Source organism: Peribacillus sp. QJM3NY_7 (assembly GCF_056173225.1).
Genome location: NZ_CM149663.1, coordinates 4950001 through 5007487, shown reverse-complemented (window position 1 = coordinate 5007487; position 57487 = coordinate 4950001). Strand labels below are relative to the sequence as shown.

Sequence of the window (57487 nt, the reverse complement as noted above, 5' to 3'; positions counted from 1 at the left end):
CATGGTTTCGGTAGCCACACATTTAAATGGGTGAATGCAGAAGGAAAAGGCGTTTGGGTGAAATACCACTTCAAAACAGAACAGGGCATCAAAAACCTAGATGTGGATCTTGCTGCAAAACTAGCAGGGGAAAACCCTGATTACCATACGGAAGATCTTTTCAATGCCATTGAAAAAGGGGACTTCCCTGCCTGGAAATTATATGTTCAAATCATGCCTCTGGAAGATGCGGATACATACCGTTTCGATCCATTCGATGTGACGAAGGTATGGTCTCAAAAGGATTATCCGCTGATTGAGCTTGGCCGTATGGAATTGAACAGAAATCCTGAAAACTACTTTGCTGAAGTAGAGCAAGCCACATTCTCACCGGGAACATTCGTACCGGGAATTGAGGCTTCCCCGGACAAGATGCTTCAAGGGCGTCTATTCGCATACGGAGATGCACACCGTTACCGTGTGGGCTCGAACCATAACCAGCTTCCGGTTAACCGTCCGAAAGTGGAAGCGAACAACTATCAGCGTGATGGCTTCATGCGTGCAGATGACAATGGCAAGGGATCTGTTTATTATGAGCCGAATAGTTTTGGCGGCCCTGCCGAATCAACGGAAAATAAAGTCACTCCTTTCGAGGTGACCGGGAAAGCTGCACAAGTTGGTCATAATAGTGATGATCACTACACTCAAGCAGGTGACTTATACCGTCTATTGAGTGCCGAAGAGAAAACGCGCCTTGTTGACACGATCGTGGGTGCAATGAAACCTGTGGAATTAGAGGAAATCAAGCTTCGTCAAATCGGTCATTTTTATAAAGCCGATCCGGAATACGGAACGCGCATAGCCGAAGGTTTAGGTTTATCAGTAACGCAGGAAGTGTAATATATGGTTCTCCCAATCTAGTAAAATGCAAAAAGGCATCCATTCATGAATGGATGCCTTTTTTGTTTACGCAGGACGCCGTTTTTTAAAAGACATCCGACAAGTTCGTTAAGAATATATAGTTATAAATGTCTTTAGGGAAAGTTTTACAGTCAGATTAATTGGGGGCCAGTTAAGATCAACAGTAAAGGGTGGTATTAATGACCAGTAAAAAGGTTCGGGTGTTAGTGGGCAGTCCAATTTACCAAAAACCACATATTTTACAAAAGTTCCTGCTTTCACTCAAACGGTTGGATGCGGTGGGGAAGGAACTTGCCTATTTCTTCATTGACGACAATGAAGATGAGCGATCAAGCCAGATGCTCGAAGATTTCAGTCAGGAGCAGAACAATGTCAAATTACTGGCATCCAATCAAAGCGATGTTTATGTGTGTAATGGCACTACCCATTACTGGAATGAAAATTTGGTATGGAAGGTCGCGGATTTCAAAAATATGATAATCGAACATGCGATTAAAGAACAATATGATTATTTATTTCTAATCGATTCAGACCTCCTGCTATATCCTCAGACCATCAACCAGCTTATTTCTGCAAATAAGGACATCACCTCTAATATCTTCTGGACAAAATGGCAGCCTGATGCCGAAGAGCGGCCTCAAGTATGGTTATATGATGAATATACCCAATGGGAGATATCACGCGGCCAGGCGTTGACGGACTCGGAGATCAACACACGTTATCAATCGTTCATCCGACAGATGCGGACACCTGGTGTTCATAAAGTTGGGGGACTGGGTGCCTGTACACTCATCAGCCAAAAAGCTTTGAAAGCTGGGGTGAATTTTAATAGAATCGAGAATCTGTCATTTTGGGGTGAAGACCGGCATTTTTGCATCCGTGCAGCAGCTTTAGGGATTTCGATGTATGTTGATACCCACTTACCCGCTTATCATATATACAGGGATTCGGATTTGGAAGGTGCGATGGAATTCCTTGATCGAACGGATATGGGGGAAGGTTCAAAGGTAGCATCACATCCTAAATTAACGCTGAGCATGGTCATGAAAAATGAAAGCGAGCGTTATCTAAGGAAGGTTTTAGAGGAAATTCGTGATTATATTGATGAAGCCGTGATTATTGATGACGGCAGCACGGACAATTCCGCAGAGGTTTGTTTAGAGGTATTGAAAGGGTTGCCGGTGCGTATCATCAGGAATGACATCTCCAAGTTCTCCAATGAAATTGAACTTCGTAAAATGCAATGGACAGAGACAGTGAAGTCAAATCCCGACTGGATTTTAAATCTTGACGCCGATGAAGTGTTTGAAAATAGGTTCAAAGAGGAAGTCAGACAGCTGATAAGCGATCAAGAAGTGGATGTATATTGCTTCCGGTTATATGACTTTTGGAATGAAACCCATTACAGGGAGGATGAACACTGGTGCGCTCACCAGTATTACCGGCCGTTCCTGGTCAGATATCGGGAGGGGTTTGAATGCAAATGGAACGATAGGCCGCAGCATTGCGGTAGATTTGCCGAAAATGTCTTTGAATTGCCTCACAAGTTATCCGACATACGATTGAAGCATCTGGGCTGGGTCAAAAAAGAAGATCGGATGGCGAAATTCAAAAGATATCGGGAATTAGACCCTGATGGTACGTATGGAAGTACTGAGCAATATCAAAGCATTCTGGATGAAAACCCCAATTTGATTCGTTTTGAGGAGTGACTTTTGCTTTGGCAATAATTGAATCGAATCTGCATACATTTTGGTAAGAGGAGGTGCAGTATGGACGTTTTTGTGCGGCAAAATGATTCCTTGTGGTATTATAGCCAATTATTCAAGGTGAATTACCAACTTATCATTGATTCCAATAGTGGGATTGATCCACTTGCACTTATGATTGGCCAACAAATCAAAATACCTGGCTTTACGACGACCGGCTATACCATAAAGCAAGGTGATTCGTTATGGGCAATTGCCAGGTCACGCAATCTTTCATTGGATGCCCTATTTTTAGTTAATCCCAATCTCAACCCGAATGCCTTGCAGGTCGGTCAGACAATTTCCGTGCCATTAAGGATTACGTGGAGGCTCATTCAAGGTAATCGGGAATATGCTTATGAGACGATGATGACCGATGTTAGACGTTTGAAAACAATCTATCCATTTATAAAAACCTCCCCCATCGGGGACTCCGTGCTTGAAAGGGATATCCCCGAAGTTCTGATAGGAAATGGCAACAAACGAGTTCACTATAATGGTTCCTTTCATGCGAATGAGTGGATAACGACGCCTGTGATCATGACCTTTTTAAATGATTATTTACTTGCAATCACGAATCAGGCTGACATCCGCGGTCTAGATATGTTTCCCTTTTATCAACAGACGATGCTGTCGATCGTCCCAATGGTGAATCCGGACGGAGTGGAGTTGGTTTTGAAAGGACCGCCTGCAGATGAGTCTTTGAGAGGACGGCTCATCCAATGGAATAATGGCAGCGAAGACTTCTCTGGCTGGAAAGCCAATATTAACGGGGTGGATCTGAATGATCAATTTCCCGCCAAATGGGAACTGGAGCAAGCTCGCAATAATGTAACGGAGCCAGGTCCGGCAAATTATCCAGGGGAAGGGCCGCTTACACAGCCAGAGGCCATTGCAATGTCAGAGTTGACAAAAAAACGTGATTTTGGCAAAGTCCTTGCTTTCCACACCCAAGGAGAGGTCATTTATTGGGGGTTTGAAGGTTTGGAACCACCCGAGTCGGAAACGATAGTCAATGAGTTTTCGAGGGTCAGTGGATATGAGCCTGTCAAATCCGCCGGTAGTTACGCAGGGTATAAGGATTGGTACATTCAGGATTGGCGCAGGCCCGGGTTTACCGTGGAGCTGGGCAAAGGAACGAATCCCCTTCCCATATCACAGTTCGATGAGATTTATCAGAAGTCGCTTGGGATTTTCTTGGCAGGATTATATATGTGAAATTTGACCAAATGAAAAAGCTCAACTCCGTTTCCATGGGGTAGAGCTTTTTAGTCTTATAAACTATTAGACTTGAAACGATGAGGGCTGCTGCAAAAAATAAGTAAAGTTATGCTTTACTTATCGATTGCATGATTAAATTGCTTTTTAGCTTGAAATGAACGGACATTTTCCATGCCTCGGTTATATTGCAGCCCCTACCAAAAGGAAATCTAATAGTTTTACGGTAAAGAAGTTAACCTTCCTTAGCGCTAGTATTGGCCCCACCTACGCCATATACTGTGACGGCCACGCATGCCATCCAACCTAATTCCATTATAATAGAAAGCGCTTACATTTTCAAAAATAATCGTACTGCAAATTTCGACATTTGTATAAGTGTCCCTTACCAGTAGGTGGAGAATGGGCATATTACTGATAAGGGCCCTATAAGATTCAGGTTAATCTGCAATGAATTCCTGTAGCTTTTGCCTTAGGCCACCATTGCCGAATTTAATGAACTTTGTCTTTCCGGCTTCCTGTTCCGAGGTAGAAGCGAAATCCAAAAAGGCTAAAAGGTTGATCCGGCGGTGAAGAATATGGACAATGCCGTATTCATAGAACCAATGATCGATCGTGTTGTAAACCCCTTTATTCAGTCGATATTTCTGCTGGCACCAGTGGAAAAATAGTCTGTCAGGAAGATTAAGGTACTCCATATCTTCTAAGCCCCCATTTTTCTTCTCATTCATGACAGGGGAAATGGTCCTTAGCAATTCCTTTTGCATAGTAAACTCCTCCCTCATTGATAAAAACGAAAAAACCCCCTATTCCTGTTGAATAGAGAGCCTCCAGTAGACTAGTCAGCTTATATATATTCCTTATAAAAGGCAGTATAAAGTATATTAATCCTATTCGTCAAGTTGGTATTTGATAACGGGAAATAAATCTATTCATTTCCTGTTTTCAGTGTGATTTTAAATGAAAATACGAATAAATATTTATGTTTATTCGTTTATAGTTCGTATATAATGTTTTTGAGGAATTAAGGAGGAGAGACTGAATGTATAAATCGAAAAAGATTTTATTATTGGGCTCAGGTGAATTGGGGAAAGAGGTCATACTTGAAGCTCAGCGACTTGGTGTGGAGACCGTTGCTGTAGACCGCTATGAACATGCTCCTGCCATGCAAGTCGCTCATCGCAGTTATGTGATCGATATGCTGGATGCGGAACAACTAAGGGGAGTTGTAGAGAAAGAACAACCCGATTTGATTGTACCGGAAATAGAAGCCATCGCCACATCCGAATTAGTCAAGTTGGAAGAGGAAGGCTTTCAAGTTATTCCGACAGCAAGAGCCGCTAAATTGACGATGGATCGTGAAGGGATCAGAAGGCTGGCTTCTGAAACTCTGGAGATTCCGACAGCAGCCTACAAATTCGCAAACACTTATGAAGAATTTGTCCAAGCTGCCAAGGAAGTTGGGTTTCCCAATGTCGTCAAACCGCTGATGAGTTCTTCAGGTAAAGGGCAAAGTGTGTGCCGCACGGAAGGTGACCTGGAGGATTGCTGGAAAATCGCGATGGAAGGCGGCCGGGTTCAAAATGGACGGGTGATCATTGAAGAATTTATCCGTTTTGATTCGGAAATCACGCTGCTTACTGTCCGGGCCGTAAATGGTACCATGTTTTGTGCTCCAATCGGTCACATTCAGCAGGGCGGGGATTATATTGAATCCTGGCAGCCGCATAATATGACAGAAGCACAAATAATGGAAGCGAAAAGAATTGCCCATGCCATTACGGATGAACTTGGCGGGTACGGATTATTCGGGGTAGAGCTGTTCCTCTCAGGGGATAAAGTTTATTTCAGTGAAGTTTCCCCACGTCCGCACGATACGGGGCTAGTGACATTGGTGACTCAGAATTTGTCCGAGTTTGCCCTTCATATTCGGGCGATTCTAGGATTCCCCATCCCGGAAATCAAGCTGATCAGTCCAGGTGCCAGCCGTCCATTAAAAGCGCAAGATGAGTTATCGGAATATTCAATAGTCGGTGTTGAACAGGCTTTGGCTTTACCTAATACACAAGTGCGTCTTTTCGGAAAACCTGTTACAAAGGCAGGTAGAAGGGTTGCGGTCGCCCTGTCGTCTGCCGATTCCATCGAGGTGGCGAGAGTGAATGCGGCCCGTGCTTTGGAATGTTTAGTTGTAGAGAAAGAATAGTGAAAAAAGCGCTCTTTGAATGGAGCGCTTCAGCTTGTGGACAAGAGGGAGCAGATTTCTTAAATCAAATGGAACATGATCTTCACTCCAGGTACTCGCTTTCCGCGGGCGGTCCGGAAGCCTCTTCGGCGCCATTTGCGCCTGTGGGTGGGGCCTCCCTTGGACACGTTTTTCCCGCAGGAGTCTCGAACACCCACTCCAATCAACTGGAATGGTTTTTAAAGTAAAACGTAGGCTGGTCTCATCCCGAACGGTTTAAGAATAGTTTGTACTTCATGATTTTCCTGCCGAAAAACTGGCTAGCCGAGACTCAGCTAGATGCTTGCGACAGGAGGTTTGACAGTCAGTCGGCGAAAAAAAGCAGATTTTCAAAAAATGTAACGTTTCTCAAAGATGACTTTGTCTGCTGTCTTACTCTAAAGCATCCTTATTCGGATGCTTTATTTCTTTTCTCCATTAATATCACTTTAAACTCCTGACAATCACCCGGTTTGAAGACGTTGAATGAAAAAAACTTTGTTCAAGTTCACTTACCCACACTGGTGTTAACCAAATCTTTTTCATTGTAATATGCCCCCTTTGCTGATGACTTCCCTGAATAACCAATTCCACATGCTGTCTTTACTTTGTCTTAACAATTATCCTGTCACTTTTTTACATAGCCTTGACATTGAGTTCATTTTCTTCACCTATAGTTAAATTAAATAGAAAACATTAACGGGAGGTCATTCATTTGAATCGCACTTGGAGTAAAAAGGTTTTACCTATCACGCTCGTTTCTGCATTGGCATTTGGAAGTTTATCATGGTCCGGTGCGGATCGTGTTTCGGCAAAGGGGAACCCAAATAAAGAACCGGAAATCAAGAACGTTATTTTCCTTATCGGTGACGGCATGGGTGTTTCCTATACCTCCGCTTACCGGTATTTAAAAGATAATCCTGGTACGAAGGTGGCAGAACGGACAGAGTTTGATAAATACTTGGTTGGCCAGCAGATGACTTACCCAGAAGACTCTGCACAAAATATAACGGATTCAGCTTCAGCCGCTACGGCAATGTCTGCAGGAGTGAAGACTTATAACGCTGCCATTGCAGTGGATAATGATAAATCCGAAGTCAAAACCGTATTGGAAGCAGCAAAGGAAAAAGGAAAAGCGACGGGATTGGTTGCCACTTCGGAAATCACTCATGCTACGCCTGCATCTTTTGGCGCCCATGATGAAAATCGGAAAAACATGAATTCAATCGCAGACGATTATTATAACGAATTAATCAAAGGCAAACATAAAATTGACGTCCTATTGGGCGGAGGGAAGTCCAATTTTGTCCGGCCTGATGTCAATTTGGCGAAAGCCTTCGAAAAAGACGGTTACAGTTATGTGACGGATAAAAATCAAATGCTAAAGGACAAAAATGAGCAGGTTCTTGGTTTATTCGCTTCTGAAGGACTTCCGAAAATGATTGACCGCCCAAGTGAAACGCCTTCTTTGGCAGACATGACAAGTTCGGCGATCCAGCGCTTGAATAAAGATAAAGATGGATTCTTCCTTATGGTCGAGGGAAGCCAGGTCGATTGGGCAGGACATGATAATGATATCGTAGGTGCAATGAGTGAAATGGAAGACTTTGAAAAAGCATACAAAGCGGCCATGGAATTTGCGAAGAAAGACAAACATACCTTAGTGGTGGCTACGGCGGATCACTCTACAGGAGGATTCTCGATCGGAGCAAAAGGAATATATAACTGGTACGGTGAGCCAATCAAGGCAGCCAAACGCACTCCTGACTTCATGGCGGATGCCATCGTCAAAGGCGCTGATGTCGAAAAGACGCTAAAGCAATTTATTAACCAAAATGTAGTGAAGTTAACTGACGGTGAAATCAAAACGGTAACTGAAGCTGCCAAATCAAAAAATGTGACGAATGTCGATAATGCCATCGAAGCCATATTCGATAACCGGACCAATACTGCCTGGACTACTGGGGGACATACGGGTGAAGATGTTCCAGTCTACGCATACGGGCCATATAAAGATCGTTTTGCCGGGCAGGTCGATAACACGGATCAAGCCAAAATCATTTTTGAGCTATTAAAGAAATAATGACTTCAGGGAGGGATTCAATGAACAGACTGATGATCGGTGCCCTGTTATTAACGGCATTTGGTGCTCTTAATACCCAACCAGCTTACGAAGAAGAAACGACAGCTAAAGAAAAAACAGAGGAAATTGCACGACCACTGGAAAAAAAGGATGTCTATGTTCCGAATCCGCAGCTTCCTGATGATATAAACTTGAACCAGATTGGACAGAACGTTTCCGATGCCAAAGGCGAATTAACCTTGAAGGCCTATAAAAAAGTGAATGAAACGTTGAATGTTGGCCCGATCGAGGTTAACATCAAAGAAATGAAAGTGATGCATGCCACTCCGGATTACAGCATGATCGATTTCTTCCACGGCTATACGCATGATGAAGATTTCGATATCGTAAAAGTGAACGTGGAAATCAAAAACAATTCGGATAAAAAAATTAAGTTTTCGCCAGTTGCTTTCCTTGAAACGGACAGAGGAGAACATCTGACATGGGAAGATGAGATCTATTTGGAAGAACTTACTGGTGAAATAGAAGGAAACGGTTCAAAAAGCGGAAACATTGGTTTCATTCTAAACGATGGAAACATAAATGGCATATCCGTCATGTCAAGTGATGCGGTGGATGACGAAGGGAAAGTCCTTGCAAAAGGCAAGTCAGCTGAATTCGCTTTTTAAAGAATATGTATAAATGGCTTGGAAAAATAAAATACTAGAACAAGTGATGGGGATTACTATCACTGAACGGAATATCCAAATCCTAATGATGAGGTGACACAGAATGAGCTATAAAGATCAATTAGATCCACATTCTCAAAAGTTTCACCATAATTGGACAAGACCTAAGCGTTCAAAATCTCAAGTTAATGGCCACACGCAAGAATCACAAACAAACATTATACTAAGAAGCAATGCAAAGGCTCACAGGTGGTAACGGATATTTCCGACAAAGAAGGAGGCTCCCAGCGAGTCTTCTTCTTTATATTTAGAATCATCTTAATCCAAGCAAGGCATTCATGGCTTTTCACTCATAATTATGATACCATTTACCTTTGAGATTGAAGTGATGAGCTTGGCGTGAAACTGGAGTCGATTGAAAGTTTCACCTTATACAAATAGAGGACGTGAATTGTAATGATTAAAATTGAAATCCCTGCAGCGGATATAAGCATCAAACAAAGAAAGCAAGTTATAGAAGGAGACGAAGCTGTCATTCCTGAAATTTACGGGTTTATCGATTTTCATTTGATTCCCCGTGATAAAGGCGGAATCATCTTGTTTTACAATGAGAATGATGAACTGATTTTTGTCGGTAAAGCCCGTAAATTAAGACCAAGGGTCAAGAAGCATTTCGAGGATAATGTTTCTCCGATTAAAGAGCACCGTAATGAAGTCAAGAAAATTGACATTCTTTTAGTCGAAGACGCTATGGAACGTGAAATCTATGAAACGTACATGATCAATAAGCTTCATGCTAAATACAACGTCGATAAAGTGTTTTATAAATAAGAAACACCTATGAAAAGCTGACTGCATATGCACTCAGCTTTTTTTGTGTTTAGGGATATGTACAGAAATAATTTCGTACATTTACAGCAGATACATGTTAGGTTAACAATGTTAGTTTATATTTAGAGTATTCCAATACATTCTCAGGAGGAAGCTATTGAAGAAAATACTTTGTAAAAAGGTGTTGGTTATCTCGATCGGGACAGTGATTGCCTTTGGGAATTTAACGTGGTCCATGTCACAAGCTTCTAAGCTGGCGAAACAGAGAGAGATTGAAACTTTTGAACAAAAGACAGTAACATCTTCAGGGTGGGAAATGGCGGAATAAGCACAATGGCCAATAATTTTTTTCTCGATTTGCAACAAAGAAAAAGAAAAATGTATTGGATGATGAAACGTTGTTAATGATCAGCTGTTTGTAAATATTGAAGTACATTAAAATGATTAAACTGCAATGGAGGTTCCTTACACATGATGTAATGTGTGATTGGGCTTCCATTTAATTTTATTGTTTTAATGTCAGCCCCTTTCATTTATCCGTGTGTCGGAGCAAGCGTGATTACATGGGTTCATGAGAAGTATTCGGAGGCAATTTTAAAAAAACTTGCAAATAGTAATGATTACGTTTTATTATTAGAGAGTGTTTTTATATGGAGATTGCTTCGGTATTTAAATCGTAATGATTTTGATTTACTTGAAGCAAAGAAATTAGGTAAAGGAGTGGTAAGGGTTGGAGATGAAGAAAATTCCGGTTACGGTATTGAGTGGATACCTTGGAGCAGGAAAGACGACGCTTTTGAATCATATTCTTGAGAATAGGGATGATCTGAAGGTTGCCGTCATCGTTAATGATATGAGTGAAATCAATATTGATGCTTCACTGGTCAAACAGGGAGGGTTTACCCGGACGGATGAAAAACTGGTGGAAATGCAGAATGGCTGCATTTGCTGTACGCTTCGTGAGGATTTGATGATTGAAGTGGAGAGATTGGCGAAACAAGGGGACATTGATTACATCGTGATTGAATCGACTGGGATAAGCGAACCGGTCCCTGTAGCCCAAACCTTCTGTTATGTTGATGAAAGCATGGGAATTGATTTATCGAAATCTTGCCGGCTTGATACGATGGTTACCGTTGTTGATGGGAATAATTTTTGGCAAGACTTCACTTCCGGAGCAACGCTTATTGACAGGATGCAGGCAACTGATGCTGCGGATGGCAGGGAAGTGGTCGATCTATTAATAGATCAGATAGAGTTCGCCAATGTCATCCTGTTAAATAAGATCGATCTGATGGATGCTGATGCCGTTGCGGAATTGAAGGCGGTTCTTCATAAAATGAATGCCGATGCGAGAATTATCGAAACAAACCATTCCAAGGTGCCGCTAAAGGATGTATTGAATACACATTTATTTGATTTTGAAGAGGCAAGCCAAGGAGCAGGCTGGATAAAGGAATTGAATGAAGAGCATATCCCGGAGACCTTGGAGTATGGGATTTCTTCCTTCGTTTACAGGAGGGGAATACCCTTTCATCCCGAACGGCTGATGGAGTGGTTGGAAAACTGGCCCATACAAGTGGTGAGGTCGAAGGGATTCCTTTGGCTGGCATCGAGAAATGATACCGCAGGCTTGCTTTCGCAGGCAGGACCGTCATTGACTTTACAAGCAGCCGGTAAATGGATTGCAGCTTACCCTGAGGAAGAACAGCGCCAAATTTTAAAGGAAGCACCTGAATTATTGGAACGGTGGAATGCAGTATACGGTGACAGGATGACGGAGCTTGTGATGATTGGCATTCAAATGAATCAACAGGAAATCGAAAATGAATTAGATCAATGCTTATTGACGGAAATGGAGATGCAGCAGGATTGGTCTCTTTATGAAGATCGATTGCCTGCATTTACGGAAATCGTTCATTAAAAAACTTTAGGAGGAAATAGAAATGAGAGTAAACATTACGTTAGCATGCACAGAATCAGGGGACCGAAATTATATTACGACGAAAAACAAGCGGAATAATCCGGACAGGATCGAATTGAAAAAGTACTGCCCGCGATTGAAGAAACACACGCTTCACCGTGAAACGAAGTAATTTTAAGGTTTAAATCGTAATGATTATGTTTTATCGAAGAGAATGGATGTAAAAGGAGGGAGGATTGGCTGACGCCAGTCATCGGGTCGCATGATTTACGCTGCGTGGAATGTGGTTATCCAATTGTATCGCAGTCGTTGCAGTGGGGACCTGGTTTATATGTCACGATGCATTGGCTGAACTTGAAATGCTCCCGATATCCAGGAATATATCGGGAGCAAGACAGGCAGCGGAATGAATTGTGAATAGTTTATAGATTTTTCATACATTCAAGATCTTAAAAAAGGAGAATATAAATGGCGAAAAAATCCAAGGTGATAAAAGCGCAAAAACAGGTGGCGATGGTCGAAAAGTATGCAGAATTAAGAAAGGAATTGAAGGAGAAAGGGGATTATGCAGCATTGGCCAAACTCCCTCGTGATTCCTCGCCGACAAGGGTCCACAATCGTTGTGGAGTAACGGGGAGGCCCCGTGGATATATGCGGAAATTCAACATGTCGCGTATCGTTTTTAGGGAACTTGCTCATAAAGGGCAACTGCCGGGTGTCAAAAAGTCAAGCTGGTGAAGCGGGGAGTTCTAAATCATTCATAAGAAAAGGGCACTTGTTAAAAAAGGGCCCCTCAGTTTGGCGACAAAAGGGGGATGGAGTCCGGATAAAGGGCAGTATAGACGGACGGAACCTCATTAGATTGAAGAGAATTTGCGGCACTCCTGCCGAAAAACCGGTTAGCCGAGACCCCACAGGCGCTCGCGGTGAGGAGGCTTGGCAGACAGTCGGCGGAAAGGGAGCGGAATCTGAAATCAACTAGAATGTTTTCTAGAAAAAACTGAAGGCTGGTCTCATCCCAACTTATATTTAAGACTAGTTCATCCTTTAAGTTTTTCACCTGTAATCCTCATTAGATTGAAGAGAATTTGCGGCACTCCTGCCGAAAAACTTGCTAGCCGAGACCCCACAGGCGCTCGCGGTGAGGAGGCTTGGCAGACAGTCGGCGGAAAGGGAGCGGAATCTGAAATCAACTAGAATGTTTTCTAGAAAAAACTGAAGGCTGGTCTCATCCCAACTTATATTTAAGACTAGTTCATCCTTTAAGTTTTTCACCTGTAATCCTCATTAGATTGAAGAGAATTTGCGGCACTCCTGCCGAAAAACTTGCTAGCCGAGACCCCACAGGCGCTCGCGCCGAGGAGGCATGGAAGGCAGTCGGCGGAAAGGGAGCGGATTTCTGAAATCTACTGGGACTTTAATTGATTTGTTTACAGTCTGAGGAGCCCTTGTTAAAAACAAGGGCTCCTTCCCATTCAAAAGTGTTTGCTTACTTGACTGCCTTTAATGCTTGTTCGGATATATAGAAGTCTTTTCCGTTGTAAACGGTGATCGCATTAATTTCTTTTTGTTTAGTGGATTTAGGAGTCTTGCTGATAACGATATTCTTATTTGCAGGCAACTCCACTTTTTGCTGCCCCTTTTTCGCTACGAAAACCGGGTTATTCGGGTCTGTAACATCAATGCGGGTTGAATATCCTTTTTTCTCAAAGGAATCTTTAGCATTCATGTATAGTGTGTTCGATAGTTTTTGTAAATCAAAGCCCATGAAATCAGCCATTTTTTTAGCGAGGTCTGTATTCTCCACTAATCCAGTCGGTTTTGAAGGGCCATAAGAATACAGGAATACGTCTTCCCCTGTATGCCCGCCAGTTGTAAAGCCAATGTTGGCACGGTTAGCAAGCAGCTTTGTCATTTCTGCACCTACATTTTTAGAAGAGGTAAGTTTTGCTGTTTCTTCAGAAGTCAGATTATCCAGTCCATACAGTGCTGCAACTTCTTTCAGATTGGAATGATCTGGTTTTAGCTTACTTAAGGCCCCTTCAACAGTCATTTTCGCTTTCTTTAATGGATCGATATAAGCTGATACGGGTGTTTCCGGGTAGGAGGAGTTCGTGTTTACGTTACCCATTGTAATTCCGCTGTTCCCATGATCCGTTACAGCAATGACCATCGTGTTTCCGTCATTTTTTGCAAACGTAAGGGCTTCGTTCACGGCATCATCAAAAGCTAAAGTATCACTAATCATTCCGATCGTGTCGTTTCCGTGAGCAGCCCAGTCAATCTTGCTTCCTTCAACAAATAAGAAGAAGCCATCTTTATCTTTTTTCAAGGTTTTAAGGGCTTTATTGGTCATTTCAGCTAAAGTGGGTTCACTTGGCTTTGTTGTTTTACGATCTAAATCATATGCCAGGGCGCTTGGTGCAAAGCTTCCCCAAATTTTATTCGATTTGGATTTTAACAGCTCGTCACGGGTTTCAACAAAATCATATTTGTCTTCATCGAGCACTTCCAAAAGGTTTTCTCCATCCATTCTTGCATTTTTTGTTTTACCTGGTAAAAGGGATTCTTTGCCGCCTCCCAAAACGACGTCAATCCCCTGATAAACCTGCTGTTCCGCAATATCACCATAATTGCTTCGATGTGTCACGTGAGCGGAGAAGCCTGCGGGTGTAGCATGCTGGATTTCAGATGTAGAAATGATGCCCGTAGCCTTTCCGGCTTGTTTCGCACCCTCCAAAACGTTAGCGACTGGCTTATGGGCATTTTTCGGATTAACTGGATCGAGCCCTGGAGAATTAACGATGGTTGGCAGGACACCGACAAATTTATCATTTGATTTATTTCCTGTCGCAAGCGCTGTTGCTGCAGGAGCTGAGTCGGTAATCGCCGATTCAGCCGAGTATGTACGCATGCCGCCAGACAGCATTTCGTCCATGGCTAGATTATCGCCTTTATACCACCTTGAAAGGGTTGTTGCTCCTGTGCTTGTTCCATCCATCACCATCATGATGACGTTGGTTGGTTCTTTTTTCTTGTCTTTAGCCTGAACTTCTTCCCTCATTGTTGAAATACCAAGTGATGATATGGCCACCGCGCCCGCTAAAGTAATTCCTGCTACCTTTTTGCTCATTTTCCCCAAAATGCATACCTCCAAAAATATGATTACATTTAGGATAAATGCAGTATATTAAGAAATTACTTCATGTAAGTAAAGAAAGGATTTTTATCCTGTAAATTTTGTTTGGAGAATAGAGTGAATGTAAAAAAAAGCAGAAGTCTATAAGACTCTGCCTTTTTAGGATGGTTTTTACCTTTGGAAAAATTCAATCCACTCTTTTTCCGGTCCATATACGTAGAAATAGCGATAACCATTCGGAAGGGTGACAATCTCTTCATCAATCAGTTCGGTGTTATCCAAGCTTTTGATCCGGGCATATTCTTCTTCGATATCATCCACGGTAATGGCAAAATGGTGGATCGTTGCTTCGGAGGGAAGTGTGTCGCTATATCCCTGAATCAATTCTATTTCTGTTTCGTCCGACTCTTCGTAACCGAGGAATGCCAGTTCGATCACTCCATTAGTATGAGTCATGCGTTCCTTTAATTTCAAATCCAGCACATCTTGATAAAAGGCGATGGATTTTTCAAGATCTTTTACAACAACGCCAATGTGATCGACCCTTTTTACAGCCAAGAAATCTTCCTCCTTCATTAAATCCGTATGCAACTTGCTAATAGTAGTATATATAAGATTATTCGGAATTAAATTACTTTTTTATAGCCGTTTTTAGATAATTTTTAAAATGATGTTAATAAAGGGGAATTATTGGTAAATAATGAAAAAATGACAAATGGCTTATGGGATAATACTTTTCTTCCATAGTATCTCTTGATAGATTCTTTTATTGGAAAGAAATGTATTCATCATTTTCCAGGGCAAAAATTTGTTTCTAAATGGAATAGTCGATATACTATGGAAACAACTCCATTATTAATGGATAGGAGAGGAGAGGTAGTATGGGAAAAATTCGTGAAGGTGAAGTTTTCACTCTTACTGATGACAGTGATGAAGGCCATGAAGTTGAGGTTTTAGGTTCATTGGATGTAGAAGGAACGGAATATGTTGCAGTAGGCTTGCTTGAAGATATTGAAGAGGATACGGATGAAGATATCGATATTTTCTTTTTCAGGGTCGAAGGCGAAGGTGAACTGCTCGATATCGAATCGGATGAAGAATTCGAAAAGGTATCATTGGCGTTTGAAGCGGCATTTGAAGCGAAAGAATGACAAGATAAAAGACGGCACAATGTGTGCCGCCTTTTTTATATGTATAAGGAAAGTATCGGCCCCGCCTTCGCCAAATACCATGATAGCCACGCGTGCTATCCAGCCTTACTTAAGTATAGGGTTGTATTATTGATAGGACGTGTACTCTATATGAAGATTTTGTTAATAAACGGAGTATTTTTCCATATCGAAGGCATGGGATAAAAAAGTGGAGGTGATGGGATGGCCGTTGTAAAGCACACTGATGCCGATATTGCCTTATTGGCAAGATTGCTTAGGGCGGAAGGCGAGGGTGAAGGTGATCAAGGCATGTAAAATGATCGGTAATGTAGGGGTCAATCGGATTAGGTCGAATTGTTCCGATTTCAAGGGGTTGAGGACGATTCCAGACATGATTTATCAGGAGCATGCCTTTGAGGCTGTACAGAAGGGGTATTTTTATCAGCGGGCAAGAGACAGGGAAAAGAGGCTTGCACGCCGTAGCGTAAGCGGCGAAAGGCTATGGCCTTCGAAATTTAGCCTATGGTACTTCAGGCCACCGGGAGATTGCCCGGCAACCTGGTATAATCAGCCCCTGGTTGGGCGTTTCAAGCTCCATTGCTTTTATGAACCAACAGGTACAGAATGTCCCAATATTTATAATACATTTTAAGGAAATGGCTGAACCTTATGGGGATTTGGCCTCTTTGTGCATCAATCCTTAACTTGGAAAAAACATATGATAAAACTGGCAAATGATTTACTGATACTGTAAAATTGACACTGTAAATTTCCGGATAAGAAAGGAATAAAAAGTTGATGAGTAAAAGGCTTATTGATTATGGACAAGGGCAAATGGGAGAACAGCCGGAGGATAGTACCGAGAAATTCAAGTCTTTCATGGAGAACAACCCGGACGCCATTTCCATTGTTGATCTGGAAGGAAAGACCCTTCAGGTGAATGCAGCTTTTGAAGAGTTTTTCGGATGGACGAATGAGGAGCTCATTGGCATGCCGTTTCCAATTATTCCTGATTTCTTGAAGGAGTCAGTCAATGAATTGCATGACCAAATTAAGGCTGGGGTACAAAAGAAAGGCTTTGAAACGGTCAGGTTAAGGAAGGATGGCCAGTTAATCGATGTAAGCATCTCCCTGTTTAATATCCGCGATAATGAAAATGAGCCGTGCGCATTGGTTTTCGTTTATCGGGATATTACGAATCAAAAACTTGCTGAAGCTGCCTTGAAGGAAAGTGAACAAAGGTATCGCAGTTTAGTGGAGGTGTCACCTGAAGCGATTTTTGTACATCGCAATGGGATCATCGAGTATATGAATCCCATGGGGGCAAAAATGCTTGGGATGGATAGTGTGGAAGATATTATCGGTAAATCGGTTTTTCAGTTCGTCCACCTGGAGTCCCGGGAAAGTGTACAAAAAAGAATCGAAATCATGAGGGACGATCATCAGGCGGTTGGTTTACTGGAACAAAAGTTCATTCGGCTTGACGGACAAGAATTTTATGGAGAAACACTCGGTCTTCCGATTATTTATAAAGGGCAACCAGCCATTCAGGTATTCTGTAGGGATATTACGGAGCGTAAAAAGACCGAAGAGCTGATCTGTAAATCCAATATGTTATCGGCGGTGGGACAGATGGCTGCAGGCATCGCACATGAAATAAGAAATCCATTAACTACGGTCAAAGGGTTTTTGCAATTATTAAGGGAAGACCCTGAGCAAAAGGACTATCTTGAAATGACGGTCAGTGAAGTTGAAAAAATTGAAATCCTGGCCAATGAGTTTTTAAGTTTAGCAGAGCCTGAAGCAAAGGTTTGTGAACTCATTCAGCTTAACGAGATATTGGACAGTGTGATTACGTTAGCCGAATTTCAAGCGATATTGAATGATGTCGAAATCATCAAGGAATATACTAGGGATACGGCATCAGTCTTTGGCGAACCGAATCAGTTAAAACAAGTATTCACGAATGTCGCCAATAATGCGATAGAAGCCATGCCGAATGGGGGCAAACTTCATATACAGTTAAACCATGAAGGTGACTCTGCGATGATCCGGTTCATTGATCAAGGCTGCGGAATCTCAAATGAACGCATGAAGCATCTAGGGCAGCCTTTTTATAGTACATCTGAAAAAGGAACAGGGTTTGGGCTCATGGTCAGCACCAAAATCATCCATGAACATAATGGGGAAATTCATTTCACTAGCGAAGTGGGAGAAGGGACGATTGTGGATATCAGTCTCCCTATCTATGAAAGTTCACAATGAAAAGTGACGAGAAGCCATGCTCTCGTCACTTTTTGGTTCATAGTTTAACGATCGTCCTGCCTCTTGCTTCCCCTTTTAATAGGGTAGGAAGGACGTCAGGCAATTCTTTAAGTGTAATTTCCTGTTGAACGAGCTGTTCCAAATCCTCCAGTTTAAAGTCGGTGGCAAGTCGGTGCCAAACTTTCAATCTTGTATCCATCGGGCAATTGACCGAATCGATCCCAAGTAGATTAACACCTCTTAGGATGAATGGAAAGACGGTGGCAGGAAGGCTTGTCCCAGCTGTCAATCCGCTGACCGCCACAGCTCCGCCATACTTGATTTGGCTAAGGACCGAAGCTAACGGTTCACCGCCGACGGGATCTACCGCCCCGCTCCACTTCTGTTTGCCCAGAGCCCGAAGCTTGCCATCATATACATCTTCACGCGATACAATGGTCGACGCACCGATTGCCTTCAAATATCCATGTTCCGATTCCTTTCCTGTACTAGCCTCAACGGAATAGCCAAGTTTGGAAAGGATCGAGACGGCAAAACTGCCGACCCCGCCAGTTGCACCAGTGACAAGAACGCTCCCTTGCTCAGGTGTGAGGTTGTTTTCTTCCAGCCGCAGAACCGATAGTGCTGCAGTGAAACCGGCCGTTCCGATGATCATCGCCTCTTTCATTGTTAGGCCATCAGGAAGCGGGACGATCCACTCTGCAGGAACACGGGCAAATTGACTATAGCCCCCTGATTGGGAAACGCCAATACCATAGGAGGTCGCAATGACTTCGTCTCCTTCTTTAAAGCGGGAATCCTCAGATGAAACGACAACACCAGCCATATCAATTCCCGGAACGATCGGATAGCTGCTGACAATGTTTCCATTTGGAATGGCTGCAAGGCTATCTTTATAGTTCACACCGGAATAATGAACACGGATGAGCACTTCGCCTTGAGGTAGATCATCAAGTGATAGCTCCTGAATGTTAACGGTGAATTGATCATCTTGCTTATTCACGACTAATGCATCAAATTGCTGTATCATGGTTCGTTCCCCCTTATAATAATGAATCTATCCCATTATAAAAGAAAAAATAGAGGAATGTATAATGATACAATTCGAAATAAGTAGCGCTTCCTTTTCTTTCTGCTACTAAAAATGGTACTATTAGATTTGATTCAGTTCATATTAAAGGAGATGTTTAACATGGCTAAAAAAGGATACATACTTATGGGAAATGGAGAAAAAATCGAATTCGATCTTTTCCCGAACGAAGCACCTAACACAGTGGCTAACTTCGAAAACTTGGCAAACACAGGATTTTATAATGGCGTAGTCTTTCACCGTGTAATCCCTGGTTTCGTAAGCCAAGGCGGAGATCCAACAGGTACAGGCGCAGGCGGAAGCGGTACACAAATCAAATGTGAAACAGAAGGAAACCCTCATAAACATGAGGCAGGAAGCCTATCTATGGCACATGCTGGAAAAGACACAGGCTCAAGCCAATTCTTTATCGTGCATGAACCACAACCGCATCTTAACGGTGTTCACACGGTATTCGGTAAAGTGACTTCTGGACTTGAAACAGCCAAAGCTATGAAAAATGGCGACAAAATGGAAAAAGTCGAAGTTTTTGACGCTGAATGATGGAAGCGAAAAGAGGGGGCATTATGCTCCCTCTTTCTTTTTGCTCTGTTCATGAGCGAAGACAGGGAAATATAAAGTCATTTTGGCGTCATGCTTTCAGTGAAACGATATTTGACCTCTGTCAAGGTTTCGGAAATATCCCATAATCTTTTCGAAGTTTCTTCATTATATAAGGTATCGATGACCTCGTCTTTTCTGGGAAAGCCTTTTCTGCCCTTCTTTCCATCGGGTCCGATATACTCCCCGCCTGTCAATGAAGGTTCCGTTGCGGCATAAAGGGTAGGCAATGCTCCCATACTTGCCGGCTGGGTGATGGTTTTGGAAAGAAAGTGCACGAATCTATTTATGGGTTTGCCGGAACCGCGGGACATGAGATTAGTATGGGAAAGGCCCGGATGACAGGCAACACTGATCGGGGTTGCGCCATGCTGGTTGAATTTATTTTGTAATTCGCGGGCGAAGAGTAGATTGGCCAGCTTGCTTTGCCCATAGTATTTCATTGGTTTATAACCGTTTTCACCATTTAGATTTTCGAAGTCTATATATCCATTGATGGCGGCCAAGCTGCTCAATGTGACCACGCGCGATTTTGGCGTAGAAAGGATACACGGCAGAAGGAGGCCTGTCAAAGCAAAATGACCGAGGTGATTGCAGCCGAATTGCAGCTCGAAGCCATCCTTCGTCCTACTGTAGGGCGGAATCATCACACCTGCGTTATTGATGAGGACGGAGAGAGATTCATAGTTTTCCTGAAAGGAAGCGGCAAAATGCCGAATGCTGCTCAAATCACTTAAATCCAGCTCCATCACACGTACATTTGCCTTTGGATGGACCGATAAGATTCTATCGACCGCCTTTTCACCCTTTGAAGCATTCCGGACCGCAAGGATGATCTCTGCCCCCTTACCGGCCAATGCAAAAGCCGTTTCGAAGCCAAGCCCGCTATTTGCACCAGTAATCACAATGGTTTGCCCCGATACATCTGCCATTTCTTCGCCATTCCACTTTTCAATCATCCAATCACACCTTTCCACACAGTCTTTACTTATCATATACCCAAATAATTCCTATATGTCACATTCTGTGCGGGGAACAGTGTGCTGTCGTCTATTTTTTAAAAAGGTTAGCCGCCCATTAAGTAATCCATTATATTTTTCACGATCAAAATGACGGTCACGATGATAAATAATACTCTTACATATGCCACCCCTTTCTTAATGGCAAATTTAGAACCGGCCAACGCTCCTGCTATCATGGAGATTCCCATTGGAATTCCGTAGGAAAAGTTGACGGTATCAAGGAATATGAACATGATCAGTGCCGCCAAATTACTTCCGAAGTTCAAAAATTTGGCATTTCCTGCAGAGTGCAAAAAATCAAAGCCAATCATTAAAAAGGCAAACAAAATGAAGGATCCCGTTCCAGCGCCCAAAAAGCCATCATAAAAACCAATGGCAAATATAGCGAACGCAAATAGTGCAGCTTTTTGCCATGTGAGTGTATGGTAAGTCGATTTCTGGCCCCAGTCCTTTTTAAAAAAGGTATAAATGGCAATAGCTATTAATAGAACCAAGATCATTGGCTTTAATAATTCAGGCGAGACGAAGTTGACAACCCAGGCTCCTAGCAGGGAACCTATGAAAATCAATGGGAAAAGTTTTGAAACCAATTTGAAATCAACCTTACCTGAGCGAATGAAAGCAATGGTGCTTGTTAAAGACCCCATGGAACTTGCTAACTTATTCGTAGCGATCGCTGCTGACGGGGAAAGTCCTGAAAATAATAAAGCGGGTATCGAAATCAGGCCGCCGCCGCCGACCACGGAATCAATGAATGCTGCCAAAAATCCGAAAAACATCAGCAGCAAAAGTGTCGAAATTTGTATATCTTCCATCCAAGAAGCCTCCGTATCGATGGCATTATGGCTGAAATGCTTGTTTTGCTGGAGCCATAATCCATGCGTTCATATTAGTCACTATTTAGATAGTAACTAATAATAACCATTCTGTAAATAAGAATTATTTGAGCCATACTGTTTGAAATCGAATAGATTTCGATAAGAGATTTGGTATGATAGGCATATAACTTACCAAAGCACTAGGAGGTACTATGCAAGATATCATTCAAAAACTACAGTCTCTCGGGTTTAGTCAATATGAAGCAAAGGCTTATGTTTCTTTGGTTCGCCAAGGCCCAACCAGTGCCTATCAAGTAAGCAAGGAGTCAGGAATTCCAAGGGCCCGCATCTATGAAATATTAAATGGACTGCAAGAAGAAGGAATCGTCTTAAAAGAGGAAATCAATGACTCGATAAAATATTCACCGCTGCCAGTCGATGTTTTTTTGGAATCGGTTCAGTCAAAATGGAACAATACCTATCAATCCATCAGCCATACATTAAAGCAATTCGAGAAAAACGAACCGATGTCCGACAATCGTGTAATGACGCTTAAAGGTGAAGGGCACATCCTATCCTTCTGCCGTACCTTGATTCAAAAAGCCGAGAAAAGGGTGGTGGTTTCCCTATGGGACAAGATGTATGGAAAACTTGAACAAGAGCTAATAGGGGCCGCTGCGCATTGCACGCTCAAGGGGATTGCATTTCAGGTTGAAAACCCATTATCAGGTATAGATATACATCGCCAAACAAGCTATGTGGAGAATATTGGAGAAAACAAATGGTTCATCTTATCCATTGACGGCAAGGAGACGATTTACGGCCCTTCGCCCGAAACGAGAGAAACGGCGTTCTACACAGATGATCCCATTCATATCAATTTTCTCGAAAATTACATTTGGCATGATATCCTCGTTAACCGCTTGGCTAAAAAGGATGAAGAAGATGCCGAGAAATGGATTTCGAGTGAAAGAGACCGTTTTTTCTCCCTATAAGATTTGAAAAAAAGCTGATAACCCCATATGCAGGGGATATCAGCTTTTTTATTTTGGCTCTTTTCGGAAAGATTGTTGTTTTTAAAACGAAACTATTTAAGGTTGATTGGAGTGGAAGTGCGAGACTCCTGCGGGATTAGCGGGACAGGTGAGACCCCACAGGCGTTTACGCCGAGGAGGCTCACCGCCCGCCCCGCGGAAAGCGTGCATCTGAAGGGGAAATCAACCACACCGCACTACTTGTTAAATAGCAACAAAGTATGCGAAAACAGCCTTTATTTTTCATTCGGCTAAAAGGGTTTTAGGAAATCTGATGGCTGTGGGCAAGCTGGATTTATCTCGATAAGACCTGTAAGACACAATCGTATGATTATGCGCTTGAACATCCAACTGGAGAACCTGTGAGCTTTTCAATTCCAAATAGTACGTAACGTCTTCTTTTTGTAAATGATAAAAAGAAAAAGGTATCCCTAAAAGGTTTTTCCTGATTAGTTTTGTTTCGGGCTGATTGATGATGTGCTCACTCAATTCCGCTATCGTAACAGAAGTTTTTCCTGTAATGGCTGTTATTTTTTCTTTTGCATAATCGACTGCATGACTGAAAGTGCCGGCAATGTTCTTCAAGATTCCGTTCATGGGTGCATCTCCTTTGAATTAGGCTATGTATGTAGTATTTATACGCGGCTAATGGTTTATGCAAAAAATCGGCAATGATGATATAGAATCGTCACTTTATGAACATGATTAAGAAGTGTGCAACAAATATAAAAGGGCAATCAAGAAAGGACAGAAGGTCAAAGCATGAGGAATAAAAAAATATTTATGGGCCTGCTTTTCATCGCAATCCTCGCTTTTTCAGCCGTGTTCATTCAGTTGAATCTGGATGTCGATTCCAGAGCGGAAAAAGGGGAGGACGACGATGCGGATAATCATGAGAGAATAGAGAAATTGCTGAATAAAATGACGCTTGAAGAAAAAATCGGACAGCTTATGATGATTGGTTTCAGGGGGACTGAAAAGAGCGATGAAATTACGGAGCTCATCGAACAAAAACATATAGGAGGTGTCATCTATTTTGACCGCAATATGAAATCACCTAAACAAGTGGCCCGGTTATCCAACTCGCTTCAGCAAACGGCCAATCAAAGTGCACATTCGCTTCCGTTGATGGTGGCCATCGATCAGGAAGGCGGGGACATCATCAGGATGAAGGAAAGGGTATCGCCCCTCCCTGCGCAACAGGATCTTGGGAAAAATGCCTCTATTGAAGACATGTACAAGGTGGCCAGGTTGAATGGGACAGAACTGGGCTCCATGGGGATTAACATTAATTTTGCCCCTGTACTTGATCTATCAAAAACGGATAAACGTTCATTGGGACAAGATCCGGAAAAGGTCTATCAATACGGGAAGAAAGCCATTCAAGGCTTGAATGATGTATCGATAACGGGTGCATTGAAGCACTTTCCCGGCAACGGACGCAGCGAAATCGATCCGCATGTCGAAACTTCATCCGTGGAGGCCAACCAACTGGATCTGGAAAATTCGGATATCTATCCCTTCAAGCAAATCATAAGTGAAATGGATAACCAAAAGTTTTTCGTGATGGTGACCCACATTAAATATCCAGCCTATGATAAAGAAAAACCAGCAAGCCTTTCTAAAATCATCATAGAAGACCTGCTTCGGGGGAAACTCAAATATGAAGGACTTGTCGTTACCGACGATTTGGAAATGGGAGCCGTGAACAAGTACTTCTCCTATGATGAGATGGGGAAGCAGGCAATCCTTGCAGGAGCTGACTTATTACTCGTCTGTCATGAATATTCCCATGAGCTTGAGGTATATAACGGTTTACTGCAAGCAGTAAAAGCAGGGGAAGTTCCAATGGATAGAATTAACGAGTCAGTGGAAAGAGTGTTGACATATAAACTTAACAACATGAAGCAAACGAAAGCTGACCCTGATCAAGCTGAAAAAGTCGTGAAAAATCCCGAAAGCATAAAGTTCATCGAAAGCCTGAGCGAGGATGAATAAAGCGAAACCGCTCTCTCAAAAAGGTGCTTTTGTTTAAATCAGCTGATAGAGGGAATACTATATAGGACTAACTTGAAGGAGGAAACGAACATGCCATCAAACAAAATGCTTGGAACCGTCCTGATAGGAGCAGCCGCATTTTTAATGCGCAATAAGAAAACCCGTGAAAAAACCATGGGTCAAATAAGATCTCTAGCCACCCCAGAAACCATTGACAAGGTGAAGAGCCAATTCCAATCAATAACCAAAACAAAATCAAGTAACCCATCCGTTCGTTAAGGTGAATTGACCCCATTAGTAATTCTTAATGGGGTCAAACTGTGGACAAATTAGAGAAGAACCAGTTTTTTAAAAAAAGTTCCCGCTGATTGAAGAAATCCGCTCCCTTTCCGCCTGTCTCCAAGCCTCCTCGACGCAAGCGTCCGTGGGGTGTCGTCTAGCGGATTTGTAAATGAGGGTTCCACCTTACTTTAAATGAAAAGTTGAATGGAACGGAAGGTACGAGACTCCTGCGGGAAAAGCGAGTCCAGGGGAGACCCCACAGGCTCAAAGGCGCCGGACCGACCGCGGAAAGCGAGTGCCTGGAGTGGAAATCATATTACTAACCCTCAAATCTGCTGCCTCCGCCCGATTGTTTGCCAAGCCTAATCAAAGCAAGCGGTTTCGGCTAACCAGTCATTCGGCAAGAGTGTGGCAACTTTATTCAATCGTCTTCAAAAAACTAACCCCATTAAGTTAATCTTAATGGGGCTTTTTTATGGTTTAGTGAATTCATCATGCCGGTAAAAGGAAAAGCACTCGTTTCTTTCGAAGACCATGGACAGGCATTCAAAAGTACAAGTGCTTTCATGAGGGATCAATGATCATTCAGCTTCATCTTCGCCGTCATTTTCTTTATTGAACCAAAGCGGATCCTCATTATCGACTTCACCATTATAATTAATCAGGATTTCTTCTCCTGCTTTTATGTTGGTATAAGCAAAGAAATCAAACGTATGATTCTTGAAGTTTATGTCATACGTAGCGTTTGGTGTATAAGAATGATTAAACAGCATGCCATAGCCTAAAAGCATGGCAGTATGGTTAATTCCATATTCAAACGCATAATCAGCCAGCAATGTCTTCTCAATGAAAACATGCTCCTCGTTCGGATATGCAATGACTGGTGCCTCATGCAAAAGCTCGCCTTTTTTAATATCTCGTGTTGCGAATACGCCTCTATTGAACTCGCCATCACTGAGTGTGGAAGTTTTAACTTCAATCATGTTCGTCACCTACTTGTTCTATTCAATATAGTCCAGATCATCTAAGCTTGACAGTTAATAAGAAGAAAAGCAACTATTTTACGGAATTAATCATTTTTAGTAAGGATCTACCTGTACCGGAGGACGGAAAAGGACGAAAAAAGGGAACGAACGGCCGAAATGATCCTCGGAAGGTAGACCAATACATAAGATAAAAACACCTCCGCTAGCTGGGAAGCTAGGGAGGTGTTTGATATATAGGTAAATCTGTTAATTCACACCGACAGCAGTAAAGGCATTTTTGACAGCCGTGACTTCTGCACTGCTTGTGCCGTATAAATCAGAGGCCGATTGTATGACGGCCGCTCTGGCTTGTGAAAAAGTAGACGACGAAGTTAAATATGTTGTGTTTGCCCGATAAAAGATGGTTCCTAGTTTATCGATGCCGATTCCGGATACACTCACGCCATGGTGGGTTCCGCCTGCGGAGATTAAATAAGCTGCCTTATTAATGATTCCGCTGTTCGTGTGGACTCCGCCATTATCACCCGTTCCTGTATAACGGTTCGAATAATGGTCAGGGTCCCCATTCAATGTTGGATTAGCCATCGAGCGGAGTGCATCACCGGAAATGTTAGGTGTGTAAATATCTTCCCCGACCAAATAATCGGCTTTGGCACTTTGATTCTTAAATTCTACGACAGTGCCAAAAATATCAGATATCGCTTCATTCAAAGCACCGGATTCATATTGATAGGTAAGGTTCGATTCCGAGGAAGTGACGGCATGCGTCAATTCATGCGCAACGACATCGAGCCCGCCGGACAATGGGATGAACGTCGTGCCATCTCCATCACCGTAAACCATTTGGGTGCCATCCCAAAAAGCATTATTGTATCTTGAGCCATAATGGACGGTTGATTTCAGGATGGTTCCATTACCATCATAGGAGTTCCGGCCAAATGTGGATTTGTAATAATCATAGGTTTTACCCGCATAATAATGGGCATCCACCGCAGCTTTATCGGCAGAAGCAGTAAAAGCATTTGTTGTGTTGGAAAAGAGTGTACCAGGCAATCTTGAACGGTTATTGGCGTTATACGTGTAGATGCCTTTACCGCGTGTATTGTCTTGTAAGTAGTATTGACCGTTGGATAAGGTAGTGTTCAGCGACACCGTATTGTTTAAGACGCCAGTGCCCGTTCCGACGGAGTTGGTCCCCGTCACTTCATCCAATGTATTATATTTATTCAGGATTTTACCCGTTTTGACTGAAATGAAATAATGATGATTTCCTGGTTCCGGACTTAAGAATTTCAAATTGACTTTATATACATAATCGGCCTTGCCTTCATTTGCGTATACATACAGGTCAGATTCAGGTGCTTGCTCGTAGGCAGGTGTGAACCCCAGATCCGCTTCAGCTATTTTGATAGCTTCGGATTCACTGATGCCTTTTTTAGCCTTTTTCCCTAATTTCGTATTTAGATTGGCTTCAACCGTACCGGACACGACGGTCAATACACCTTTAGCGTCAATCAATACGGCTTGTGTGGAATTCCAAACTGGTACGCCTTTATAGGTTTGTTGCAATTTAAGGACGGTATTGCCCAGTTCATCCTTGCTTTCTTTCTCGATCGTGAAGGAGTCCTTCGCCTTTTGCTTTTCTAGCTTGTAAGACTTTTTGTTCTCATCAAAAAAGGTAAGAATGATATCTTCTGCCGTTTGCTTTGAGGGGTCCGTAAGCTTCCCAGACTTGTATTCTAGCGAATCCCTATGCTTATTGTACTTTTCAACACTCAACACATTTTTTGCCGCTAAAGCTTCTTGATGGGGAATAGCAGAAAATAATAGACCGATTGATAGTGCAGTTCCTAAGAATACCTTACCTTTCATAACGCTCAACTCCTTCATGAGAATACCTCATTTTTACATCGTTTCATAATTATTATCAAATGGAGAAAACTTGCGAAAAATATGACATTTAAAGGAATAAAATGGAGAAAAATGGATTTTAATAGAAATATTCTTTGAATATATTCTTTTAGTAATATTTGGAATGTATTTAAATTAAACCAAATGAATAAATGTGCAAAAAAACATGGCATAATGTGCAAAAAAGCATGGCGTATAGTGCAAAGAAATTTGTCTATTGAAGGCATTTTTTTGGATAATCTGTTGAATATTGCGCTTTGTAAATTTGGCATGAAAATTGCATATATTCAGAAAAGGAATTCGAATTGTAAATTAGGTCTATTTGAGAGTCTATGAAATAGGAAAATTTATTAAATGATTTCCCCATATATGAAAGCGCTTATATAGAAAGGGATGAAAAATTATGATACCAAAACAAGAAAATGACATCTTGCATCCTCCAAAGCAAGAAGAACAAGGGTTAAAGCGCGGTTTGAAATCCCGCCATTTAACGATGATTTCCATTGGCGGGGCTATTGGTACCGGGCTGTTCCTCAGCAGCGGTGCAGCCATTCATACAGCTGGGCCAGGCGGGGCATTACTTGCTTATGCCTTAGTTGGGGCAATGGTGTACTTCGTGATGACGAGCTTAGGGGAATTGGCAGCCTTAATGCCGACAAGCGGCTCCTTCAGTACCTATGGATCGAAATTCGTCGATCCGGCATTTGGTTTTGCCTTGGGATGGACGTATTGGTTCAATTGGTCGATGACGATAGCCGCAGAGTTGGCAGCCTCGACAATGATCATGAAATTCTGGTTTCCGAATAGTCCATCATTGTTATGGAGTTCATCATTCTTGGTGCTCATTTTCCTATTGAACTATTTATCCGTTAAAGGATATGGTGAAGGGGAATACTGGTTTTCCTTCATAAAAGTAACCGCCATCGTTATTTTCATTATCGTCGGGCTGCTAATGATCGTCGGCATTATGGGCGGCGAAGCGGTAGGCTTTAAAAACTTCACCGTCGATGACGCTCCTTTCCCGGGCGGGTTCATGGGTGTCTTCATCGTTTTCATAGCGGCTGGCTTTTCTTTTCAAGGTACCGAAATTGTCGGTGTGGCTGCCGGGGAAAGTGAAGATCCTGCACGGAATATACCGAAGGCCATTAAAAGTGTCTTCTGGAGGATCTTGCTCTTTTACGTATTGGCAATCTTCGTAATTGGACTCCTTATCCCTTATACGAACTCGAGTTTGCAAGGTGATAACGTCATGGTCAGTCCATTCACGCTCATTTTTGAAAAAGCTGGAGTCGCCTTTGCCGCTTCGCTTATGAATGCCGTCATATTAACAGCGGTATTATCTGCAGGTAACTCAAGTCTATATGCATCAACGCGTATGTTATACTCAATGGCAAAAGATGGGCAAGCACCGCGTATTTTTGCAAAACTTAATAAACGCGGCGTACCGGTTGCAGGCATGATTTTGACATGCTCCATCGGCATGCTGGCCTTCTTAGCCTCCGTATTCGGCGATGGTAAAGTGTATATTTGGTTAATGAATGCCATCGGAATTACAGGATTCATCTTTTGGCTCGGAATATCCATCAGCCATTACCGTTTCCGGAAAGCGTTCATCGCTCAAGGCCATTCATTGGAGAAGCTGCCATATAAGGCATTATGGTTCCCGATCGGCCCGATCTTTGCCATTTTAATCGGCATGATCGTCATCCTGTCCCAAAATATCCAAGCCTTTTTCTCAGACCACATCGATTGGGGCAGTGTTGTAGCTGCATACTTGGGGATTCCGCTTTTCCTTGGTCTATGGCTTGGCTATAAATTTATAAGAAAAACTAAATTCGTTAAACTTGATGAAGTCGAATTTGACTTTGACAAAAAATATGAATGAACAAGCTTAAAGTAAAAGCAGCCGGACAATGCAGTTTTAAATTGTCCGGCTTTTCCTTGTTTTCTATAGGCTCATTATCAAAAGCCAGGAAGCTGATTCCTGGTTTTTTATTTTTATTAAATGGAAATTTATACAAATGTTATGGGAGGTGTTATATGATAATCATAAAACTCGGCTAAATTGCACGTACGGAACGACTGGAAGGCTTTTACTATTTTCAAGGGAAAGGGAAGGTGCACGGCTGATGACCTTATTGACTCATTTAAAAGTATTGGACTTTTCAACGTTACTGCCAGGCCCATTTGCCACTTTGATGCTAGCGGATTTAGGAGCGGATGTTTTGAAGGTAGAGAGGCCGGGGACAAAGGATTCATGGGGTGTGAACCAATATCTTAACAGATCGAAGAAGTCGATCACGCTGGATTTAAAACAATCCGAGTCTATCGAATCCGTAAGAAACCTAGTGACGGAATACGATATCGTCATTGAACAATTCCGTCCAGGTGTCATGGAACGTCTGGGACTGGGGTATGAGGCATTAAAATCGATCAACCCGAAGCTGATTTACTGTTCCATCACGGGCTACGGCCAGACTGGTCCTTATAAAGACCGACCGGGACATGATATCAATTATATTTCGATTGCTGGCTTATCAGGCTATTCCGGTACGAAAAAGGACGGTCCGGCAAAAAACGGAACCCAAATAGCAGATCTTGCCGGAGGCTCATTGCATGCTGTCATCGGAATATTATCTGCAGTCATACACAGGGAAAGAACAGGATTCGGCCAAGCCATCGACATCAGCATGACCGACTGCAGTTTTACCTTGAATGCCATATCCGCACCTCTGAGTTTACAAGGTGGCCTTGAACTTGAACCAGAAAAACTGATGCTGAACGGAGGGTCTTTTTATGACTTTTACGAAACGAAGGATGGACGCTATTTTTCGGTAGGCAGCCTTGAGCCCCCTTTTCGAAAAGCATTATGTGAAGCGATCGGTGCACCCGAATTATATGAGCTGAGCATGAAAAGCGATGAAGAAAGCGGAATCAGGTTTAAAACGGCCGTCCGGCTGGCTTTCCTGGAAAGAGATTTTCAAGAATGGCAGGAGATATTCGCTGAATTCGAGGCCTGCGCAGAACCAGTGCTGACTTTCACAGAAGCGGCCGAGCATCCCCAATTGAAGGAGAGGGGAATGATCGTCGAGGTTCCTGACGGAAAAGGGAATGTCCAGAGGCAAATCGCCTGCCCGATCAAAACATCGGTTTTTACCCCTGGATATAAACATGCAGGCTTGGAGCCAGGACAAAACAACGCAGAAATCCTTCGAACCCCCAATCGCTAAATAAAGATGTAAAGGCTATCGCTTTTCTAGTTTTTTGGAAGGTGATAGCCTGTTTTTTTTGAATGCCGGAAAAAGCAGGGGGAGGGTCGATATGATCGTTCGAAGTTCGAAGGTCGAAGTGAAGCGGAAGGAGAATAATTATCCTCTTATCATTTGTGGAAAGCAACATATTACCACTGTGAAAATTTACTAGTTATAACCAGTGTGGGCAGGGTATCAGAGTAGCATCCTGGTAAGGAAATCGCTGGTAAGGAGGGGGTTAGTTAAATATGTTTGGTCTCTCTGATATCATTAAATTTCTATTTTCCTTTTTTTTGATCATGCCGATCGTTACGCTGATACATTTGAGCGGGCATATTTTCTTTGTTACGCTCTTTGGGGGATCAGAAAAGAAAATCTTGATCGGTTGTGGCAATAAACTTTTCGCCTTTCGGAACATAGAGGTGAGGAAATATTATTTTTGGAATGGGACTTGCGAGTTCAAGGGATTGAAACATGATAATCGATTGACGAATACGCTGATATATTTAGGGGGGGCTATCTTTAATTTAATCAGCATGCTGATCATATATAGCTTAGTGTATCAGAATATCCTGGACAGCTCGGTGATCTGGTATCAATTCATCTATTTTTCTTTCTACGTTATGTTTTTCTCCCTGTTTCCGATGTATTTCTCGGACGGATCGCCTAGTGATGGGAAGGCTGCGGAATTGGCCTTGAGGAACAAGCTGGAAGATAGGGTGACGGATGATATATTCGTGAAGAAAATGGAGGATGATGATAGCTGCAAGTAAAAAGGGAACGTCCAGATGGCCGTTCTTTTTTTTATTTGCTTTCAGTTTTAGGATTCATCATAAGGCTAAAATCTAGCCTTATGATAAATGTTTATATAACGGTCTAGGATTTTATGGACTGTGCTATTTTCCTGCTTGACGATGAACTTGAAAGGACCAGAACAATGACCATGGCAATGGCAACCCCTGTTGCACCGATCCAGGTTATGGAAGCAAGGGATACTTGTTCTACAGCAACACCGCCAATTCCAGCACCGGCGGCCATGGCCAATTGCATCATCGACTGATTCAGACCGAGCATGACTCCTGATGATTCAGGCTCAAGGGTCGCTAAATGATATTGCTGTGTCGGCCCTGATGACCATGCTGCGAACGACCATAATGTAAGGATTATCAAAACGGCCATCAATGAATTCGTAACGATGGATAACATGATGATCATCACAATATGAAGCGCCATTCCGCCAACTAGTGTAAATGATACACCCCATCGATCCGTACTATATCCGCCAAACTTTGATCCGATCAGGCTTGCGATACCGAATATAAGCAAGGCCGTGCTAAGTATAGAGTCACTTATCCCTGATACTGATAGCAGGTAAGGGGATAGATAGGTATAAGCTATCGAGTATCCGCCAAGCCAGAAGAAGGTTATCGATAATCCAAGGGCAACTTTCCTTTTTTTAAGAAGGGCCAGTTGCTGGAGAAGCGGTACTGGTTTATCCCCTTTGGTGGGAGGAATGGTAAAGGATAAAACGATCATGGCAATCAGGCCGAATAGGGCGATTCCGCCAAAGACGGATTTCCACCCGAATGCATCTGCCATGATTCTTCCGAGAGGTACGCCAATGATAAGGGAAGCTGTAAACCCCATGACAACTGTCGCAATAGAACTGGCTTGTTTATCTGGCGGAGCAAGCTTAGCGGCAATATTCAGAGCGGTGACTACAACCAATCCTGCACCAAGTGCCATGATTATGCGTGCAAATAGAAAAGGGCCAAAGCCTGGTAATAGAAAGGCAAGCAGATTGGCCACTACGAATAGTCCAAGGGAATACAACATTAATCTTCGTCTGTCTAAACTTGCTGTCAAAGCCATGAGAATGGGTGTACCGATTGCGTAGACAAGGGAGAAAATTGTAATGAGCTGTCCTGCGGCAGCAAGGGTCACTCCAAGAGAATCCGCAATCTTATCCAAAATTCCGGATATGATGAATTCGGATGTTCCTACTAAAAAACTGATGATCGCTAACATGTAAATTTTCCATGTATTAAGCAAAATAGATTCACTCCTCATTAATGATTATTGATTTTATATAAAGACATATCGCAATATGTTGATATGTATGAATAAAAAAATAAACATATCGCGAAATATCGAAATGTTAGAGAGAAAAATGAACCCAACCCTCTAAGGTACGGATCAAGCTCATTTTCATACTTCTTCTTTCAAGAAATCAGTAATTTTTGAGATTGCCTCTTCATCTCGTTTGTAATACGTAAACTTTCCTATCCGCTCCGTTTTAATCAATCCTGCTCTAAGAAGCATCGAGAGGTATTGAGAGGCCGTGGACTGGGTCATGTTTAATTTTTCCGTAATCTGACTTACGCAAACGCCGGTTTCCTTCATGTCTATTCCCTCATGAGGGGTGAAGTGGAGTTCAGGCGCCTTGAGCCATTGTAAGATTTGCAACCTGGATTCATTGGATAATGCTTTAAATATCTCGATTGTTTTCATACATTTCATTATATCGAGAATTATCGATATGTCAAATGGTTTTATCATTCATCGTTATTCATAAATAGTAAAACTTGATACCGTTATCTAAAGAGTCATTAAAGGAATGGAAGTGTATTATTGCAAGAACCTAATCGGCTCCCATATCAGTGCGGGCCGATTAGGTTGTTCAAATCCTGTAAATCAGAATTAAAGTCTCCGCTAAATAATCATTCCCATACTTCTTTCGCTACATCAACGACGAATTTCAGCTTTTCCCATTGCTGTGCTTCGGTTAGCTTGTTGCCGTGATGGGTGGAGGCGAAGCCGCATTGAGGGCTTAAGCATAATTGTTCGAGCGGAACGAAGTGCGATGCTTCTTTAATGCGTGCCTTAACAGCTTCCTTGTCCTCGATTTCTCCATTTTTTGAAGTGACGACACCCAGTACGACCCGTGCACCGCCATTTGGAATGTATTCCAATGGTTTGAAATCCCCTGAGCGTTGATCATCATATTCCAAGAAGAATCCATCCACTTTTTCTTTTGCCAATAAAGTTGGGGCGATACGGGCATAGCTTCCTTCAAACGCCCATGTCGACTGGTAGTTTCCGCGACATAGATGGGTAGTGACGATAAGGTCTTCTGGTTTGCCTTCCAATGCTCCATTAATGACCCGAAGTGCAAGATCAATTAATTGTTCCCTCGTATATTTTCCATCTTTGAACTGGAAATCCGGAGCTGAAAGTCTGGCAATATATACATCATCCAATTGAAGATAACGCACACCTGCTTCATAAAAGGCTTTCAAAGCATGCTGATAGGCGTTGATGATATCATTTGCATAGTCTTCAATATCAGGGTAGACGTCTTCATTATGAATGCCTGCAGCAAATAATTGATTCGGACTGGGGATGGTTTGCTTGGCAACGGCACGTCCGTTCACGATTTTGTTCAATTCAATGAAATCACGAATGAAGGGATGTTCAGGGTTGAATGAAACCTTCCCGGTATTGCGAACATTATATCTCTCTGTTTCGACACCATCGAATGTGAGGCCTTTTTCAGTTACATATCCCTCGATGCCATTTAAATGTTCGAGGAAGTCAAAGTGCCACCATGTTCGTCTGAATTCACCGTCCGTAACTGCCTCTAAACCAACTTCGATTTGTTTATCGACGATCCGATTGATTTCTTCAGTTTCAATTTCACGAAGCCTCTCAGCTGAAATGGTACCTTCCTTAAAGTCCTTCCTGGCAATATGTAAACGTTCCGGTCTTAATAAACTTCCGACGTGGTCCGCCCTGAATGGTGCTTTCGTTAATGTGATTGACATGTTGATTCCTTCTTTCCTTTTAAAAATAAAAAACCTCTTCTTAAAAATAAGAAGAGGTGTTGGTAACAAAGCTATATACTCTTCTTATCTTCAAGTTTTTACACTTCTGGAATTAGCACAGTACAAGATCGGTCTGTTGCTGAGGCATCAAAGGGCCAGTCCCTCCACCTCTCTGGATAAGAGTTGTCTATTAAATTAACTATGACTATACAGGTAGTTTTTACGAAGGTCAAGGGGTGGAGCTGGAATATTTCGAATATACCGTTTATTAATCCGGGCTGAAATGTTAACGGCATCAGGGAGTCCGGCATATGCTTTGAGTGGGGAGGGAATGCAAGGATGAGTCCATTCAAAAATGGCATACCGATTACGGTAACTGATGCCATGATAGAGAGAATCATAAAAATGAAATCATCTGATCAGGATATTAAAGTCGAAATTAAGCCAAAGCATATTGTGCTTTCCGGAACGATGGAAGTGAAAAAAATGATGTTTAAGAAAAACGTGGCTTTCCGAATTACATTAAAACCGGTTCATGTGGAAAAAAGAACGATTTCATTTGAATTAGTCGAAATGGAACCAATTGACAGGGATTTCATCAACAAAAGGATATTTAACAGACCGCCATTTTTTGAATATGAAAAAAGAGCGATCAAAATGAATGTTAATGCTTGGAGCATCGTGAGAAAAATTCCCATTGGCACAATTAAATCGTATGAACTCGTCGAAGGTGCATTGAAAATGAAACTCTCTTTATGATTCAAGGGGATATTTTACATATATCCTTTGCTGCAATCTATAAAGGGTGTGAAAGGTATGATAGTGTTAAGGTTACATGGTTCATGAAAAAATGTGTTTGATAAATCAAGTTCTTTAAAATATACTAAATGACTTGAAGTTTTGAGTTTTTCTGGTAATGAGGAGGATAATGATGGATCAGAAGATTTTGCCTGCTTCAGCAAGCATGAAGGATTTTGAAAGATTTCTAGAAAGTTCCTATGAAATAGGTGTGTTTCTTGATTTGCATATCTCACAATTGAAAAATGTAAGTATGATGGCAAAGCAGCATAATAAGAAAATGATTTATCATGTCGATTTGATCCATGGCATAAGAAGTGATGAGTACGCGACAGAATTCATTTGTCAGGAATATAACCCCTTTGGGCTGATTTCGACTAAATCAAGCGTTATATTGAAGGCGAAGCAAAAGGGGGTCATTGCCATCCAGCGAATCTTTTTAATAGACTCACATGCGCTTGAGAAAAGTTATAAGCTGGTGCAGAAAACCAAGCCGGATTATATCGAAGTATTGCCGGGCGCCATGCCATGGATGATAAAAGAAGTGAAGGAACGATTGCAGACACCGATTTTTGCAGGCGGCCTCATACGTACTTCGGAGGAAGTCCTGAATGCCCTTGATGCCGGCGCCTCGTCAATCACCACTTCAAAAACTGAATTATGGGATATCGTCTAATAGGGAAAAATTGAAAAAAATTACAGAATAATAGATTAATTTTTCACAAAATATTGACAGCGTTTTCATAACCTAGTATATTTTACAGTACAAGTTAATATATGTGACGGAGACTAGGAGATTCACAACAGATCTATTCATAATTTTTTTTATGAATATAGTTCTGCTGTGGATCTCCTTTTATTTGTTGGCAAGGTTTAAAAAATTATCAGGGGAGGGGTTTTATCATGACTCCATTTTGGGGAGAAGTGTTAGGCACGATGATTTTAGTTTTATTCGGAGCAGGTATTGGGGCAGGTTCATCCTTAAAGGGTTCCTATGCAAAAGATGCCGGCTGGATCGTTATCACGATTGCGTGGGGATTGGCTGTTACCATGGGTGTTTTTGCAGTGGGTTCCATAAGCGGGGCGCATTTAAACCCGGCGGTCACAGTAGGGTTTGCCATTATTGGAGAATTTCCATGGAGTGATGTGCCGGGTTACATCGTTGCCCAGATGATTGGCGCGATACTCGGCGCAACTCTAGTATTCCTGCACTATTTGCCACACTGGAAAGCTACGGATGATCCAGGGGCGAAGCTTGGTGTATTCGCGACTTCACCTGCAATCCCGCACACATTTTCAAATCTATTAAGTGAGATGATTGGAACTTTCATCCTTATTCTTGGTCTATTATTTATAGGGGCCAATAATTTTACAGAGGGCCTAAACCCATTCGCAGTCGGGTTATTGATTGTCGTGATCGGGATGTCACTTGGGGGAACGACAGGATACGCCATTAACCCGGCCCGCGACCTGGGGCCGCGCATCGCTCACTTTTTGCTGCCGATACCTGGTAAAGGAAATTCCAACTGGGGCTATTCATGGATTCCGGTCGTTGGACCGATTGTAGGGGGTTCACTTGGTGCCGTTTGTTATAAAGCATTCTTTATGGGGGAAATAACGGCAGGATTTTGGTCTGTTATGGGTGCAAGCCTGGTACTATTGATAGTAGCCTATGCTTTTGGTAAAAAACAGTCACATGAATTGGATAGCAGAAATATCGCTAGTTAATTAAAAGGAGGGGCATACACAATGGAAAAATACATTTTATCATTAGATCAAGGAACAACAAGTTCGAGGGCGATTTTATTTAATGAAAAGGGGGAAATCGTCCATTCCTCCCAAAAGGAATTCACGCAGCATTTCCCTAAACCAGGCTGGGTCGAACATAACGCCAATGAGATTTGGGGGTCGATCCTGGCGGTGATCGCCGGTGTACTATCTGAATCCGGTGTAAAGCCAGAGCAAATTGCCGGTATCGGGATCACCAATCAGCGTGAAACGGCAGTCGTTTGGGATAAGGAAACAGGTACGCCTGTCTATAATGCGATTGTATGGCAGTCCAGGCAAACAAGTGGAATCTGTGATGAGTTGAAGGAAAAGGGACTTAATGATCTATTCCGGGATAAAACGGGATTGTTGATAGATGCCTATTTTTCCGGAACGAAAGTGAAATGGATCCTCGATAATGTGGAAGGGGCGCGGCAAAAGGCGGATGAAGGCAAGCTGTTATTCGGTACCATCGATACTTGGCTGATCTGGAAGCTATCAGGAGGCAAGGCTCATGTAACGGACTATTCCAATGCATCCCGGACATTGATGTACAATATCCATGAACTGAAATGGGATGAAGAACTGCTTGAGATATTGACTGTACCAAAGTCGATGCTGCCGGAAGTGAGGCCTTCCTCTGAGGAATATGCACGTACGATCGATTATCATTTCTTCGGCCAATCGATTCCGATCGCCGGGGCAGCCGGTGATCAGCAGGCAGCATTATTCGGCCAAGCCTGCTTTAAGGAAGGAATGGCTAAAAATACGTATGGAACAGGCTGTTTCATGCTCATGAATACAGGAACCAAGGCTGTCAGCTCTGAACACGGACTATTGACGACCCTTGCTTGGGGCTTGAATGGGAAGGTCGAATATGCACTGGAAGGCAGTATATTCGTAGCTGGCTCCGCCATCCAATGGCTGCGCGATGGCCTGCGGATGCTGCATGATGCCAAGGACAGTGAAGCCTATGCAAAACGGGTGGAAAGTACGGATGGAGTATATGTGGTACCGGCCTTTGTAGGACTTGGAACTCCATATTGGGACAGCGAAGTGCGGGGTGCCGTTTTTGGTTTGACGCGCGGCACATCAAAAGAACATTTCATTCGCGCCACACTTGAATCACTTGCGTATCAAACGAAGGATGTCCTTGATGCAATGGAGGCGGATTCAGGAATCGAGCTGCAAACATTAAGAGTGGATGGCGGGGCAGTCAAGAATGACTTCTTGATGCAATTCCAGGGCGACTTATTACGTGTGCCCGTCGAGAGGCCGACCATAAACGAAACTACAGCATTAGGTGCTGCATACTTAGCAGGCCTTGCTGTCGGGTATTGGAAGGATCAAGAAGAAATCTCCCGGCAATGGGCGGTGGACAAAACCTTTGAACCATCCATGGAAGAGCAAGAAAGTGAAAAATTATATGAAGGCTGGAAGAAAGCCGTACATGCCGCTATGGCATTTAAATAAAAAACAACATGAATTCTTTCTCAAATGAGCTGGAGTATGCTATAATGAAATCAAGTTAATAACTCGGCCGGAGAACAGGAGAGACCATGAATGCGTTATCGTTAATTCGATAATGTGCATTTATGGTCTCTTTTTTTGTTTTTAACGGCAGATTAGGGATATTAATATCTATATAACTTATGCGAACAAATGAACCAATTGAATATAATGACCGAATTCACGAGTAAACGCAGAATTCACGAGTAAACCGTGTAAATTCACGAGTAAATGGAGCGAATTCACGAGTAAATGACCGAATTCACGGTAAACGCAGAATTCACGAGTAAACCGTGAGAATTCACGAGTAAACCGTGTAAATTCACGAGTAAATGGAGCGAATTCACGAGTAAAAGTACAGAATTCACGAGTAAACGCAGAATTCACGAGTATACCCAGAATTCATACAAAAAACAATAGAATGCAATACTTAAAGGAGGAGTCAGGCATGAGGTTTTCAAATATATATCGGGAAGAAACGGTCGAAACTCTGAAAAAAGAGAAATTTGATGTGGTTGTCATTGGTGGGGGAATAACCGGTGCAGGGATCGCTCTGGATGCAACGACCCGTGGGATGAAAGTGGCTTTGGTTGAAATGCAGGATTTTGCTGCTGGTACTTCAAGCCGCTCGACAAAACTTGTTCATGGCGGATTGCGGTATTTGAAGCAATTTGAAATAAAAATGGTTGCCGAGGTTGGTAAAGAGCGAGAAATCGTATATGAGAATGGACCGCATGTGACCACGCCGGAATGGATGCTGTTACCGATGCATAAAGGAGGCACCTTCGGGAAATTCAGTACTTCGATTGGGCTTCGGGTCTATGATTTCCTTGCAGGGGTTAAAAAATCTGAACGCAGGAAAATGCTTTCGGCGGATGAAACACTAAAACGGGAGCCTCTCGTTAAGAAAGAGGGACTGAAGGGCGGAGGCTACTATGTTGAATATCGGACAGATGATGCACGTCTTACGATTGAAGTCATGAAGGCGGCTGTCGATAAAGGTGCAACACCGATAAATTATACAAAAGTAGATAAATTGTTATATGAAAACGGTAAGGTGAACGGAGTCCAAGTGGCCGATTTGCTTTCAGGTGATGCTTATGAAATATACGCAGAAAAAGTTATTAATGCAGCAGGTCCGTGGGTGGATTCCATTCGTGAGAAGGACCAATCGAAACAAGGGAAGACGCTGAAGTTATCCAAGGGTGTTCACGTGGTCATCGACCAATCGAAATTCCCGTTGAAGCAGGCGCTTTATTTTGATACGCCTGATGGCCGGATGATTTTTGCCATCCCGAGAGCAGGTAAAGCTTATGTAGGGACTACGGATACTTTTTATGATGGTGATCCTGCAGTGCCGACCGTTACTTCCGAAGACCGTGCCTATCTATTAAAGTCCATACATTATATGTTTCCAGAAGTGAACATTACGGATGATGATATCGAATCCAGCTGGGCTGGGGTAAGGCCGTTGATTCTTGAAGAAGGGAAAGATCCTTCTGAGATATCAAGGAAAGATGAAATCTGGGAGTCCGATTCTGGCCTTATCACGATTGCGGGTGGGAAATTGACCGGTTATCGCAAAATGGCAAAAACGACGGTCGACCTTTTAGCAGGGAAACTTGCCCAGCAGTCCAATAAAAAGTATCCAGCCAGCAGCACGAAAGGCATGCCGATTTCCGGAGGGGATGTCGGGGGATCAAGCAACTTCTCCGATTATATCAAGCAACATGTTCAAATGGGAGTTGACTCAGGGCTCGTTTTAAAGGACGCCAAAGAGATATTGGCCATGTACGGTTCCAACGCACCTGTGTTATTCGATATCGCCAAAAACGAAGGAGATGGAGGAGCGACTATCGGCATTCCAAAGAAATTGTTCGTACAGCTGAAATACGCAGTGGATCATGAAATGGCCGCAACTCCAGTGGATTTCTTCTTCCGCAGGACGGGGACATTGTTATTCGATATCGATTTAGTCCAAACGCATAAACATGCAGTGATCGATTATATGGCTGGATATTTTGGATGGACGGAATCAACAAAAATGGAGAGAGCCAAACAATTGGAACAGGAAATTTTGGGTGCGATTAAAGTATCTTGATCCATATGCAAAAAACATGACGCCGGCGGAATCGCTGGCGTTTTTTTTGTATTCGGAATTGATTATCGGGGGATTTGCAAGTGGAAAAATAAAAATGTTCATGTAAGATTTCCTGACGCGAAAAACTATTGTTTAATCTATTAAGATGAAATATAATCGATAAAAGATAAGTTTGAATTTTCTAAATTTAATTTAAGGAGGAAATTGATTGTCTGATTTTATTACGGCTTTAAATGGGGTTTTATGGAGTACGCCAGTCATTTATATATTATTGGGAGTAGGTTTAGTATTCTCTATTTTAACCCGGTTTCTGCAAGTAAGGCATATTAAGGAAATGGTCATTTTGATGTTCCAAGGGAAAAGTTCGGAAGCGGGGGTTTCCTCATTCCAGGCTTTATCCATAGCCCTTTCAGGTCGGGTCGGTACAGGTAACATTGCAGGAGTGGCCACGGCTATCGCCTTTGGCGGTCCCGGTGCCGTTTTCTGGATGTGGGCCATTGCCTTCATTGGAGCATCGAGTGCTTTCGTGGAATCAACTTTAGCTCAAATATATAAAGTCAAGCAAGACGGTCAATATCGAGGGGGACCAGCCTATTATATTGAAAAAGGAATGGGTGTGAAGTGGTTTGCTGTCCTTTTTGCATTCGCTGCACTAATAGCAATGGCTGTGCTGATGCCTGGTGTTCAGTCCAATTCAATTGCCGCGGGTATGGAGAATGCATTTGGAATTCAACCTGCAATCACGGGTATAGCTGTCATTCTATTACTTGGTTTCATTATATTCGGCGGTGTAAAACGGATAGCTAATGCTGCACAAATAATCGTGCCATTCATGGCCCTTGGTTATATATTACTATCCGTTGTCATCGTCCTAATGAATATTACAGAATTACCAGGTGTCATTTCATTAATATTCAGAAGTGCCTTCGGGATGGATTCTGCATTTGGCGGGTTAATCGGGATGGCGATAGCTTGGGGAGTGAAACGCGGCGTTTATTCGAATGAGGCAGGACAAGGCACAGGTCCTCACCCGGCTGCTGCGGCTGAAGTATCACACCCGGCAAAGCAGGGGCTTGTTCAAGCCTTCTCGGTTTATATCGACACATTGTTCGTATGTTCCGCTACGGCATTCATGATTTTATTTACAGGCATGTATAATACACAAGCGGAAAATGGTTCATATATCGTCAATAATTTGGGTGATGTAACACCTGGTCCAGGGTATACACAAGCGGCAATCGATAGCGTGATCCCAGGCTTTGGTGCTGGCTTTGTTGCAATCGCCCTTTTCTTCTTCGCCTTTACGACGATCATGGCCTACTATTATATTGCGGAAACGAATATTGCCTATTTAATCCGCAAACGGAATAGTAAGTGGGCCATGCTGGCATTGAAACTTATCATACTTGCAGCTAGTTTCTATGGGACCATTCGTACGGCAGAGCTGGCTTGGGCATTAGGGGATGCTGGATTAGGGATCATGGTATGGCTCAATGTCATTGCCATTTTAATTCTTGCTAAACCGGCGCTCATTACGTTAAAGGATTACGAAAAGCAAAAGAAGGCAGGGATCGATCCTGTTTTCAATCCAAAAGCTTTAGGCATAAAAAACGCCGATTTTTGGGAGCATGAATATACCAGAGACAAGGAAAATGTTTCTTGAGGAAAATGCCCTCCCTTGAATTCATTTAATAGAAGAAGATACATGAAAAACCAGCTCAAGTAAATTGAGAGCTGGTTTTTTATAGTTTTGATAACCAGGGGGATTATATGTTAGCCAAATTAGCCCATGAAATTGTGAACATAACCAGTGAAGTAATCGGCGATGATGTGCTTATTACGGATAAAACGGAATGGTTCTTGGTTCAAGCGATAAGCCGGGAAATTCTTGTTGGGGGCACTCCGCAAAGTGGAAGAACCATTGAAACTCTGGGTCTTAGCCAACTATCGAAAGAGGAAATCATGGAGTTTGTTCGTACTGGGAGGCCTAAAGTTTCCGCATAAGGTGAGTCCAGTAAAGAGGTAAAGCATGAATAAGGAGAGAAGAAACCGGCAGTCCTCGCCGCGTTTCTTCTCTCCTTCGCTTATTGAATCACCCGGGACGTTCTTTAAGATCTCTGCTTTATAAGCTGTAAGTCGATGTATAGTTGCATTCTCGAATGAAAGTCATCAAAATCGATTGAGGTGAGATCGGTTATTTGATTCAATCTATATTTCAATGTGTTGGTATGAATGTATAGCTGTTCCGATGTCGGTTTGATCCGGCAATTGTTCAAGAGATATATTTCCAGTGTTTGAAGGAGTTTGGTTTGGCTTTCCAGATCCTTCTTTTGAAGAATTTCTAAATCCGAATTGATATAATTCGTTTTAGTATGATGGTTGGAGATCATTTCGAGGTAACGGAAAATCCCAAGCTTGCTATATTGGAAGGGAAGCTGTTCGGGTTCACCGATGAATTTGGCTGCGTTGATCACTTCCAGGGCTTCGAGATAGGATTTTCTTAATTGAAGAATCGAAGAGTACTCATTTCCGATTCCCGGGAATACCTTTTTGTCATTGAATTGGGAAAGAACGGTGTTCGTTAAATCATTGGCGCTATCGATAAGCAGGTCTTTCCCTTTTCCGTTGCTGCCAATTAGGACGATGATCTTCAATTGGTTTGTGAATACATGGGTAAAATGATTCAATGCATTGGCGAATAGACTGACAGTATCCGTTAATTCATCGAAATGTTCCGCATCGGATTGAGCGATGGTAAAGACATTGATAAGGAAGGTTTCCGGAATGAGAAGACTCATATTGGCGGCTTCCCATTTTATTTGATTTTCCGTTTGATAGACTTCGTCAATGATCTTTTGATAAAACTCATTTTTTTCTTCATCTTTTTTCATGTTTATCTGTTTTTTCTGATAAAGGAGCTTGCCGATATGATGGGAAACTTCGTGTAAAAATTCCAGATCGGAATCAGTCATCATTTCCGTTTCTTGGACCCAAATGAACCCGAAGACCTGTCCTTTATGAACGGCGCTCACAACGACCCTTTGATTTAACCCGATTTCCTCGATTTGTTTCACCCTAAAGGGATGCTCCACTGTTTTAAGCTGTTCGACAATGCCCTCATCCATGAATTTTTCCAGGATTGGAATCGGCCAATGCTTTGTGAAGATGGTTTGCCGATTGGCTTGGTCGAAGTGTTCGATATAATATGAACTATATGCCAGCAATAAAAATTGGTCATTTTCGATGACGACTGGTTTTTTTAAATAAGTGCTGACCATATCCGTTATATCGTTGATGTTTGTGAGTGTCAGGATTTTTTCTAATGACATATATGGCCCCCTGTAGTTTTTTGAAGTATATGACAACTTAGTTTAATAATACTTTTAAACTAATGATGTGTATAGGGGCAAGAACAAAGAAGGAACGGTATATGAAAAAATACCGTTCCTTTTAGGGGGTTTATTATTGTTTTAAAGTTTTTTCGAATTCCTCGAATTTAGCTTCTACTTCTTTTGATGGTTTCGCTGTTAGGAGACTGACCACGATGATGGCAATCAAGCTTGCGCCAAAACCAGGAATCATTTCATAAAGCGTATCGGATAATCCGGCCATGGACCAGAAGATTACAGTGCCTGCACCTACGACCATCCCTGCTAATGCCCCCCATTTTGTCATCCGTTTCCAGCAGAGGCTTAGTAAGACCAATGGACCGAATGAAGAACCGAATCCAGCCCAAGCATACCCGACAAGTCCAAGAATCGTGTCATTTTTCTCCCAAGAGAGAATAAGCGCGATGATTGAAATGATCAGTACAGAAAGTCTGCCGAGAAAAACAAGTTCTTTGTCTGAAGCGGAGCGACGAAAGAAGGTTTTGTATATATCCTCGGTTAAAGAGCTGGCGGTAACCAAAAGCTGCGAAGAAATCGTGCTCATGACGGCTGCCAGTATTGCTGAAATCAAGAAACCAGTAATGAATGGGTGGAATAGTATTTCCCCTAACTCTATGAAAATCGTTTCAGGATCAGCTAACTTGAGTCCGTTCTGGTGATAATACGTGATTCCGATGAATCCAGTCAACATAGCACCGACACTGGAGAAAATCATCCAGCTCATCCCGATATTACGGGCTTTCCTGATTTCCTTAACAGAGCTGATCGCCATAAAGCGGACAATGATATGCGGCTGTCCGAAGTAACCCAGTCCCCATGCAAACAATGAGATGATGCCTAAAAAGCTCGTCCCTGTGAAAATATTCAATAGAGCTGGATCAATGGAACGTGGCGTGTCGATCGAAGGACCGAAACCGCCAACATGGAAAAGGGTGACGATCGGTACAAGAACCAAGGCGACGACCATGATGATACCTTGAACAAAGTCTGTCCAGCTTACTGCCAGGAATCCGCCGAATAAAGTATAGGCGACGACGACACCTGTCAAAATCCATAGACCTGAGTGGTAATCAAGGCCAAATGTACTTTGGAATAAGACTCCGCCGGATACCATTCCGGAAGAAACGTAAAAGGTGAAGAATATCAGGATAACCAATGCCGAAATGAGCCTTAAGATCCGTGAGCCCTCGCCAAAACGATTTTCCAGGAAAGCGGGAATCGTAATGGAGTTATTGGCGACTTCCGTATAAGTTCTCAATCTTGGTGCAACATACAGCCAGTTCGCATAGGCTCCTAACGTGAGACCGATTACAATCCAGATGGAACTTAGTCCTGTTGCGAACATGGCACCAGGCATCCCCATTAAAAGCCAGCCGCTCATATCCGCGGCACCGGCGCTTAATGCAGTGACAGCAGGTCCAAGACCCCGGTCGCCCAGCATATAATCATTTAAATTGGAAGTTCTTTTGTAAGCGAAGTAACCAATGAAAAGCATGCCAGCCATGTAAATGCTGATCGAAATTATTAATGCGTAATCCATAAAAGACTCCCTTCAGGTTGAAATTTATATTTTTTTGTTTTAAAAGAGGAAGCAACCTATTTGTCACTTCCTCCATTTAACCTCATTTTGGTTTCCGTATCCAGAATGGAGGATACGGAAACCATAGGGATTTCAAATCATCTTCAAAATTGCTCTATGGAACATTATCAGAATGTTTCGGATGTTGTTTTTGCTTGCATATGAAGCTGCAAGTAGTCCGGTCCGCCTGCCTTGGAATCAGTTCCTGACATGTTGAACCCACCGAATGGCTGATAACCTACGATTGCACCAGTACAGCCGCGGTTGAAATACAAGTTCCCGACATGGAATTCTTCGCGTGCTTTTTCCATGTTAAGGCGATTTGTCGTAATGACAGCCCCAGTCAAACCATATTCAGTGTTATTGGCAATCTCAAGTGCTTCGTTAAAGTCCTTCGCTTTTGTGAAGGCAACGACTGGTCCGAAGATTTCTTCTTGCATCAAGCGGCCTTGCGGATCGACATCAGCAACGATTGTCGGTTGAACGAAGTAGCCTGTAGAGCTATCTCCTTCTCCTCCAGTCAGAATGCGTCCTTCTTCGTTCCCGATTTCAATATAGCTCATGATTTTGTCAAAAGCAGCTTGATCGATAACCGGTCCCATGAAATGATTTTCTACAGGATTACCAACTGTAAGCTGTTTTGTTAATTCAACAGCGCGAGCTAAAACTTGATCATATACATCTTCAACGATGACAGCACGGGAACAAGCAGAACATTTTTGGCCAGAGAAGCCAAATGCAGATTTCACGATCGATTGAGCAGCCAATTCAAGATCTGCCTCTTTGTCGACGACGATTGTATCTTTTCCGCCCATTTCAGCGATGACACGCTTCAGCCAAATTTGGCCTTCGTTCACTTCTGAAGCACGTTTGTAAATGCGCAGACCTACATCACGTGAACCTGTGAAGGAGATGAAACGTGTTTTAGGATGATCGACCAGGTAGTCGCCGACCTCTGCTCCGCTTCCTGGAACGAAATTCAACACACCTGCTGGAAGGCCTGCTTCAAGCATCACTTCAACGAATTTCGCAGCAACGATAGGAGTAGTAGAAGCTGGTTTCAACAGGATCGTGTTCCCGGTAACGATAGCGGCAACAGCTGTACCTGCCATGATCGCAAATGGGAAGTTCCAAGGAGAAATGATGATGCCTACTCCTAATGGAATGTAATCATAGCGGTTGAATTCTCCCGGACGGCTTTGAACAGGCACACCATCTTTAAGAGTCAGCATTTGACGAGCATAGAATTCAAGGAAATCGATTGCTTCCGCTGTATCAGCATCAGCCTCATTCCAAGGTTTTCCCGCTTCTTTCGTCAATAACGCAGAGAATTCATGCTTGCGTCTGCGAATGATGGCAGCCGCTTTGAACAAAACGTCAGCGCGGATTTCTGGCTTCACTTTTTTCCAGCTTTCAAAAGCGGTAACAGCTTCCTGCATGGCTTTTTCAGCAAGGTCCCTATTCGCTTTCGATACGCGGCCGATGACTTCTTGCTTATCTGCAGGGTTGTATGAAACGATTTTCTCATCAGTCGTCACTTGCTCTGCTCCGATATAAAGAGGGTAGTCTTCCCCTAAGTAGCCCTCCACAGTTTGAAGTGCTTCCTGATATGCTTTTTTGTTTTCCTCGTTTGTAAAATCAACAAATGGTTCGTGTTTATATGAAATCATTGATAATCACACCTTTTAATAGATTTTTTGTAGCAATTAATAATGTTGAAAGTATATTTAGCTTCTGACCATCCCTTTGAAGGCGAAGGCAATATTGGATGGCCTTTCTGCAAGCCTTCTCATGAAGTATCCATACCAATCCAGACCGTATGGTACATAGACGCGCATTTTGTAACCTTGCTTGACCAATTCGTATTGAGTCTTGTTCCTCATGCCATAAAGCATTTGGAATTCGAATTGTGTATTTGGGATGTTATATTTCTTGGCCAGCTCTTTTGTATATTCGATGATTTTGTCATCATGTGAGGCAATGGCCGTATAATTTCCGTTAAGAAGACTTTGCTTAATCAACTTTTTATAGTTTTCGTCGACATCATTCTTCTCGGGAAAAGCCACCTCGGCAGATTCCTTGTAGGCACCCTTTACGAGACGCAGGAATGGCTTATATTGGCCAAGGTCCTCCAAATCCTTCTCTGTGCGGAATAAATATGCTTGTAGAACAGTACTTATGCAGCTGTATTTTTCTTTGAACTGTCTAAAGATATCGATTGTTGCCTGACAGCGAACTTCATCTTCCATATCGATCGTGACCATGACTTTATGTTTTTCGGCTGTATCAAGAATTTTCGTCATATTCTCAATCACTAGTTTATGATCGATATCAAGTCCCAAAGAAGTCATTTTCAGAGAAACCTGTGAATCAAGTTTTTCCCTGCTGATCATTTCGATGGTTTCGATGCATTCTGCCGTCCGTTCCAGAGTCACTTCCTTGGAATCAACGAATTCCCCAAGATGGTCGACTGTAACCGACAAGCCGCTATTATTAAGTTGTTTAATGAATTTAACGGAACTTTGGAAATCAGTTCCCCCAATGATCTTTCCAGCAGCAAAATTTCCTCCGCTTTTTTTAGCAATATTATTAAGCAGGTTATTCTTAGATAAAAATAAGAAAAAGTCCCTTGTAATGGCTTCCATATAAAGCGCACCCCCTAAGAAGATGTATTTCTTAAATTAAGCTTAAGGTTTTTCGACAATATTCTCAATGTTCTTAAAAAACAATAATTCTGTCATTTCTTTGTCGGTTTTGGACAAATGAAAAGGTTTACATTTCTTCAGTTGTAATGAAGGTTTATCTTTTGACTTAAAGAGAAACGCTAGAGGTAAAGCCTTTATTAGTGATTAGGACTAATATGAATGCGTTTAAAAGTGGCAGCTCGACCATAATCATCCAATGCGTTATAATGAACCTTATTTAACAGAATTGGTCAATGTTCAAAGAAAAAACGATAAATGAAGCTTTCAGACGTGAAATCGGTGAAAAACCGTAAAAATAAGTGCATCGGCAAGCCGGGGAGGATAATGAATGGATGCTGTACTTGAAGAACTTAGAGAAACATCGGGATTGATAGTAGGATTAATAATGGCCCTGGTAATTTTGGGTCTGATCGGTTATGCCCTTACGAATGTAAATGAATCCATCGTGTCACCTGTGGTTCAGTTCATAAAGAAAATGGTCGGCCGAAAATAGCTCAAGCGGAATACATAACCTTTTGTCCCTAATCGATAACTAGCCCTTGTTTAAAGAAATCCCTGCAGGGTTTGTCTAAAAGGGACAAAAGAACCTCAATACATATCAGCCGAGAATGAAGAAAATCCCCCGCTCCTAATGGAAGTGGGGGATTTTAATTCAGGGGATGTCGTTGAATCTCAGCTGAACTTTGAAAAGCCGGGGCCGTTGGAATGAAGGTTATTTCCGAAAGGAAAGCTTGGGTTTTGGGAGCATGGATAGGAGAGTATGAACAAGAATTGAAAAATACATTTAGGCCCGCCCATAAGCCAGGCCATTTTGTTTACAAATCAAAGTAGTCATCTGCCTTTGCGCCTGCATCTATACTTCGAACCGCCTTCATGATTTTCTTTAAAACCCCGGCTGACGGCACATACCTTGGATCACTGCAAACTCTGCTTATCGTATTGCGAGAAATTCCTGACGCACTTACAAACTCCTCTTGGGTATATCCGTGCTTATCGATTAATTTACCGACCTTGCTTCGCGGCTTTCTCTTCCCGAATCTAAACATTTGATAACCTCCTAGAATGATTTACTAGCAGTCTCGTCCAGCTTTCACAAAAATATACACATAGTTTCGCAAATGTTTGGGATTCAAAGTTGAAAAGCGGTTCCCGGGTTGGTTGTATGATGAAGCTTCAATTTGTTTGAATTTATTTCCATTTAAATTATAATAATAAATAGGCAGCGAACACAGACTGAATAATGTAAGTGAATGGATAATTCATATGTACCTTAGGAGGAAATCATGGGAAGAATAGTTCATTTCGAAATTCATGTGAATGACATGGAACGGTCAAAGGCGTTTTATGGAGAGGTGTTCGGATGGTCATTTCAAGACTGGAGTGATTATGCAGGGATGCCTTACTTTGGAGCAGTGACTGGCAATGAGAATGAACATGGTATCGATGGTGCTTTGATGCAGCGCCAAAGTGCTCCGCCGGAAACAGGCCAAGCGTTAAATGCATTTGCGTGTACCATTGGCGTGGAAAACTACGATTTAACGGAAGCTAAAATTATCGAGAATGGCGGCAAGCTCGCAATGCCCAAATTTGCCCTTCCCGGAATGGCTTGGCAAGGATACTATATCGATCCCGAAGGCAATACTTTTGGAATTCATCAACCCGATGCGAATGCAAAATAGAGTGGATAATAGGTGAATTAAAACATGGAATCACGATACACGGAAGCCATGCTTGATCATGTACGCAATATCTGTCTTGCACTGCCGGAAGCTGTTGAACATATTGATGGTTTCGGTCACAATACTTTTAAAATCAATGGAAAATCCTTCGTGATTTCTGGTGAAAGCGAGAAAGGATTCAGCTTGTCATTCAAGTCAAATCGAGAAACTCAAGAATTATTGCTACAGAAAGAGAAATATTTCAAAACCCCATATATAGGACGTCACGGTTGGGTTTCCATTCTAAAATCCGGATAGGGAAGACTGGGATGAATTGACCTCTCTAATTCAAGAAGGTTATTTACGTGCGGTACCGAAACGTATGGTAAAGAAATGGAATGAGTTGAATACAAAGTGAAGAAAGGCGGACGATCTGCCTTTCTTTATTTTTTACGTGTAAGAGGGACTCCGGAATTTGGAAAATATAAAGAGAGGGATTGTTGTCCCTCATCAGAAGAACGTTTAAAATTAATAGTAGGTTATGATTTGTATCTTATAATAAGCAGCTAACTTTAAAGATTGCGAGAATCAATCAAGATTTGATTGAAGGAAAGGTGTTTGGTTGAAGTGAATGTTGAATCTTTTTTTTCTGAGAACATTAAAGCGGCACTTAAGAATGATCCGCCCGGTGCATGGATGCCAGATCTGCCAGATGGTTGTATTCGCTTGAGTTCAGGCTATCCTGATCCTGCTCTCGTTCCTGCTGAGGAGCTTAAGGAAGCTGTAGCCAGACTTCTTGATGAGGAGCAGGATTTGCCGCTCCATTATCTCGGAAGTCCGCGAATTCCAAGACTAAAGAAGCAAATCCAGAAAAGGTTGGCAGAGCGTGGAATTTGCGTTGTGGAAGAACAGCTTTTGATTACATCAGGAGCTTGCCAGGGGATTGATCTTATTGCCCGCGTTCTTCTTGATGATAAAGCGGTTGTAGCGGTAGAGTCTCCCACCTACATGGAGGCTTTGGAGATTTTTCAAAACTATACGAAACGGATTATTAGTATACCCATAGATGAACAGGGACTCCAAACATGCCGATTAAAGGAAATGCTGGATGAAAGGAAACGCACAGGTCAAACCCTCCCGCGTTTTTTATATACAATCCCAACTTTTCAAAATCCAACTGGAACGACTATGACAAATGAGCGCCGGGAGCATTTATTGGAGCTTTCCATCGAGTATGATTTCCTCATTCTGGAGGATGATGCATACGGGGAATTATCCTTCGATGAAAATCCGGTACCAATAAAAACTATTGATAAATGCGGGCGAGTCCTCCAAGTCGGGTCATTATCCAAGGTTGTTGCGCCAGGAATGAGGATTGGATGGATAGCGGGAGAAAGTGAATTCATCAAGGCTTTTGAATGGTTTAAAAAAGATTTAGACCATCCGTTTGCTCAAAGTTCAATGGCTGTATACTTAGAAAATACCGATTTTGAGAAACGGCTCGACCTTTTAAAAAATACGTATCGTTCTAAATGCACTGCGTTAATCCATTCGATGGAACAATTCCTTCCAGAATCCGTTTCCTGGTATGTTCCGGATGGCGGTTACTTTGTATGGGTGAAAACTCCAGGAGTGGATACATCGCTGTTATTATCACAGGCTCTGGCTAATGGTGTTTCATATGTTCCAGGGAAATACTTTTTCTTGGATCAAAACGATGGAACTGAGTTTCTCCGACTCTCGTTCAGTTATGCCGATGAGAAAGAAATGATCGAGGGAATACGAAGACTAGGACAGCTTATCGCATCTAGTGTCCTGAAGGATTGTTAATTTGTTAATCTATTAGTTATTTCGATGTATTTGTACGCCTGCTTCCTTAAAGGAGGTAGGTTTTTTATTATAAAAGCAAAAATATGTTCCGACCATGAGAGAGGAAAAGGCCCATACATTACGTTTAAAAAAAGCATGAAAATTTTATCGCAGTGATTGAAGAAATATTAGGGGGCAGTGGTGGACAAATTGACAAAAAAAGAAAAAACCCTTGATATATCAAGGGTTTTTGGAAATGGAGCATAGCGGGATCGAACCGCTGACCTCTACGCTGCCAGCGTAGCGCTCTCCCAGCTGAGCTAATGCCCCGAATTGAGGTACAATAATTATTTTATCGGATTTTGGTGAAAAGTCAATATAAAATATAAGATTTTTGCAAAAATGATAAAAAATCCGTTTGAGGATAGTCAAACGGATCAGACTAGAGACGCGATGAATCACGTAGCTACAGATTTTTTGTTTATACGATTGGATGTAAAAGACCTGCCGCAAAAGATTTCATGTTAATCCATCTCTGGGTTCATTTTCATTTATCACGTGCTTCATCAGATTCTAGTATTTTAAGCTTATATTTTTTTACTTATCCTGAATTATATCCGTGATGGTGTATGTTTTAACATCAACACGTGCAATGGAGAGATCCCGGTTTAATACATAAGCCTGATCCCCATCCTGGCTAAAGACGATTGCTTGCCGTGGTTCTTTGAACCCCCCGATTGTCTTAACTACGCGGTGATCAGCGACATTGATCACGTCAATCGTATGATCAGCTTTGTTGCTTGCGAAAAGGAGTTTATCATCAGGAGATAGAGCGGCGCCATATGGCTCGCGTCCCACTTTGATTTCACCCTTTATAGTACCATCTAGCGTATCCACTGCGGAAATGCTGTTGCGTCCGCTGTTGGCTGCATATAATGTTCCTCCATCAGCGGTAATCGAGATTCCGCGGATACTGGAGAACCCTGTTATTTCACGAATGACTTTTTTGGTGGCGGCATCAACGATAGACACTTTATCTCCTTGAAAGTTCGTGACAAAGATATATTTTCCGTCCGAAGAGACTTTAATGCCTTGCCTTGGTTGGGCGAAACCGGTAATGACGTCAATCGGTTTTCGTTTTTCCAGATCCACAATCGTGACGGAATTGTGTGCTTGATTGTTCACATACAATGTCTTGCCATCCGGACTGACAGCGGTCCCGAATGCACCTGGACCAACGACAACTTCATCTTTCAAGGTGAAGTTTTTTAAGCTGTAAAAACGAATCGTACCGAGAGTACTATCAGAGACGATAAACTCTGAGCCGCCATCAATAAACACGATGTTTCTCGGTGAACCGAAGCCGTCGATCTTTTTACGCAACTTGCCTTTGGTAAGATCATAGACCAGGATGGATTGTTCACGGCTATCCGAGACAATCGCTATTTGTTCATCCGGGCTTACGGCAAGGGAATTGTTGGTGATGTGGGTGTCAAAGCCTGTCGCCAACTCTGGGCTTTTACTTTCAATAGAAGAAGCACCTAATACATTTGGTATGAAAAACACAAATAGTAAGGATATCCATATACTTTTTACCTTCATTTTTTTAAACATCACTCACCTCGGGAAATTATTTTCTTGATAATGGTTAATATCCCTGTCAATATCATGCTGGTTGTCCTGACCACCTTCCTTTAAAATGTTTAAGTCAAGCAGGAGTTCGTCCTTTCACTATATATAAACGAATAGAGCAGGATATCGGTTTGGTCATTTTGTAATTATAATAAATGTATAGAGTGGACCCTTAGATGAATGGATTTGGCCACAGTGAAGTCACGTAACACTAGACTTCCTCCCTGACCGATGGATGGATAGTAAATGTCCATATATATAGGTGTTAGATTCTGATGCTGGAGATAAGAACTGAGGATTGTGGAAGTTTCGATTGGTTTAAGCAGGCAAGACTTAGCCATTCATTGATGCCCAACTGGACTTGCCAAGGGGGCAAAAATGGTTTAACGGAAAGTTAAGGAGAATTTCAAAAGGGGTTCGGAATGTTTAATTCCCAACCCCTTTTATGAACTGTTTGAGTGCAGTCAAACGGCCTTTAATTTTATACATTTTCGATTTCCACCCGTGCAATTTCCTTAAGATTGGAGACGGTGTAATACACTTCCGATGTTCTGACTTTGTGATCGACCAGAACTTTAAGGGTCAAAAGGTGGTTGTCATTTGCCACATCTTTGATTCTGAGATTCTTGATGAATATTTTTTCGTCTTTGATTTTTTTCAGTACGATTGCAATGTCATCTTTATTTTGTACGACCAGCTGTAGAAAGATTTCTTTTTGCCGTAACTTCATGGGTCCGAGCCAGGTGACGATTGCAGGCACCAATTCCACACTAATGATCAATAAGATGACGCCGGCTATGGCCTCGAGGAAAAAACCAGCTCCAACGGCAATCCCGATTCCCGCCGCTCCCCAGATGATGGCGGCTGTCGTTAAACCGGATATGCTGTTGTTGTCACGCCGGAGAATGACGCCAGCACCTATAAAACCGACGCCGGAAACGATCTGGGCCGCAAGACGCAAGGGGTCCATTGTGATATTAACGTCTTCGCTACCCGGGAATTTATAAGCGGATTCCATGGAAACGATCGTTAATAAACAGCTGACGATTGAAATGACCAGGCTTGTTTTTAATCCAACGGGTTTCCGTTTCATTTCTCGCTCTAGGCCGATAATTAGTCCAAGTAGAGCTGAAATCCCCAATTTGATTAGGATTTGCAGTTCCGATTGAGGGTCGAATGTCCATTCCATTTTGTTTCACCACTTCCGAATTATTATCGAAGAATAAAATCGTCTGTTGCCATATACCCGTTTTTCAAAAAAAACTACCCTAATAATTTTAACATAGTAGAATAGAGTTCTATGTAACGTAATTCCGTTGAAAGGAGGAATCTAAGTGCAAATGCCAAAAGTGAATCCCTATGTAGCGTTGGCAATCGGTGTGGCATCCGTATCGTTTTCAGCCATCCTTGTTAAATTGGCGACCGCTCCATCGGGTGTTATCGCCTTTTACCGTTTATTATTTACCGTCCTTCTTATGTTGCCGGTTTTCGTGGTGAAATACCGTCATGAACTTAAATTCATTGAAAAAAAGGATTGGCTGTATTCGATTGCGGCAGGAGTGTTTTTGGCTTTTCATTTTATCTTATGGTTTGAATCGCTTAATTACACATCGGTCGCAAGTTCAACCGTCCTTGTAACCCTCCAGCCTTTATTCGCTTTTGCCGGAGCCTACCTGTTTTTTAAAGAAAGATTTTCAGTGAAGGCAATATTGAGCGGCATCATTGCGATAGCAGGCAGCCTTGTAATTAGCTGGGGTGATTTGAGAATCAGCGGCATGGCGCTTTGGGGAGATGTTCTTTCGCTTGTCGCATGTGCGCTCGTAACCGGATATTTACTGTTTGGTCAAAATGTCCGAAAACGCATCTCTTCTATAACATATACATTTGTCGTGTATGCAATCAGCGCCGTCACCTTGTTTTTTTATGTGATCTTCAAGGGAGAGGCATTGGCGCCTTATCCTGCTTCCGATTGGATCTATTTCGTTTTGCTTGCCATTTTCCCGACTTTATTAGGACATTCTTTATTCAATTGGTCACTAAAATGGTTAAGCACATCGACGCTTTCGATGGGAATATTGCTTGAACCGGTGGGAGCGACAATTCTGGCTTACTTCATATTAGATGAACCGATACTCTGGACGCAGGTCCTTGGAGGTACCATCATATTGGGTGGTTTGATGATGTTCTTAAAGGATGAAAAGAAAAGCAAGGAACATAAAGAGGCGCAAGTCTCCGTATAAAAGCAGTAAGTCTCCCGACTTACTGCTTTTATCTAATATGGGTGAAACAAATAGGTGATCCGTGTGAAAATCAAAGCGAAAGTAAAGCTGAATAAAAACGTCGTACCATTCACCTCGCCTTTTTCTCTGCTGAACTTGATGGCTTCATAAAAAGCGGTACTGAATAAGTAAAGGGCCATACTGTAGGAAATGAGTAATCCGATTAATGGCAGATTCATTGCTTCACCTCATGGAAAAAAGATATCTATATATGACTATTTGTGTTTCTTTGGAAATATGCTTCGTTTTATCATAAAACATGGGCATGGCCCGGATGTAGGGGAGGAGTGTGATGATGTAAAGAATATATAGAAGGAAATAGGTGAATATGTTTTTTTTTGAAAAAAGTTTTAAAAAACGTATTGCAAACATTTTTAGTACATGGTATATTATTTCTTGTCGCTAAGACAGCAACTTAAACAGCTAACAAGTTGTTGAAAAAGATTTTAAAAAAGTTGTTGACGAAACGTGACAGAATGTGTTACATTATAGAGGTCGCTTCTGAGAGGAACGACATCGAAATTGCTCTTTGAAAACTGAACAAAACAAAGCGCCAACGTTAAATTTTAAGTGAGCACACACTATCAAAAAAGCAAATGAGCAAGTCAAACATTTCTTCGGAGAGTTTGATCCTGGCTCAGGACGAACGCTGGCGGCGTGCCTAATACATGCAAGTCGAGCGAATCGATGGGAGCTTGCTCCCTGAGATTAGCGGCGGACGGGTGAGTAACACGTGGGCAACCTGCCTATAAGACTGGGATAACTTCGGGAAACCGGAGCTAATACCGGATACGTTCTTTTCTCGCATGAGAGAAGATGGAAAGACGGTTTACGCTGTCACTTATAGATGGGCCCGCGGCGCATTAGCTAGTTGGTGAGGTAATGGCTCACCAAGGCGACGATGCGTAGCCGACCTGAGAGGGTGATCGGCCACACTGGGACTGAGACACGGCCCAGACTCCTACGGGAGGCAGCAGTAGGGAATCTTCCGCAATGGACGAAAGTCTGACGGAGCAACGCCGCGTGAACGAAGAAGGCCTTCGGGTCGTAAAGTTCTGTTGTTAGGGAAGAACAAGTACCAGAGTAACTGCTGGTACCTTGACGGTACCTAACCAGAAAGCCACGGCTAACTACGTGCCAGCAGCCGCGGTAATACGTAGGTGGCAAGCGTTGTCCGGAATTATTGGGCGTAAAGCGCGCGCAGGTGGTTCCTTAAGTCTGATGTGAAAGCCCACGGCTCAACCGTGGAGGGTCATTGGAAACTGGGGAACTTGAGTGCAGAAGAGGAAAGTGGAAT

Annotated in this window: 54 protein-coding genes, 1 tRNA gene, 1 rRNA gene, 1 pseudogene and 1 riboswitch (2 of these 58 running past the window's edge); of the genes and pseudogenes, 35 read left to right on the top strand and 22 right to left on the bottom strand. The window is 42.5% G+C overall.

From position 1 onward, the window contains the following. The 3 genes from katA to AC0VX1_RS24200 all read left to right on the top strand — a co-directional run. On the top strand, positions 1-879 hold the 3' portion of the coding sequence (katA, locus tag AC0VX1_RS24210) for a catalase KatA (protein WP_413008080.1). It extends 576 nt beyond the left edge of the window; 879 of the gene's 1455 nt are visible here — the last part of the coding sequence; the start codon falls outside the window, past its left edge; its stop codon occupies positions 877-879. A 200-nt stretch (positions 880-1079) separates the two neighbouring features. Next, a complete protein-coding gene (locus tag AC0VX1_RS24205; RefSeq protein ID WP_475469399.1) occupies positions 1080-2612 on the top strand; it encodes a glycosyltransferase family 2 protein in 1533 nt (510 codons plus the stop codon). Between the two features lie 60 nt (positions 2613-2672). Then, positions 2673-3866 (top strand): M14 family metallopeptidase, encoded by a 1194-nt coding sequence (locus tag AC0VX1_RS24200; protein WP_475469397.1) that lies wholly within the window; start codon positions 2673-2675, stop codon positions 3864-3866. A 440-nt stretch (positions 3867-4306) separates the two neighbouring features. On the opposite strand, the gene AC0VX1_RS24195 is transcribed toward AC0VX1_RS24200, so the two are convergent. After that, positions 4307-4633 carry a hypothetical protein gene (locus AC0VX1_RS24195; protein ID WP_222620010.1) on the bottom strand — a complete coding sequence of 109 codons (327 nt, stop codon included), beginning with the start codon at positions 4631-4633 and terminating at the stop codon, positions 4307-4309. A 275-nt stretch (positions 4634-4908) separates the two neighbouring features. Between AC0VX1_RS24195 and purT the strand changes: the two genes are divergently transcribed. From purT to rpsN, 9 genes are all read left to right on the top strand, one after another. Further along, complete coding sequence (purT, locus tag AC0VX1_RS24190; RefSeq protein WP_098187045.1) at positions 4909-6069, top strand: phosphoribosylglycinamide formyltransferase 2; 1161 nt, start codon at positions 4909-4911, stop codon at positions 6067-6069. A gap of 733 nt (positions 6070-6802) precedes the next feature. Next, positions 6803-8170, top strand: a complete 1368-nt coding sequence (locus tag AC0VX1_RS24185) for an alkaline phosphatase (RefSeq protein WP_475469395.1) — start codon at positions 6803-6805, stop codon at positions 8168-8170. Positions 8171-8190: 20 nt separating this feature from the next. After that, positions 8191-8838: a DUF4352 domain-containing protein gene (locus tag AC0VX1_RS24180; RefSeq protein WP_475469393.1), complete on the top strand. Its 648-nt coding sequence runs from the start codon at positions 8191-8193 to the stop codon at positions 8836-8838. Between the two features lie 103 nt (positions 8839-8941). After that, positions 8942-9094 (top strand): YpzG family protein, encoded by a 153-nt coding sequence (locus tag AC0VX1_RS24175; RefSeq protein WP_072272311.1) that lies wholly within the window; start codon positions 8942-8944, stop codon positions 9092-9094. 194 nt (positions 9095-9288) lie between these two features. Continuing rightward, the gene (locus AC0VX1_RS24170) at positions 9289-9669 is read left to right on the top strand and encodes a nucleotide excision repair endonuclease (protein WP_170946990.1); all 381 of its coding nucleotides are present in this window, start codon (positions 9289-9291) and stop codon (positions 9667-9669) included. A gap of 157 nt (positions 9670-9826) precedes the next feature. Beyond that, the gene (locus AC0VX1_RS24165) at positions 9827-9997 is read left to right on the top strand and encodes a hypothetical protein (RefSeq protein WP_156500230.1); all 171 of its coding nucleotides are present in this window, start codon (positions 9827-9829) and stop codon (positions 9995-9997) included. A 408-nt stretch (positions 9998-10405) separates the two neighbouring features. Then, the gene (locus AC0VX1_RS24160) at positions 10406-11593 is read left to right on the top strand and encodes a GTP-binding protein (RefSeq protein WP_475471879.1); all 1188 of its coding nucleotides are present in this window, start codon (positions 10406-10408) and stop codon (positions 11591-11593) included. A gap of 22 nt (positions 11594-11615) precedes the next feature. Next, positions 11616-11765, top strand: coding sequence for a 50S ribosomal protein L33 (gene rpmG, locus AC0VX1_RS24155; RefSeq protein WP_034310390.1), 150 nt, complete (start codon positions 11616-11618; stop codon positions 11763-11765). 296 nt (positions 11766-12061) lie between these two features. Then, positions 12062-12331, top strand: coding sequence for a 30S ribosomal protein S14 (gene rpsN, locus AC0VX1_RS24150; RefSeq protein WP_057277996.1), 270 nt, complete (start codon positions 12062-12064; stop codon positions 12329-12331). A gap of 751 nt (positions 12332-13082) precedes the next feature. Here rpsN and AC0VX1_RS24145 read toward each other — a convergent pair. Together AC0VX1_RS24145 and AC0VX1_RS24140 are read right to left on the bottom strand one after the other, a co-directional pair. Further along, complete coding sequence (locus tag AC0VX1_RS24145; protein ID WP_413008095.1) at positions 13083-14735, bottom strand: alkaline phosphatase; 1653 nt, start codon at positions 14733-14735, stop codon at positions 13083-13085. Between the two features lie 168 nt (positions 14736-14903). Next, positions 14904-15308: a VOC family protein gene (locus AC0VX1_RS24140; protein ID WP_054398933.1), complete on the bottom strand. Its 405-nt coding sequence runs from the start codon at positions 15306-15308 to the stop codon at positions 14904-14906. A 305-nt stretch (positions 15309-15613) separates the two neighbouring features. Between AC0VX1_RS24140 and AC0VX1_RS24135 the strand changes: the two genes are divergently transcribed. The 3 genes and pseudogenes from AC0VX1_RS24135 to AC0VX1_RS24125 all read left to right on the top strand — a co-directional run bounded on the left by AC0VX1_RS24135 (position 15614) and on the right by AC0VX1_RS24125 (position 18148). Then, the gene (locus AC0VX1_RS24135; RefSeq protein ID WP_034310405.1) at positions 15614-15883 is read left to right on the top strand and encodes a DUF1292 domain-containing protein; all 270 of its coding nucleotides are present in this window, start codon (positions 15614-15616) and stop codon (positions 15881-15883) included. Positions 15884-16105: 222 nt separating this feature from the next. Continuing rightward, positions 16106-16535, top strand: a pseudogene (locus tag AC0VX1_RS24130) (cell wall hydrolase). 146 nt (positions 16536-16681) lie between these two features. Further along, on the top strand, positions 16682-18148 hold the full coding sequence (locus tag AC0VX1_RS24125) for a PAS domain-containing sensor histidine kinase (protein WP_475469387.1): 1467 nt from the start codon (positions 16682-16684) through the stop codon (positions 18146-18148). 37 nt (positions 18149-18185) lie between these two features. Here the strand turns inward: AC0VX1_RS24125 and AC0VX1_RS24120 are convergent, their stop codons facing one another. Beyond that, on the bottom strand, positions 18186-19178 hold the full coding sequence (locus tag AC0VX1_RS24120; RefSeq protein WP_057277991.1) for an NADPH:quinone oxidoreductase family protein: 993 nt from the start codon (positions 19176-19178) through the stop codon (positions 18186-18188). A gap of 162 nt (positions 19179-19340) precedes the next feature. Here AC0VX1_RS24120 and AC0VX1_RS24115 point away from each other — a divergent pair, with 162 nt between their 5' ends. Beyond that, complete coding sequence (locus AC0VX1_RS24115; protein WP_264639729.1) at positions 19341-19781, top strand: peptidylprolyl isomerase; 441 nt, start codon at positions 19341-19343, stop codon at positions 19779-19781. Positions 19782-19858: 77 nt separating this feature from the next. Here the strand turns inward: AC0VX1_RS24115 and AC0VX1_RS24110 are convergent, their stop codons facing one another. Together AC0VX1_RS24110 and AC0VX1_RS24105 are read right to left on the bottom strand one after the other, a co-directional pair. Continuing rightward, a complete protein-coding gene (locus tag AC0VX1_RS24110) occupies positions 19859-20797 on the bottom strand; it encodes an oxidoreductase (RefSeq protein ID WP_278089190.1) in 939 nt (312 codons plus the stop codon). A 107-nt stretch (positions 20798-20904) separates the two neighbouring features. Beyond that, a complete protein-coding gene (locus AC0VX1_RS24105) occupies positions 20905-21675 on the bottom strand; it encodes a sulfite exporter TauE/SafE family protein (RefSeq protein ID WP_034310419.1) in 771 nt (256 codons plus the stop codon). 215 nt (positions 21676-21890) lie between these two features. On the opposite strand from AC0VX1_RS24105, the gene AC0VX1_RS24100 reads away from it, so the two are divergent. Next, the gene (locus AC0VX1_RS24100) at positions 21891-22673 is read left to right on the top strand and encodes a TrmB family transcriptional regulator (protein ID WP_475469384.1); all 783 of its coding nucleotides are present in this window, start codon (positions 21891-21893) and stop codon (positions 22671-22673) included. Positions 22674-22955: 282 nt separating this feature from the next. Here AC0VX1_RS24100 and AC0VX1_RS24095 read toward each other — a convergent pair whose 3' ends face one another. Next, positions 22956-23309: a hypothetical protein gene (locus tag AC0VX1_RS24095; protein ID WP_106027115.1), complete on the bottom strand. Its 354-nt coding sequence runs from the start codon at positions 23307-23309 to the stop codon at positions 22956-22958. A 165-nt stretch (positions 23310-23474) separates the two neighbouring features. Between AC0VX1_RS24095 and nagZ the strand changes: the two genes are divergently transcribed. Then, complete coding sequence (nagZ, locus tag AC0VX1_RS24090; RefSeq protein ID WP_475469382.1) at positions 23475-24710, top strand: beta-N-acetylhexosaminidase; 1236 nt, start codon at positions 23475-23477, stop codon at positions 24708-24710. A gap of 90 nt (positions 24711-24800) precedes the next feature. Beyond that, the gene (locus AC0VX1_RS24085) at positions 24801-24989 is read left to right on the top strand and encodes a hypothetical protein (protein ID WP_063234131.1); all 189 of its coding nucleotides are present in this window, start codon (positions 24801-24803) and stop codon (positions 24987-24989) included. Positions 24990-25573: 584 nt separating this feature from the next. Here the strand turns inward: AC0VX1_RS24085 and AC0VX1_RS24080 are convergent. Next, complete coding sequence (locus AC0VX1_RS24080) at positions 25574-25975, bottom strand: SET domain-containing protein (RefSeq protein WP_475469380.1); 402 nt, start codon at positions 25973-25975, stop codon at positions 25574-25576. Between the two features lie 249 nt (positions 25976-26224). Continuing rightward, positions 26225-27850 (bottom strand): M4 family metallopeptidase, encoded by a 1626-nt coding sequence (locus AC0VX1_RS24075; RefSeq protein WP_475469378.1) that lies wholly within the window; start codon positions 27848-27850, stop codon positions 26225-26227. 442 nt (positions 27851-28292) lie between these two features. On the opposite strand from AC0VX1_RS24075, the gene AC0VX1_RS24070 reads away from it, so the two are divergent. The 3 genes from AC0VX1_RS24070 to AC0VX1_RS24060 all read left to right on the top strand — a co-directional run bounded on the left by AC0VX1_RS24070 (position 28293) and on the right by AC0VX1_RS24060 (position 31913). Then, on the top strand, positions 28293-29774 hold the full coding sequence (locus AC0VX1_RS24070; protein WP_475469376.1) for an amino acid permease: 1482 nt from the start codon (positions 28293-28295) through the stop codon (positions 29772-29774). 244 nt (positions 29775-30018) lie between these two features. Beyond that, positions 30019-31119, top strand: coding sequence for a CaiB/BaiF CoA transferase family protein (locus AC0VX1_RS24065; RefSeq protein WP_475469375.1), 1101 nt, complete (start codon positions 30019-30021; stop codon positions 31117-31119). A 269-nt stretch (positions 31120-31388) separates the two neighbouring features. Continuing rightward, positions 31389-31913, top strand: a complete 525-nt coding sequence (locus AC0VX1_RS24060) for a hypothetical protein (protein WP_328144798.1) — start codon at positions 31389-31391, stop codon at positions 31911-31913. A 103-nt stretch (positions 31914-32016) separates the two neighbouring features. On the opposite strand, the gene AC0VX1_RS24055 is transcribed toward AC0VX1_RS24060, so the two are convergent. The 3 genes from AC0VX1_RS24055 to AC0VX1_RS24045 all read right to left on the bottom strand — a co-directional run bounded on the left by AC0VX1_RS24055 (position 32017) and on the right by AC0VX1_RS24045 (position 34964). After that, a complete protein-coding gene (locus AC0VX1_RS24055; RefSeq protein WP_475469373.1) occupies positions 32017-33192 on the bottom strand; it encodes an MFS transporter in 1176 nt (391 codons plus the stop codon). 156 nt (positions 33193-33348) lie between these two features. Further along, positions 33349-33651, bottom strand: a complete 303-nt coding sequence (locus AC0VX1_RS24050) for an ArsR/SmtB family transcription factor (protein WP_061466270.1) — start codon at positions 33649-33651, stop codon at positions 33349-33351. Between the two features lie 209 nt (positions 33652-33860). Then, positions 33861-34964, bottom strand: a complete 1104-nt coding sequence (locus tag AC0VX1_RS24045; RefSeq protein WP_268591485.1) for a 5-methyltetrahydropteroyltriglutamate--homocysteine S-methyltransferase — start codon at positions 34962-34964, stop codon at positions 33861-33863. Positions 34965-35045: 81 nt separating this feature from the next. Further along, positions 35046-35147: riboswitch (SAM riboswitch) on the bottom strand. Positions 35148-35303: 156 nt separating this feature from the next. Here AC0VX1_RS24045 and AC0VX1_RS24040 point away from each other — a divergent pair. The 4 genes from AC0VX1_RS24040 (at position 35304) to glpK (ending at position 39002) form a co-directional block, all read left to right on the top strand. Further along, positions 35304-35723, top strand: a complete 420-nt coding sequence (locus AC0VX1_RS24040) for a hypothetical protein (RefSeq protein WP_475469371.1) — start codon at positions 35304-35306, stop codon at positions 35721-35723. Between the two features lie 172 nt (positions 35724-35895). Further along, positions 35896-36438, top strand: coding sequence for a glycerol-3-phosphate responsive antiterminator (locus tag AC0VX1_RS24035; RefSeq protein ID WP_475469369.1), 543 nt, complete (start codon positions 35896-35898; stop codon positions 36436-36438). Between the two features lie 227 nt (positions 36439-36665). Next, on the top strand, positions 36666-37490 hold the full coding sequence (locus AC0VX1_RS24030; RefSeq protein ID WP_034310441.1) for an MIP/aquaporin family protein: 825 nt from the start codon (positions 36666-36668) through the stop codon (positions 37488-37490). Between the two features lie 21 nt (positions 37491-37511). Continuing rightward, the gene (glpK, locus tag AC0VX1_RS24025; protein ID WP_413004482.1) at positions 37512-39002 is read left to right on the top strand and encodes a glycerol kinase GlpK; all 1491 of its coding nucleotides are present in this window, start codon (positions 37512-37514) and stop codon (positions 39000-39002) included. Between the two features lie 177 nt (positions 39003-39179). Here glpK and AC0VX1_RS24020 read toward each other — a convergent pair whose 3' ends face one another. After that, positions 39180-39425, bottom strand: a complete 246-nt coding sequence (locus tag AC0VX1_RS24020; RefSeq protein ID WP_475469368.1) for a hypothetical protein — start codon at positions 39423-39425, stop codon at positions 39180-39182. A gap of 61 nt (positions 39426-39486) precedes the next feature. Between AC0VX1_RS24020 and AC0VX1_RS24015 the strand changes: the two genes are divergently transcribed. The 3 genes from AC0VX1_RS24015 (at position 39487) to AC0VX1_RS24005 (ending at position 43143) form a co-directional block, all read left to right on the top strand. Then, positions 39487-41139 (top strand): glycerol-3-phosphate dehydrogenase/oxidase, encoded by a 1653-nt coding sequence (locus AC0VX1_RS24015; protein WP_475469366.1) that lies wholly within the window; start codon positions 39487-39489, stop codon positions 41137-41139. 208 nt (positions 41140-41347) lie between these two features. Continuing rightward, positions 41348-42802 (top strand): alanine/glycine:cation symporter family protein, encoded by a 1455-nt coding sequence (locus AC0VX1_RS24010; protein ID WP_475469364.1) that lies wholly within the window; start codon positions 41348-41350, stop codon positions 42800-42802. A 107-nt stretch (positions 42803-42909) separates the two neighbouring features. Further along, positions 42910-43143 (top strand): hypothetical protein, encoded by a 234-nt coding sequence (locus AC0VX1_RS24005; protein ID WP_475469362.1) that lies wholly within the window; start codon positions 42910-42912, stop codon positions 43141-43143. Between the two features lie 104 nt (positions 43144-43247). Here AC0VX1_RS24005 and AC0VX1_RS24000 read toward each other — a convergent pair whose 3' ends face one another. From AC0VX1_RS24000 to AC0VX1_RS23985, 4 genes are all read right to left on the bottom strand, one after another. Beyond that, positions 43248-44468 (bottom strand): PucR family transcriptional regulator, encoded by a 1221-nt coding sequence (locus AC0VX1_RS24000; RefSeq protein WP_475469360.1) that lies wholly within the window; start codon positions 44466-44468, stop codon positions 43248-43250. Between the two features lie 133 nt (positions 44469-44601). Further along, positions 44602-46068, bottom strand: a complete 1467-nt coding sequence (gene putP, locus AC0VX1_RS23995) for a sodium/proline symporter PutP (RefSeq protein ID WP_475469358.1) — start codon at positions 46066-46068, stop codon at positions 44602-44604. 167 nt (positions 46069-46235) lie between these two features. Then, entirely contained in the window at positions 46236-47777 is a 1542-nt protein-coding gene (gene pruA, locus AC0VX1_RS23990; RefSeq protein WP_475469356.1) for an L-glutamate gamma-semialdehyde dehydrogenase, read from the bottom strand. 57 nt (positions 47778-47834) lie between these two features. Then, positions 47835-48752, bottom strand: a complete 918-nt coding sequence (locus tag AC0VX1_RS23985) for a proline dehydrogenase family protein (RefSeq protein WP_413008127.1) — start codon at positions 48750-48752, stop codon at positions 47835-47837. A gap of 388 nt (positions 48753-49140) precedes the next feature. On the opposite strand from AC0VX1_RS23985, the gene AC0VX1_RS23980 reads away from it, so the two are divergent. Next, a complete protein-coding gene (locus tag AC0VX1_RS23980; protein WP_156500233.1) occupies positions 49141-49305 on the top strand; it encodes a hypothetical protein in 165 nt (54 codons plus the stop codon). Positions 49306-49627: 322 nt separating this feature from the next. Here the strand turns inward: AC0VX1_RS23980 and AC0VX1_RS23975 are convergent, their stop codons facing one another. Beyond that, positions 49628-49858: a helix-turn-helix domain-containing protein gene (locus AC0VX1_RS23975; protein ID WP_034310472.1), complete on the bottom strand. Its 231-nt coding sequence runs from the start codon at positions 49856-49858 to the stop codon at positions 49628-49630. A gap of 237 nt (positions 49859-50095) precedes the next feature. Between AC0VX1_RS23975 and AC0VX1_RS23970 the strand changes: the two genes are divergently transcribed. The 3 genes from AC0VX1_RS23970 (at position 50096) to AC0VX1_RS23960 (ending at position 52300) form a co-directional block, all read left to right on the top strand. Further along, positions 50096-50491 carry a VOC family protein gene (locus AC0VX1_RS23970; protein ID WP_475469352.1) on the top strand — a complete coding sequence of 132 codons (396 nt, stop codon included), beginning with the start codon at positions 50096-50098 and terminating at the stop codon, positions 50489-50491. A 24-nt stretch (positions 50492-50515) separates the two neighbouring features. Continuing rightward, positions 50516-50788 carry an MmcQ/YjbR family DNA-binding protein gene (locus AC0VX1_RS23965; RefSeq protein WP_475469350.1) on the top strand — a complete coding sequence of 91 codons (273 nt, stop codon included), beginning with the start codon at positions 50516-50518 and terminating at the stop codon, positions 50786-50788. Positions 50789-51097: 309 nt separating this feature from the next. After that, a complete protein-coding gene (locus AC0VX1_RS23960) occupies positions 51098-52300 on the top strand; it encodes an aminotransferase-like domain-containing protein (protein WP_475469348.1) in 1203 nt (400 codons plus the stop codon). A 236-nt stretch (positions 52301-52536) separates the two neighbouring features. Here the strand turns inward: AC0VX1_RS23960 and AC0VX1_RS23955 are convergent. The 3 genes from AC0VX1_RS23955 to AC0VX1_RS23945 all read right to left on the bottom strand — a co-directional run bounded on the left by AC0VX1_RS23955 (position 52537) and on the right by AC0VX1_RS23945 (position 55100). After that, positions 52537-52609, bottom strand: a tRNA-Ala gene (locus AC0VX1_RS23955). A 267-nt stretch (positions 52610-52876) separates the two neighbouring features. Beyond that, on the bottom strand, positions 52877-53893 hold the full coding sequence (locus AC0VX1_RS23950; protein WP_475469346.1) for a YncE family protein: 1017 nt from the start codon (positions 53891-53893) through the stop codon (positions 52877-52879). 499 nt (positions 53894-54392) lie between these two features. Further along, positions 54393-55100 (bottom strand): MgtC/SapB family protein, encoded by a 708-nt coding sequence (locus AC0VX1_RS23945; RefSeq protein WP_057277968.1) that lies wholly within the window; start codon positions 55098-55100, stop codon positions 54393-54395. 151 nt (positions 55101-55251) lie between these two features. Between AC0VX1_RS23945 and AC0VX1_RS23940 the strand changes: the two genes are divergently transcribed. Beyond that, the gene (locus AC0VX1_RS23940) at positions 55252-56151 is read left to right on the top strand and encodes a DMT family transporter (RefSeq protein WP_413008152.1); all 900 of its coding nucleotides are present in this window, start codon (positions 55252-55254) and stop codon (positions 56149-56151) included. A gap of 32 nt (positions 56152-56183) precedes the next feature. On the opposite strand, the gene AC0VX1_RS23935 is transcribed toward AC0VX1_RS23940, so the two are convergent. Continuing rightward, entirely contained in the window at positions 56184-56369 is a 186-nt protein-coding gene (locus AC0VX1_RS23935) for a hypothetical protein (protein ID WP_413008135.1), read from the bottom strand. Positions 56370-56804: 435 nt separating this feature from the next. On the opposite strand from AC0VX1_RS23935, the gene AC0VX1_RS23930 reads away from it, so the two are divergent. Continuing rightward, positions 56805-57487 (top strand): 16S ribosomal RNA (locus AC0VX1_RS23930) (it continues 868 nt past the right edge of the window).

What these genes read in the sequence shown, in the direction of transcription:
- AC0VX1_RS24205 (WP_475469399.1), top strand. Translation starts at nt 1,080, where the DNA reads ATGACCAGTAAAAAGGTTCGGGTGTTAGTGGGCAGTCCAATTTACCAA.
- AC0VX1_RS24200 (WP_475469397.1), top strand. Translation starts at nt 2,673, where the DNA reads ATGGACGTTTTTGTGCGGCAAAATGATTCCTTGTGGTATTATAGCCAA.
- AC0VX1_RS24195 (WP_222620010.1), bottom strand. Translation starts at nt 4,633, where the DNA reads ATGCAAAAGGAATTGCTAAGGACCATTTCCCCTGTCATGAATGAGAAG.
- purT (WP_098187045.1), top strand. Translation starts at nt 4,909, where the DNA reads ATGTATAAATCGAAAAAGATTTTATTATTGGGCTCAGGTGAATTGGGG.
- AC0VX1_RS24180 (WP_475469393.1), top strand. Translation starts at nt 8,191, where the DNA reads ATGAACAGACTGATGATCGGTGCCCTGTTATTAACGGCATTTGGTGCT.
- AC0VX1_RS24175 (WP_072272311.1), top strand. Translation starts at nt 8,942, where the DNA reads ATGAGCTATAAAGATCAATTAGATCCACATTCTCAAAAGTTTCACCAT.
- AC0VX1_RS24160 (WP_475471879.1), top strand. Translation starts at nt 10,406, where the DNA reads ATGAAGAAAATTCCGGTTACGGTATTGAGTGGATACCTTGGAGCAGGA.
- rpmG (WP_034310390.1), top strand. Translation starts at nt 11,616, where the DNA reads ATGAGAGTAAACATTACGTTAGCATGCACAGAATCAGGGGACCGAAAT.
- rpsN (WP_057277996.1), top strand. Translation starts at nt 12,062, where the DNA reads ATGGCGAAAAAATCCAAGGTGATAAAAGCGCAAAAACAGGTGGCGATG.
- AC0VX1_RS24140 (WP_054398933.1), bottom strand. Translation starts at nt 15,308, where the DNA reads ATGAAGGAGGAAGATTTCTTGGCTGTAAAAAGGGTCGATCACATTGGC.
- AC0VX1_RS24135 (WP_034310405.1), top strand. Translation starts at nt 15,614, where the DNA reads ATGGGAAAAATTCGTGAAGGTGAAGTTTTCACTCTTACTGATGACAGT.
- AC0VX1_RS24125 (WP_475469387.1), top strand. Translation starts at nt 16,682, where the DNA reads ATGAGTAAAAGGCTTATTGATTATGGACAAGGGCAAATGGGAGAACAG.
- AC0VX1_RS24120 (WP_057277991.1), bottom strand. Translation starts at nt 19,178, where the DNA reads ATGATACAGCAATTTGATGCATTAGTCGTGAATAAGCAAGATGATCAA.
- AC0VX1_RS24115 (WP_264639729.1), top strand. Translation starts at nt 19,341, where the DNA reads ATGGCTAAAAAAGGATACATACTTATGGGAAATGGAGAAAAAATCGAA.
- AC0VX1_RS24110 (WP_278089190.1), bottom strand. Translation starts at nt 20,797, where the DNA reads ATGATTGAAAAGTGGAATGGCGAAGAAATGGCAGATGTATCGGGGCAA.
- AC0VX1_RS24105 (WP_034310419.1), bottom strand. Translation starts at nt 21,675, where the DNA reads ATGGAAGATATACAAATTTCGACACTTTTGCTGCTGATGTTTTTCGGA.
- AC0VX1_RS24100 (WP_475469384.1), top strand. Translation starts at nt 21,891, where the DNA reads ATGCAAGATATCATTCAAAAACTACAGTCTCTCGGGTTTAGTCAATAT.
- AC0VX1_RS24095 (WP_106027115.1), bottom strand. Translation starts at nt 23,309, where the DNA reads ATGAACGGAATCTTGAAGAACATTGCCGGCACTTTCAGTCATGCAGTC.
- nagZ (WP_475469382.1), top strand. Translation starts at nt 23,475, where the DNA reads ATGAGGAATAAAAAAATATTTATGGGCCTGCTTTTCATCGCAATCCTC.
- AC0VX1_RS24085 (WP_063234131.1), top strand. Translation starts at nt 24,801, where the DNA reads ATGCCATCAAACAAAATGCTTGGAACCGTCCTGATAGGAGCAGCCGCA.
- AC0VX1_RS24080 (WP_475469380.1), bottom strand. Translation starts at nt 25,975, where the DNA reads ATGATTGAAGTTAAAACTTCCACACTCAGTGATGGCGAGTTCAATAGA.
- AC0VX1_RS24075 (WP_475469378.1), bottom strand. Translation starts at nt 27,850, where the DNA reads ATGAAAGGTAAGGTATTCTTAGGAACTGCACTATCAATCGGTCTATTA.
- AC0VX1_RS24070 (WP_475469376.1), top strand. Translation starts at nt 28,293, where the DNA reads ATGATACCAAAACAAGAAAATGACATCTTGCATCCTCCAAAGCAAGAA.
- AC0VX1_RS24065 (WP_475469375.1), top strand. Translation starts at nt 30,019, where the DNA reads ATGACCTTATTGACTCATTTAAAAGTATTGGACTTTTCAACGTTACTG.
- AC0VX1_RS24060 (WP_328144798.1), top strand. Translation starts at nt 31,389, where the DNA reads ATGTTTGGTCTCTCTGATATCATTAAATTTCTATTTTCCTTTTTTTTG.
- AC0VX1_RS24050 (WP_061466270.1), bottom strand. Translation starts at nt 33,651, where the DNA reads ATGAAAACAATCGAGATATTTAAAGCATTATCCAATGAATCCAGGTTG.
- AC0VX1_RS24045 (WP_268591485.1), bottom strand. Translation starts at nt 34,964, where the DNA reads ATGTCAATCACATTAACGAAAGCACCATTCAGGGCGGACCACGTCGGA.
- AC0VX1_RS24040 (WP_475469371.1), top strand. Translation starts at nt 35,304, where the DNA reads ATGAGTCCATTCAAAAATGGCATACCGATTACGGTAACTGATGCCATG.
- AC0VX1_RS24035 (WP_475469369.1), top strand. Translation starts at nt 35,896, where the DNA reads ATGGATCAGAAGATTTTGCCTGCTTCAGCAAGCATGAAGGATTTTGAA.
- AC0VX1_RS24030 (WP_034310441.1), top strand. Translation starts at nt 36,666, where the DNA reads ATGACTCCATTTTGGGGAGAAGTGTTAGGCACGATGATTTTAGTTTTA.
- glpK (WP_413004482.1), top strand. Translation starts at nt 37,512, where the DNA reads ATGGAAAAATACATTTTATCATTAGATCAAGGAACAACAAGTTCGAGG.
- AC0VX1_RS24015 (WP_475469366.1), top strand. Translation starts at nt 39,487, where the DNA reads ATGAGGTTTTCAAATATATATCGGGAAGAAACGGTCGAAACTCTGAAA.
- AC0VX1_RS24005 (WP_475469362.1), top strand. Translation starts at nt 42,910, where the DNA reads ATGTTAGCCAAATTAGCCCATGAAATTGTGAACATAACCAGTGAAGTA.
- AC0VX1_RS24000 (WP_475469360.1), bottom strand. Translation starts at nt 44,468, where the DNA reads ATGTCATTAGAAAAAATCCTGACACTCACAAACATCAACGATATAACG.
- putP (WP_475469358.1), bottom strand. Translation starts at nt 46,068, where the DNA reads ATGGATTACGCATTAATAATTTCGATCAGCATTTACATGGCTGGCATG.
- pruA (WP_475469356.1), bottom strand. Translation starts at nt 47,777, where the DNA reads ATGATTTCATATAAACACGAACCATTTGTTGATTTTACAAACGAGGAA.
- AC0VX1_RS23985 (WP_413008127.1), bottom strand. Translation starts at nt 48,752, where the DNA reads ATGGAAGCCATTACAAGGGACTTTTTCTTATTTTTATCTAAGAATAAC.
- AC0VX1_RS23980 (WP_156500233.1), top strand. Translation starts at nt 49,141, where the DNA reads ATGGATGCTGTACTTGAAGAACTTAGAGAAACATCGGGATTGATAGTA.
- AC0VX1_RS23975 (WP_034310472.1), bottom strand. Translation starts at nt 49,858, where the DNA reads ATGTTTAGATTCGGGAAGAGAAAGCCGCGAAGCAAGGTCGGTAAATTA.
- AC0VX1_RS23970 (WP_475469352.1), top strand. Translation starts at nt 50,096, where the DNA reads ATGGGAAGAATAGTTCATTTCGAAATTCATGTGAATGACATGGAACGG.
- AC0VX1_RS23965 (WP_475469350.1), top strand. Translation starts at nt 50,516, where the DNA reads ATGGAATCACGATACACGGAAGCCATGCTTGATCATGTACGCAATATC.
- AC0VX1_RS23950 (WP_475469346.1), bottom strand. Translation starts at nt 53,893, where the DNA reads ATGTTTAAAAAAATGAAGGTAAAAAGTATATGGATATCCTTACTATTT.
- AC0VX1_RS23945 (WP_057277968.1), bottom strand. Translation starts at nt 55,100, where the DNA reads ATGGAATGGACATTCGACCCTCAATCGGAACTGCAAATCCTAATCAAA.
- AC0VX1_RS23940 (WP_413008152.1), top strand. Translation starts at nt 55,252, where the DNA reads ATGCCAAAAGTGAATCCCTATGTAGCGTTGGCAATCGGTGTGGCATCC.
- AC0VX1_RS23935 (WP_413008135.1), bottom strand. Translation starts at nt 56,369, where the DNA reads ATGAATCTGCCATTAATCGGATTACTCATTTCCTACAGTATGGCCCTT.